50 protein-coding genes (1 of these 50 cut by a window edge) are annotated in these 57,371 nt (G+C 63.5%); 15 read left to right on the top strand and 35 right to left on the bottom strand.

The genetic code is table 11. The annotated features are described in order from the left end of the window. Positions 1 to 28 precede the first annotated feature (28 nt). A complete protein-coding gene (locus tag ABHM97_RS06675) occupies positions 29 to 1,012 on the bottom strand; it encodes an Lrp/AsnC family transcriptional regulator (protein WP_349470042.1) in 984 nt (327 codons plus the stop codon). 94 nt (positions 1,013 to 1,106) lie between these two features. Here ABHM97_RS06675 and ABHM97_RS06680 point away from each other — a divergent pair, with 94 nt between their 5' ends. Then, positions 1,107 to 1,922, top strand: coding sequence for an RNA polymerase sigma factor (locus ABHM97_RS06680; RefSeq protein ID WP_349470043.1), 816 nt, complete (start codon positions 1,107 to 1,109; stop codon positions 1,920 to 1,922). A gap of 76 nt (positions 1,923 to 1,998) precedes the next feature. Here the strand turns inward: ABHM97_RS06680 and ABHM97_RS06685 are convergent, their stop codons facing one another. After that, positions 1,999 to 2,493 carry a MarR family winged helix-turn-helix transcriptional regulator gene (locus tag ABHM97_RS06685; RefSeq protein ID WP_349470044.1) on the bottom strand — a complete coding sequence of 165 codons (495 nt, stop codon included), beginning with the start codon at positions 2,491 to 2,493 and terminating at the stop codon, positions 1,999 to 2,001. Between the two features lie 102 nt (positions 2,494 to 2,595). Between ABHM97_RS06685 and ABHM97_RS06690 the strand changes: the two genes are divergently transcribed. Next, positions 2,596 to 3,753 carry an FAD-dependent oxidoreductase gene (locus ABHM97_RS06690; protein WP_349470045.1) on the top strand — a complete coding sequence of 386 codons (1,158 nt, stop codon included), beginning with the start codon at positions 2,596 to 2,598 and terminating at the stop codon, positions 3,751 to 3,753. A 96-nt stretch (positions 3,754 to 3,849) separates the two neighbouring features. Here the strand turns inward: ABHM97_RS06690 and ABHM97_RS06695 are convergent, their stop codons facing one another. Continuing rightward, complete coding sequence (locus tag ABHM97_RS06695) at positions 3,850 to 6,243, bottom strand: ATP-binding cassette domain-containing protein (protein ID WP_349470046.1); 2,394 nt, start codon at positions 6,241 to 6,243, stop codon at positions 3,850 to 3,852. Positions 6,244 to 6,373: 130 nt separating this feature from the next. On the opposite strand from ABHM97_RS06695, the gene ABHM97_RS06700 reads away from it, so the two are divergent. Genes ABHM97_RS06700 through ABHM97_RS06710 form a run of 3 tightly spaced genes read left to right on the top strand, consistent with a single transcriptional unit; the run spans position 6,374 to position 9,361 of the window. After that, a complete protein-coding gene (locus tag ABHM97_RS06700) occupies positions 6,374 to 7,510 on the top strand; it encodes a type III polyketide synthase (protein ID WP_235522042.1) in 1,137 nt (378 codons plus the stop codon). Then, the gene (locus tag ABHM97_RS06705) at positions 7,507 to 8,235 is read left to right on the top strand and encodes a class I SAM-dependent methyltransferase (RefSeq protein ID WP_349470047.1); all 729 of its coding nucleotides are present in this window, start codon (positions 7,507 to 7,509) and stop codon (positions 8,233 to 8,235) included. Before ABHM97_RS06700 ends, ABHM97_RS06705 begins: the two co-directional genes overlap by 4 nt. After that, the gene (locus ABHM97_RS06710; RefSeq protein ID WP_349470048.1) at positions 8,228 to 9,361 is read left to right on the top strand and encodes an FAD-dependent oxidoreductase; all 1,134 of its coding nucleotides are present in this window, start codon (positions 8,228 to 8,230) and stop codon (positions 9,359 to 9,361) included. The genes ABHM97_RS06705 and ABHM97_RS06710 overlap by 8 nt, the downstream gene beginning before the upstream one ends. Here ABHM97_RS06710 and ABHM97_RS06715 read toward each other — a convergent pair whose 3' ends face one another. Then, the gene (locus tag ABHM97_RS06715) at positions 9,362 to 9,769 is read right to left on the bottom strand and encodes a nuclear transport factor 2 family protein (protein ID WP_235522039.1); all 408 of its coding nucleotides are present in this window, start codon (positions 9,767 to 9,769) and stop codon (positions 9,362 to 9,364) included. A 50-nt stretch (positions 9,770 to 9,819) separates the two neighbouring features. Between ABHM97_RS06715 and ABHM97_RS06720 the strand changes: the two genes are divergently transcribed. Beyond that, positions 9,820 to 10,494, top strand: a complete 675-nt coding sequence (locus ABHM97_RS06720) for a peptide deformylase (RefSeq protein ID WP_235522038.1) — start codon at positions 9,820 to 9,822, stop codon at positions 10,492 to 10,494. A gap of 31 nt (positions 10,495 to 10,525) precedes the next feature. Here the strand turns inward: ABHM97_RS06720 and ABHM97_RS06725 are convergent, their stop codons facing one another. Next, positions 10,526 to 12,541 carry a S9 family peptidase gene (locus tag ABHM97_RS06725; protein ID WP_349470049.1) on the bottom strand — a complete coding sequence of 672 codons (2,016 nt, stop codon included), beginning with the start codon at positions 12,539 to 12,541 and terminating at the stop codon, positions 10,526 to 10,528. 69 nt (positions 12,542 to 12,610) lie between these two features. Between ABHM97_RS06725 and ABHM97_RS06730 the strand changes: the two genes are divergently transcribed. From ABHM97_RS06730 to ABHM97_RS06745, 4 genes are all read left to right on the top strand, one after another. Beyond that, positions 12,611 to 13,453, top strand: coding sequence for a methyltransferase domain-containing protein (locus ABHM97_RS06730; RefSeq protein WP_349470050.1), 843 nt, complete (start codon positions 12,611 to 12,613; stop codon positions 13,451 to 13,453). 81 nt (positions 13,454 to 13,534) lie between these two features. Beyond that, complete coding sequence (locus tag ABHM97_RS06735) at positions 13,535 to 13,996, top strand: NfeD family protein (protein ID WP_349470051.1); 462 nt, start codon at positions 13,535 to 13,537, stop codon at positions 13,994 to 13,996. Positions 13,997 to 14,086: 90 nt separating this feature from the next. Next, the gene (locus ABHM97_RS06740; RefSeq protein ID WP_235522034.1) at positions 14,087 to 15,064 is read left to right on the top strand and encodes an SPFH domain-containing protein; all 978 of its coding nucleotides are present in this window, start codon (positions 14,087 to 14,089) and stop codon (positions 15,062 to 15,064) included. Positions 15,065 to 15,320: 256 nt separating this feature from the next. Then, positions 15,321 to 15,668, top strand: coding sequence for an RNA polymerase-binding protein RbpA (locus ABHM97_RS06745; RefSeq protein ID WP_011774875.1), 348 nt, complete (start codon positions 15,321 to 15,323; stop codon positions 15,666 to 15,668). 77 nt (positions 15,669 to 15,745) lie between these two features. Here the strand turns inward: ABHM97_RS06745 and ABHM97_RS06750 are convergent, their stop codons facing one another. From ABHM97_RS06750 to ABHM97_RS06835, 18 genes are all read right to left on the bottom strand, one after another. Beyond that, the gene (locus tag ABHM97_RS06750; RefSeq protein WP_349470052.1) at positions 15,746 to 16,489 is read right to left on the bottom strand and encodes a polyprenol monophosphomannose synthase; all 744 of its coding nucleotides are present in this window, start codon (positions 16,487 to 16,489) and stop codon (positions 15,746 to 15,748) included. A 401-nt stretch (positions 16,490 to 16,890) separates the two neighbouring features. Next, a complete protein-coding gene (locus tag ABHM97_RS06755) occupies positions 16,891 to 18,549 on the bottom strand; it encodes an amidohydrolase (protein WP_349470053.1) in 1,659 nt (552 codons plus the stop codon). A 48-nt stretch (positions 18,550 to 18,597) separates the two neighbouring features. After that, positions 18,598 to 21,573, bottom strand: a complete 2,976-nt coding sequence (locus ABHM97_RS06760) for a DEAD/DEAH box helicase (RefSeq protein WP_349470054.1) — start codon at positions 21,571 to 21,573, stop codon at positions 18,598 to 18,600. Between the two features lie 24 nt (positions 21,574 to 21,597). Continuing rightward, positions 21,598 to 22,434, bottom strand: a complete 837-nt coding sequence (tatC, locus tag ABHM97_RS06765) for a twin-arginine translocase subunit TatC (RefSeq protein WP_235522030.1) — start codon at positions 22,432 to 22,434, stop codon at positions 21,598 to 21,600. Between the two features lie 6 nt (positions 22,435 to 22,440). Further along, positions 22,441 to 22,710 carry a Sec-independent protein translocase subunit TatA gene (tatA, locus tag ABHM97_RS06770; RefSeq protein ID WP_235522029.1) on the bottom strand — a complete coding sequence of 90 codons (270 nt, stop codon included), beginning with the start codon at positions 22,708 to 22,710 and terminating at the stop codon, positions 22,441 to 22,443. Positions 22,711 to 22,746: 36 nt separating this feature from the next. Continuing rightward, a complete protein-coding gene (locus ABHM97_RS06775) occupies positions 22,747 to 23,097 on the bottom strand; it encodes a hypothetical protein (protein ID WP_235522028.1) in 351 nt (116 codons plus the stop codon). A gap of 9 nt (positions 23,098 to 23,106) precedes the next feature. Beyond that, positions 23,107 to 25,137, bottom strand: a complete 2,031-nt coding sequence (locus ABHM97_RS06780) for a helix-turn-helix transcriptional regulator (protein ID WP_349470055.1) — start codon at positions 25,135 to 25,137, stop codon at positions 23,107 to 23,109. Between the two features lie 95 nt (positions 25,138 to 25,232). Then, positions 25,233 to 25,628 carry an FKBP-type peptidyl-prolyl cis-trans isomerase gene (locus tag ABHM97_RS06785; RefSeq protein WP_349470056.1) on the bottom strand — a complete coding sequence of 132 codons (396 nt, stop codon included), beginning with the start codon at positions 25,626 to 25,628 and terminating at the stop codon, positions 25,233 to 25,235. Between the two features lie 86 nt (positions 25,629 to 25,714). Continuing rightward, positions 25,715 to 26,641, bottom strand: a complete 927-nt coding sequence (locus tag ABHM97_RS06790; RefSeq protein ID WP_235522026.1) for an FKBP-type peptidyl-prolyl cis-trans isomerase — start codon at positions 26,639 to 26,641, stop codon at positions 25,715 to 25,717. 112 nt (positions 26,642 to 26,753) lie between these two features. Further along, positions 26,754 to 28,118 carry a Pup--protein ligase gene (gene pafA / locus ABHM97_RS06795; protein WP_349470057.1) on the bottom strand — a complete coding sequence of 455 codons (1,365 nt, stop codon included), beginning with the start codon at positions 28,116 to 28,118 and terminating at the stop codon, positions 26,754 to 26,756. A gap of 1 nt (position 28,119) precedes the next feature. Then, positions 28,120 to 28,827 carry a proteasome subunit alpha gene (gene prcA, locus ABHM97_RS06800; protein ID WP_349470058.1) on the bottom strand — a complete coding sequence of 236 codons (708 nt, stop codon included), beginning with the start codon at positions 28,825 to 28,827 and terminating at the stop codon, positions 28,120 to 28,122. Between the two features lies 1 nt (position 28,828). Further along, the gene (gene prcB, locus ABHM97_RS06805) at positions 28,829 to 29,638 is read right to left on the bottom strand and encodes a proteasome subunit beta (protein ID WP_349470059.1); all 810 of its coding nucleotides are present in this window, start codon (positions 29,636 to 29,638) and stop codon (positions 28,829 to 28,831) included. 78 nt (positions 29,639 to 29,716) lie between these two features. Then, entirely contained in the window at positions 29,717 to 29,920 is a 204-nt protein-coding gene (locus tag ABHM97_RS06810; protein WP_211712386.1) for a ubiquitin-like protein Pup, read from the bottom strand. A 116-nt stretch (positions 29,921 to 30,036) separates the two neighbouring features. After that, on the bottom strand, positions 30,037 to 31,656 hold the full coding sequence (gene dop / locus ABHM97_RS06815; protein WP_349470227.1) for a depupylase/deamidase Dop: 1,620 nt from the start codon (positions 31,654 to 31,656) through the stop codon (positions 30,037 to 30,039). 50 nt (positions 31,657 to 31,706) lie between these two features. Further along, a complete protein-coding gene (gene arc / locus ABHM97_RS06820) occupies positions 31,707 to 33,515 on the bottom strand; it encodes a proteasome ATPase (protein ID WP_235522021.1) in 1,809 nt (602 codons plus the stop codon). A gap of 97 nt (positions 33,516 to 33,612) precedes the next feature. Further along, positions 33,613 to 34,677, bottom strand: coding sequence for a tRNA (adenine-N1)-methyltransferase (locus ABHM97_RS06825; RefSeq protein ID WP_349470060.1), 1,065 nt, complete (start codon positions 34,675 to 34,677; stop codon positions 33,613 to 33,615). Positions 34,678 to 34,794: 117 nt separating this feature from the next. Beyond that, positions 34,795 to 35,958, bottom strand: coding sequence for a site-2 protease family protein (locus tag ABHM97_RS06830; RefSeq protein ID WP_349470061.1), 1,164 nt, complete (start codon positions 35,956 to 35,958; stop codon positions 34,795 to 34,797). Next, a complete protein-coding gene (locus ABHM97_RS06835) occupies positions 35,959 to 36,771 on the bottom strand; it encodes an HAD family hydrolase (RefSeq protein WP_349470062.1) in 813 nt (270 codons plus the stop codon). 30 nt (positions 36,772 to 36,801) lie between these two features. Between ABHM97_RS06835 and ABHM97_RS06840 the strand changes: the two genes are divergently transcribed. Further along, complete coding sequence (locus ABHM97_RS06840) at positions 36,802 to 37,707, top strand: PAC2 family protein (protein WP_211712391.1); 906 nt, start codon at positions 36,802 to 36,804, stop codon at positions 37,705 to 37,707. A 79-nt stretch (positions 37,708 to 37,786) separates the two neighbouring features. Here the strand turns inward: ABHM97_RS06840 and mshC are convergent, their stop codons facing one another. Together mshC and ABHM97_RS06850 are read right to left on the bottom strand one after the other, a co-directional pair. Continuing rightward, a complete protein-coding gene (mshC, locus tag ABHM97_RS06845) occupies positions 37,787 to 39,064 on the bottom strand; it encodes a cysteine--1-D-myo-inosityl 2-amino-2-deoxy-alpha-D-glucopyranoside ligase (RefSeq protein WP_349470063.1) in 1,278 nt (425 codons plus the stop codon). Positions 39,065 to 39,079: 15 nt separating this feature from the next. Beyond that, complete coding sequence (locus tag ABHM97_RS06850; protein WP_235522015.1) at positions 39,080 to 39,913, bottom strand: undecaprenyl-diphosphate phosphatase; 834 nt, start codon at positions 39,911 to 39,913, stop codon at positions 39,080 to 39,082. A gap of 52 nt (positions 39,914 to 39,965) precedes the next feature. Here ABHM97_RS06850 and ABHM97_RS06855 point away from each other — a divergent pair, with 52 nt between their 5' ends. Beyond that, positions 39,966 to 40,898, top strand: coding sequence for an aldo/keto reductase (locus ABHM97_RS06855; RefSeq protein ID WP_349470065.1), 933 nt, complete (start codon positions 39,966 to 39,968; stop codon positions 40,896 to 40,898). Between the two features lie 20 nt (positions 40,899 to 40,918). On the opposite strand, the gene rfbA is transcribed toward ABHM97_RS06855, so the two are convergent. Further along, the gene (rfbA, locus tag ABHM97_RS06860) at positions 40,919 to 41,785 is read right to left on the bottom strand and encodes a glucose-1-phosphate thymidylyltransferase RfbA (RefSeq protein WP_257368080.1); all 867 of its coding nucleotides are present in this window, start codon (positions 41,783 to 41,785) and stop codon (positions 40,919 to 40,921) included. Between the two features lie 52 nt (positions 41,786 to 41,837). On the opposite strand from rfbA, the gene rfbB reads away from it, so the two are divergent. From rfbB to ABHM97_RS06875, 3 genes are all read left to right on the top strand, one after another. Beyond that, positions 41,838 to 42,836 (top strand): dTDP-glucose 4,6-dehydratase, encoded by a 999-nt coding sequence (rfbB, locus tag ABHM97_RS06865; protein WP_349470066.1) that lies wholly within the window; start codon positions 41,838 to 41,840, stop codon positions 42,834 to 42,836. Further along, positions 42,836 to 44,257, top strand: coding sequence for a sugar nucleotide-binding protein (locus ABHM97_RS06870; RefSeq protein ID WP_349470067.1), 1,422 nt, complete (start codon positions 42,836 to 42,838; stop codon positions 44,255 to 44,257). The genes rfbB and ABHM97_RS06870 overlap by 1 nt, the downstream gene beginning before the upstream one ends. 178 nt (positions 44,258 to 44,435) lie before the next feature. Continuing rightward, entirely contained in the window at positions 44,436 to 47,117 is a 2,682-nt protein-coding gene (locus tag ABHM97_RS06875) for a WecB/TagA/CpsF family glycosyltransferase (protein ID WP_349470068.1), read from the top strand. On the opposite strand, the gene ABHM97_RS06880 is transcribed toward ABHM97_RS06875, so the two are convergent. The 9 genes in view from ABHM97_RS06880 to ABHM97_RS06920 are tightly spaced (at most 10 nt apart) and all read right to left on the bottom strand, a layout consistent with a single transcriptional unit that may run on beyond the window. Then, positions 47,118 to 48,461 carry a hypothetical protein gene (locus ABHM97_RS06880; RefSeq protein WP_349470069.1) on the bottom strand — a complete coding sequence of 448 codons (1,344 nt, stop codon included), beginning with the start codon at positions 48,459 to 48,461 and terminating at the stop codon, positions 47,118 to 47,120. Positions 48,462 to 48,471: 10 nt separating this feature from the next. Continuing rightward, on the bottom strand, positions 48,472 to 49,326 hold the full coding sequence (locus ABHM97_RS06885) for a chain-length determining protein (RefSeq protein ID WP_349470070.1): 855 nt from the start codon (positions 49,324 to 49,326) through the stop codon (positions 48,472 to 48,474). After that, positions 49,314 to 50,774, bottom strand: a complete 1,461-nt coding sequence (locus ABHM97_RS06890) for an O-antigen ligase family protein (protein ID WP_349470071.1) — start codon at positions 50,772 to 50,774, stop codon at positions 49,314 to 49,316. The genes ABHM97_RS06885 and ABHM97_RS06890 overlap by 13 nt, the downstream gene beginning before the upstream one ends. Next, entirely contained in the window at positions 50,771 to 52,042 is a 1,272-nt protein-coding gene (locus tag ABHM97_RS06895; protein WP_349470072.1) for a glycosyltransferase family protein, read from the bottom strand. Before ABHM97_RS06895 ends, ABHM97_RS06890 begins: the two co-directional genes overlap by 4 nt. Next, positions 52,039 to 53,547, bottom strand: a complete 1,509-nt coding sequence (locus tag ABHM97_RS06900) for an oligosaccharide flippase family protein (protein WP_349470073.1) — start codon at positions 53,545 to 53,547, stop codon at positions 52,039 to 52,041. The genes ABHM97_RS06895 and ABHM97_RS06900 overlap by 4 nt, the downstream gene beginning before the upstream one ends. Further along, positions 53,544 to 54,608 carry a glycosyltransferase family 2 protein gene (locus tag ABHM97_RS06905; RefSeq protein ID WP_349470074.1) on the bottom strand — a complete coding sequence of 355 codons (1,065 nt, stop codon included), beginning with the start codon at positions 54,606 to 54,608 and terminating at the stop codon, positions 53,544 to 53,546. The genes ABHM97_RS06900 and ABHM97_RS06905 overlap by 4 nt, the downstream gene beginning before the upstream one ends. A gap of 5 nt (positions 54,609 to 54,613) precedes the next feature. Continuing rightward, positions 54,614 to 55,276 (bottom strand): acetyltransferase, encoded by a 663-nt coding sequence (locus tag ABHM97_RS06910; protein ID WP_349470075.1) that lies wholly within the window; start codon positions 55,274 to 55,276, stop codon positions 54,614 to 54,616. Further along, positions 55,273 to 56,439 carry a DegT/DnrJ/EryC1/StrS family aminotransferase gene (locus ABHM97_RS06915; RefSeq protein WP_257368093.1) on the bottom strand — a complete coding sequence of 389 codons (1,167 nt, stop codon included), beginning with the start codon at positions 56,437 to 56,439 and terminating at the stop codon, positions 55,273 to 55,275. Before ABHM97_RS06915 ends, ABHM97_RS06910 begins: the two co-directional genes overlap by 4 nt. Then, positions 56,436 to 57,371 carry the 3' portion of an NAD-dependent epimerase/dehydratase family protein gene (locus ABHM97_RS06920; protein WP_284985685.1) on the bottom strand. Its footprint extends 84 nt past the window's final position, so the window shows 936 of its 1,020 coding nt (coding positions 85-1,020); its start codon lies beyond the right edge, outside the window; its stop codon occupies positions 56,436 to 56,438. The genes ABHM97_RS06915 and ABHM97_RS06920 overlap by 4 nt, the downstream gene beginning before the upstream one ends.

The raw sequence follows: 57,371 nt of genomic DNA on the forward strand, positions 1-57,371 counted from the left end.
GGATTCCCGGTGGGGCATCCACGTGGCTTCAGCTGATCCGCCGGCCGTCCGTGGTAAGTCGCTTGCCCATGTGTTTTGGTGTGCGCAACACGATGGAGCGGTCCATGATCTCGGCGAAAGGAAGCCTTTCGCCGAGCTGCCGTTCCAGGACGGTCATGTCCTCAATGCGGCGAAGCCAGACCATCATCAAGATGGAGTACAGCCCAGCAGTGGTGGCTACGAACCGGACCTCCTGGAGGCCCACGAGCCGTCCGGCGACTGCTTCAACCTGCGTGACGGGAACGCGCAGGAAGTACCACACTGATACGGGCCAGGGAGCATAGGCGCGGGCCACCTCCAAGCGCACAATGAGGCGCTTTTCGGCAAGGAGCGCTAAGAGGGCGTTCTTCGCGCGGACAGGGCTGATACCGGCACTCTTGGCGATGTGGGCGACGGACGCGCGGCCGTCGTCGCGCAGAATTGCGGCAACGTTATTTTCCACTTCTGAAGGAACACCCCGCTGGGCTGCAGTGGGCTGGGGGAGTCCAAGCTCGAGCCGGGTGATTTCCCGTTCCTGCAGCGAACGCAGTCTCCATTGCTGCGCGTCCGCAAGCAACCTGATGCCGCGGTGGGTGCGGGTAGTCGTGACGCCGGCAATGGAGGGGAGCCTGTCCAGGACAAAGCGGCCCAGGTCAGCATCGGACTGGCAAAGGCAAGTCAGTACGAGGTCCCGACCGCCGGCTGTCTGGTCGATCGACAGGACCTCGTCATCGTCGGCGAGGTCCGCAGTGGCGGAAGCAATACTCGCAGGCGCGCAATCAATCTCGATGATGGCGCCGGTGTATCTCGCTCCGGGCCCCCGATAGGCCGTGATCCAGGCCAGTCCGGCGTCTTCCAACGCACTCCAGCGCCTGGCCAATGTCACGGCGTCGGCTCCGACTACAGGCGCCAAAGCGGCCCACGGAGCACGGGGACGGATCTGGAGGGCGTGCAGAAGCCGAAGATCCCGCTCGTCAAGATGATATTCCTGCATTTTTCCTGCTCTTTCAGCAAAAAACCTGCGTTTTGAGTGTATTCAACCACTTGTTGCCTAGGTTTGGGTCCGCCCCACCTGAAAGGCCCCTCTCATGTCCGCTCAAACCGCCGACCCGGCTGCCATCACTGCGCAGGCTCATGCCGCCGACGTACGGAAAGCGTGGGGGAGAGGTGGGGCTGCGCATCAGGCCGATGGAAGCTGGTCCGATGCCTTGTTGGTGTCCGCTGTACGTCGGGGGGACCTCGCGGCGTTCGCCGAGCTGTATCGTCGCCATTTGGCGGTGGCCGGTTACGTGGCCCGCGCGGAGTGCGACACCGGCAACGATCCGGACGACGTCGTGGCAGAAGCCTTTGGTTCGGTGTTTGGATCACTGGCCAAAGGAGGCGGGCCCCGCGAGTCGTTCCAGGCGTACCTGACGACAACTGTCAGGCGAATTGCACATCGGCGCAACATCCAGGGCCGACGACGTGCAACGCTTGGTTACGGCAGCGCCGTGGATTCCCTGGTTCTCAGCGAGGACTCGAGCATCAAGGCTTTCGAATCCACGACCCTGATGAGGGCCTTCCACTCGTTACCTGTGCGATGGCAGGCGGTTCTGTGGTGCGCGGAAGTTGAAGGCCTGAAACCTGCGGGTACGGCGCGGGTCATGGAACTGAGCCCCAATGGAGTTTCTTCGCTGCTTGTCAGGGCGCGTGAAGGGCTCCGGCAGGCGTATCTCCAACAACATGTGCAATTCTCGCCGGACGATCCCTGCATCGATTTTTCCCGACACTTGGGCAAGTTCGTCAGGAACGCCGTTCGTAAGGCCGCGCGGCAGAGGCTCGATCACCATGTGGCTGTGTGTCATCGCTGCCATGAAACAGTGCAGGATCTTAAAGAGATCCACGCGGGTATGGCTGGTGCCTGAGGGGAGCCCCGATTTACCTTTACTTTACATAATGTAGATTATCGGCACTTAATGTTGAGAGCCGGAGTGGGTGCCCTTAGGTCCCGGCAGTTCCCGGATTGCCCAAGCGCGACGCAGCTTTCTTCTGGATCTTCGCAGCTCTGGTTGAGTAGTCGGCGATGGTCCGCAGTTCGTCGTCGCTGTACCCCTCAAGAAGGCGCCCGAGTCCGTCCATGAAGTCGACGAAATACGGTGTCGCAGCGGTGACCTGGTCGCCGATCAGCTCGATCAGTACCTTTCGTTTGTCCTCGTCGCTCCGGACCCTTCTGGCGACTCCCTTGGCCTCCAGCCGTTGCATGAGGCCGGTGACTGAGGCAGGCGCCAACCCTGAATGCTGTCCGAATTCCCCTGCTGTCATGGGCCCAAAGCGCAACAGGATATCGATGGCTTTACCCTCCGTGGCGGACAACCCGCGCAGCTCGGACAGCTTGGTGTGGAACATGACGGCGGCCGTCGAAAGCTCCCTTCCGGAAGTGAAAACGGCGTCCATCAGGGCTTGCCGGTGGGCGCTGTGCTTGGCTTCGGATTCCATGCGACGAGGCTAGCAAGTTATTTCGTTTTCCCGAAAGGATTGCAGTCCGCACGCTCCAGCTATATATTTCGTTTGTCCGAACGAAATAAAATGGAGCACGACATGATGAACTGTTTGGTCATTGGAGCTGGGATCGCCGGGTTGGCCTCCGGAATTGCACTACAGAAAGCCGGACATCGGCCGGTCATCTTTGAAGCCTACGACGCACCCTCCGACGGTATTGGCGGCTTCCTCACAGTTGCCGTCAACGGCTTTGACGCGTTGGAAACACTTGGCCTCAAAGACGACGCCTGTCGCTTGGGTTTCCCCACTCCCCTGATGTCCATGTACCTGGGCAGCAACGGGAAGCACCTCATCGACTTCGACTATGGCGGCTCCTTGCCGGACGGCACCACCGCCCGAACCATGACCCGCTCGGAGCTATACGGCATGTTCCGCGAAGAGGCCAGCCGACGTGGCATCGGTATCGGCTACGGCAAACGGCTCACCGCGGTGGAAGAACGGCCCGACGGCGTGACCGCAGTTTTCGCCGACGGAACCTCAGCCGCCGGAGACGTCCTGATCGGTGCCGATGGACTCAAGTCGAAGGTGAGGGACCTCATCGACCCCTCCTCCCCTGCGCCCAGGAGCATTCCGCTGCTCAACACCGGCGGCATCGTGCCAGCCGGAGTCCTCCCTCCGGGGACGATCGATGTGGAGGTTGGCCGCATGAAGATGGTTTTTGGAAAACGCTGTTTCTATTGCTACATGCGGGATCCCGACGGGCGGGTGTGGTGGTTCGCCAACCCGCTGGAACGGTCCTCGGAAGATCCTGCCGCTTTGGATGCCGGGGCCCGCAAAGCGTGGCTGACACAGCTCGTGGAACGCGATCGCACACCCATGGCTGCGATCGTTGCCGCGACTGATGACGTCATCCGGCCGTATAGGACCTCCGACTTTCCGGGCATCCCGCGCTGGTGGCGCGGAAGAATGGTCCTGGTGGGAGACGCCGCCCACGCGGCCTCGCCGTCCTCCGGACAAGGAGCGTCCATGGCCATAGAGGACGCCGTCACGTTGGGGCGCGCCTTGCGTGGCGCCGGGCCGGAACCGATACCTGAAGCCCTGGCCCGTTACGAAGCCGAACGCAGGAACCGGGCGGAGCTGGTGGTCCAGTGGGGGGCGACGGAATGCGGCACCGAAGATCAGGGGCCAATTCAAGCGGGTGTTCGAGGACATGACCCTGCCGCTGGTATTCCGTGCCCTCTCACGCAAGTCCGCTGACAATTTCGACTGGCTGTATCACCACCACATCGACTGGGACACGGCAAGCACCGCGGGCTCCTGACGAACGGACGTACCAGCGAACTGACCAAGAGCTCAGGCACCCACGTAGGCAGCCAAGTGCTTCCCCGTCAGCGTCCCCTTGGCGGCCACGAGGTCAGCCGGCGTTCCGTTGAAAACGATCCTTCCGCCGTCGTGCCCTGCACCCGGGCCAAGGTCGATGATCCAGTCGGCATGGGCCATGACGGCCTGGTGGTGTTCGATAACAATGACCGACTTGCCGGACTCGACCAGGCGGTCAAGCATGCCCAGGAGGTTTTGGACATCGGCAAGGTGCAGGCCGGTGGTTGGCTCGTCCAGGATATAGATGTCGCCCTTCTCTGACATCTGGGTGGCCAGCTTGAGGCGCTGGCGCTCACCGCCGGACAACGTAGTGAGAGGCTGGCCGAGTGTCAGATAGCCGAGCCCGACGTCGGCCATGCGTTCCAGGATCTTGTGGGCTGCGGGAGTGCGGGCGTCACCCTCGGCAAAGAAGCGTTCTGCATCGACCACGGACATTGCAAGCACTTCTGCAATATTGCGCTCCCCGAGGGTGTATTCCAGGACAGCCGCCTGGAATCGTTTCCCGTCGCATTCCTCGCAGGTCGACTCCACCGTAGCCATGACGCCAAGGTCGGTATAGATCACGCCGGCGCCGTTGCAGGTGGGGCATGCGCCTTCCGAGTTGGAACTGAAGAGCGCCGGCTTGACTCCGTTCGCCTTTCCGAACGCCTTTCGAATCGGCTCCAACAGGCCCGTGTACGTAGCCGGGTTACTGCGGCGTGAACCCCGGATGGCGCCCTGGTCGATGACGACGACCCCTTCACGGGAGGCTACTGAGCCGTGGATCAGGGAGCTTTTGCCCGAACCAGCCACGCCGGTCAGGACGCAGAGGACGCCCAGGGGGATGTCGACGTCGACATTCTTGAGGTTGTTGGTGGACGCGCCGCGGACCTCGAGTTTGCCGGTGGCAGGACGAACCGAGGCCTTGATGCCCGCCCGGTCGTCGAGGTGCCGGCCCGTGATCGTGTCGCTGCCGCGCAACCCCTCAACATCGCCTTCGAAGCAGACAGATCCGCCGCCGCTGCCTGCGCCGGGTCCAAGGTCAACCACGTGGTCGGCAATGGCGATGGTTTCGGGCTTGTGCTCCACCACAAGGACTGTGTTGCCCTTGTCCCTGAGCTGCAGCAGGAGTTGGTTCATGCGCTCGATGTCGTGGGGGTGCAAACCGATCGTTGGTTCGTCAAAAACGTACGTGATGTCGGTCAGGGAGGACCCCAGGTGGCGGATCATCTTGGTCCGCTGCGCCTCGCCCCCGGACAGGGTTCCTGCCGGGCGATCCAAGGAAAGATAGCCAAGACCGATGTCGGCGAAGGAGTCCAGGAGGTGTTGGAGGCCCTTCAGCAGCGGAGCAACAGAGGGCTCGTCGATTCCCCGGATCCAATCGGCGAGATCGCTGATCTGCATGGTGCAAACATCGGCGATGCTCTTGCCTTTGATCTTCGAAGACCTGGCTTCGGGACTGAGCCTGGTGCCGTCACACTCGGGGCAGGTGGTGAAGGTGATGGCACGTTCAACGAAGGCACGAATGTGTGGCTGCAGGGCGTCGACGTCCTTGCTGAGCATCGATTTCTGGATCTTGGGGATCACGCCTTCATATGTGAGGTTGATGCCCTCCACCTTGATTTTCGTGGGTTCGCGGTACAGGAGATCCTGGAGTTCCCTCTTGGTGAACTTTGCGATCGGCTTGTCCATGTCAAAGAACCCTGAGCCGCTGAAGATGCGCCCGTACCAACCGTCCATGGTGTAACCCGGGATGGTGAGCGCCCCTTCGCTGAGTGACTTCGTGTCGTCATACAGGGCCGTCAGGTCGAAGTCGTTGACAGATCCCATGCCTTCGCACCGCGGACACATACCACCCAGCCGGTTGAACGTAGCTTTTTCCGTCTTGGTCTTGCCTTCCCCGCGCTCCACGGTGATGGCGCCGCTGGCTTTCACCGTTGGCACGTTGAAGGAATAGGCGTTGGGCGAACCGATGTGCGGGTGGCCGAGGCGGCTGAAAAGGATGCGGAGCATCGCATTGGCATCAGTGGCTGTACCCACCGTAGACCTCGGGTTGGAGCCCATCCGTTCCTGGTCGACGATGATCGCCGTCGTGAGGCCCTCAAGCATGTCGACGTCGGGCCGGGCCAGGGACGGCATGAAGCCCTGCACGAAAGCGCTGTAGGTCTCGTTGATCATTCGCTGGGACTCAGCAGCGATGGTTGCGAAGACGAGGGAACTCTTTCCGGAGCCGGAGACACCTGTGAAGACCGTGAGCCTGCGCTTCGGGATCTCGATGGTGACGTCTTTCAGGTTGTTCTCACGTGCACCCTGGACCCTGATCAGATCGTGGGTGTCGGCGACGTGCGACGCGGGAGATGACGTGTGCGTGCCCGTGGCAATACTCATGATTTCTCCATCTGTTAGGCGGCGTTGCCCAACAGTCCCCTGTTGGCGCCCCTGGCTCTCACCGGCCAACCTCGACCAGTAGCTTCGATTCTGCCATTGTCTTCCACGCATTACTCGCTAAGAATGGAGCATGCCGGTATATGTGAGGTCCCTCGAAACCGCAGTTCCGCCAACTATCCTTGTCCAGCAGGAAGCACGGGAAGTTTTTGCGTCCCAACCGGGCCTTACCCGGCTCGGAACACGGCTTGTCTCCACGTGCTTTGACTCTGCCGCGATCGACACCCGCTATACGGCCGTGGAAGAACTCAGCCTGGACTCCCATCCGGAGAATCCCAGGTTCTTCGACCCGGAAACGAACATGGTGCTGAGCCCCAGCACCAAGGTCCGCAACGAGATCTTTGCCACCGAGGCCACCAAGCTCTTCGTGGAGGCCGGCAAGTCAGCGGTGGCCCGGGCCGCCGGAATCGACCTGGACGATATCACCCATGTCATCACCGTTTCGTGCACAGGATTCTTCAATCCCGGACCGGACTACAAAGTCGTGCGGGCACTGGGCTTGAACCCCGCTGTACAGCGCTACCACCTGGGCTTCATGGGCTGCTATGCAGCGTTCCCGGCGCTCAAGGCGGCGAAGCAATTCTGCCAGGCTGACCCTGGGGCCGTGGTCCTGGTGATCTGCGTGGAACTCTGTTCGCTGCACGTCAGGACCTCCAATGATCCCGACACGATCATGGGTTCGGCCATTTTTGGTGATGGAGCTGCCGCCGCCATCGTCACCGCCCGTGAACCGGAAGGCCCGGATCCGGTCATCAGGCTGGACCACTTCGAGACCGTCCTCACCCCTGTGGGCGAAGAAGCGATGGCCTGGAACATAGGCGACGAAGGTTTCGAAATGGTCTTGGGGTCCTACGTACCCCACATCATCGAGGAACACATCACTGGGGCGCTGGAGCCGCTGCTGGCCAAGGAACCCCAATTGGCAGGCCTGCCCTACCGCGACATCACGCACTGGGCCATCCACCCGGGTGGACGCAGCATCCTGGACAAGGTCGAGTCAAAGCTTGAACTCACCCAAGAGCAGTTGGTTCCGGCCCGCGAGACCCTGCGGGAGTACGGCAACATGAGCAGCGCCACCGTCCTGTTCGTCCTGAAGTACATGTTGGAACAGGACGCAGCCGAACGTGAGGAACGCATCTGCTCCATGGCGTTTGGTCCAGGCCTGACGGTGGAAACTGGCCTCTTCACGCTGGTCTCCCCCGCACTGTGAGCCCGTGGGGTTCCTTTAAGGACAGGGACCTGCAGGCCGTAGAGGAAATGGACAGGCCGGATTGCGATCCCGTGCGCCTGAACCGGACTTACGCGCGCTTTCCGGTGGTCAACAGTCTCTTGTCCGGCTGGCATCGCACCTATGTGCAACGGATCCGGCCCTTGATGTCCACGACGGATCCGGTGTCATTGCTGGATGTCGGCTGCGGCAGCGGTGACGTTGCCCGGAGCCTGGCGCGATGGGCGCAACGCGATGGGTTCCGGCTCGAGGTGACTGCGATCGACCCGGACCTTCGGGCGCACGAATTTGCCCTCCATGCGCCCCGCGTCGAGGGTGTCACCTACCGGCGTGCGCACAGCTCCCAGCTGGTAGCCGAGGGCAGGACCTTCGACGTCGTGATGTCCAACCACATCCTTCACCACCTCGACGCCGATCAGCTCGCCGGAGTGCTACGGGACTCAGAGCTCCTGGGCCGGCGACTCGTCCTCCACAACGATCTGGTACGCAGCAATATCTCCTACCTGCTGTTCATGGCGGGCTTTTGGCCCCTGGGCCTCGGCTCCTACATCTGCGGGGACGGCCTGGTGTCCATCAAACGCAGCTATACCCGTGCGGAACTGAGGGCAGCCGTTCCCGGCAACTGGACGGTGGAAGCCAACGGCCCCTGGCACACCCTGCTCGTCTACGATGCCGCAGGCGCCAGTCAGGAGGGCGAAAGTGTTTGACGTTGTGGTGGTCGGCGCCGGGCCCGTAGGCCTGTTCATGGGCGCCTTGTTGCTGCAACAGGGGCATACGGTCAGGATTCTGGAACGGCGGCCCGCCCGGAGCCATCGGTCCCGCGCCATCGGCATCCACCCCCCGGCGCTGGGCCAGCTGGCACGCGCAGGAGTGGCGGCTGAACTGACAGAGGCCGGAGTTCATATCCGTCGTGGACTTGCGTACAGCCGCGGAAAGCGGGTGGCCGAACTGCCGTTCTCCGGCGATCCCGACTTTCCGTTTATCCTCGCCGTACCGCAGCCCCTCACCGAAAAGGTCCTGGAGGAGGCCGTAGTGCGCCTTGATCCTGGAGCGATCATCCGCGGGGCCGACGTCATGAGCCTCGTCGAGGACAGTTCAGGAGTGGTGGAGGTGGCTGCGGCCATACCCGCCGGAGAGAAAAAGTTCACGGCCCGCCTGGTGGTAGCCGCCGACGGTGCCCATTCAACTGTTCGCCGGCAGATTCTGCCGGAACTGCCGGCACGCAGCTACCCGGACAGCTACATCATGGGTGACTTCTCTGACGCCACCGGTCATGGCTCCGATGCGGTGCTGTATCTGGAACCCGAAGGGATTGTGGAGTCGTTTCCGCTGCCGGGCGGGGTGCGAAGGTGGGTGGTGCGGTTGGGTGAACCGGATCAAGGCTCGACGGCGGCCGGGCTGGCCGGTCTGGTGGGGGCCAGGACCGGCGAGGTGCTTGACCCGGCCAGCAACACCATGATCAGTGCCTTTGAAGTACGGTCCCGCCTGGTACGGAGGATGGTTCACGGCCGGGTGGTCTTGCTCGGTGACGCCGCCCATGAGATCAGTCCGATTGGTGGGCAGGGCATGAACCTGGGATGGCTGGATGCGGCGGAACTCGCGCCAATAATGCACGCTTCCCTCATGGGGAATGATGTTGGGCGTCGGCTTGCACGGTTTGAGGTAACCAGGCGCAGGACAGCGTTACGGGCTTCGCGGCAGGCCGGCTTGAACATGGCGCTGGGCAGGCCGCTGCCTCCGGCCGTCATGGAAACCCGGAACAGGCTTTTTGCTGCGGCTTTGGAGCTTCCTGCTGTGGCAGCGCTGGTGGAGCGGCGCTTCACCATGCGCTGATTATTCCGGCGCGGTGTAGTAGCAGTCGTAGGTGTCCTGGCTGATGATGAGCCCGTCGCGGAGCTCGAAGACGGCCGTGCTGCGGGCCCGGATAGTGTCGCCGCGATCCCAATGGGGAAGGTCAAGAAGCAGCGTGGCCGACCAATTCATTTCGAGCACGACCCGGTCACCCTGGCAGGTGGTCCGGACAACGTCGAATGTTTGCTTGGCAACGATGTCTTTGCTGTGGTCCGCCCCGGAGAGCGTCTCGGCCAGGTTGCGGGTGGAACCTGATTTGGACAGTGCGTGTGGCCACTCGGTGAGCGTGAAGTCCTCGGCGAGGAACGGCCGCAGTTCTGCAGCCCCGCCGCCGGCTTCTACGGTCCTGACGAAGGCAAGGACCTGGTCCAAAGGAGTGGAATGGCTCATCCGTCGAGCCTAGCCCACCGTCGCGGACACCTCCGCGCTAGGCTCAAGGCATGACGCATCAACCTCATCCCGAGGCGCCCAGCCCCGCCACCGACTTCAACCCCACGCAGATCAGGGATGCTGTCCGAAGGCTGCTTGACGCAGAGGGGCTTCCGGCAATTGTCCAGGCGGGTCATCCTGTCCTGCGTCATGTTGCGGCCCCCTTTGATGGCCAGATCGACGACGTTGAGTTGCTGGCACTCGTTGATCGGATGCGTGAGGTCATGCATGACGCTCCGGGCGTGGGCTTGGCTGCCCCGCAGTTGGGCATCCCCCTTCAACTGGCCGTCCTTGAGGACAAATACGAGGTTGATCCGGCGTCAGCAGCTGTGCGGCACCGGGAGCAGCTGGAGTTCTTCGCCATCATCAACCCGACGTACAAGCCCCTGGGATCGGAGACGGCCTCATTCTTCGAGGGGTGCCTTTCTGTCGCCGGATACCAGGCTGTGGTGAAACGCCATCGGAACGTCGAGTTGCGATACACGGATACGGCCGGCGAGCCCGTGGAAGAGTGGTTCTCCGGGTGGCAGGCCCGCATCGTGCAACATGAAACGGACCACCTCCACGGAACCCTTTACCTGGACCGTGCCGAATTACGGTCACTGTCCAGCAATGCGGAGCATTCAGCGCGGTGGGCTGCACCGGATATCGATGAAGCACGCAGGACTCTCGGTTTCCAGCCCTGACCCGGAACCGGCCCCGGGACGCGGCAAAGACCTAATCCGCGAGGTGATTGGAAGCCGTGGGAAGGTACCGCGCCCACCAGCGAACGATGTGGTCGAAGCGCTGCTTCCGATGATGCGGGGTGCCGGAACGGGACAGTTCGTGATCCTCACCAGGGAAGACCAGCAGGGCTGTTTCCACCCCTTGCGCCTTGAGTTGCGAGTAGTACCGCTGTCCCTGCTCAATGGGGCAACGAAGGTCATTCTCGCTGTGCACCACAAGGGTGGGAGTGCGGACGTCAGTGACAACAGCCATTGGACTTTGCGCCGCCATCTGTGCGGCCATCCCTCCGGTGTATTCCGCGCCGAAGAACCAGCCAATGTCAGAGGAACCGGCGAAGCTGACAGGGTCCAGGTATCCGCGTTCAACGATCGCGGCCTTGAACCGGTGGTCATGCGCGATGATCCATGCGGTCAGGAAACCGCCGTATGAGCCTCCCATGATTCCCACCCGCTCCTTATCCAGGGCGCCGAAGCCAGCCAAAGCGGCGTCAAGGAAAGCGAGGACATCCTGCATGTCAACGGTGCCCATGCGTTCCTTGAGTGCACGTCCGTGGGCTTGGCCATAGCCGGACGAACCGCGGGGGTTGCACATCACCACGGCGTAACCGGCGGCAGCATATACCTGTGCCTCGTCGAAGAACGCTCCGGTGTACTGGGCAAAGGGCCCGCCGTGGATGTTGAGGAGGACCGGGTGTGGGCCGGGCCCGTCTGGTAGCACAACCCAGCCCTGGACAGGGTGCCCGTCTCCGGAAGGTGCCTCGAATTCCCTGGGCTCAATAACCCGCGACTCGTTCCGGAGTGTGGCCGAGAAGTCCGTGAGGAGACGGATTTCACCGCGTTCCAAGGTTGCGACGTCGCCCACTGTGGCGGCGTCGGAGAAGCTGACCGCGATTTCACCGTTCGCTGCCACCGTGGCGCCGAGGACGACCCTGGCCCCGTGCACCAGCGGGGTGATTGCTCCTCCGGCAGACACTTCCAAGAGTTCAACGCTGCCCAGCGCGTTGTTCAGGACCAGCACACTGTCAGGACCACTGGGCTCCAACGGTCCCGACACGTCCAAATGTTCGACGTCGGTCAGGGTTACTGCCTCTCCCCCGCCGACGGGCATGACGTGGAGCGCAGTGTTGCGCGCGACGAAGTCCCGGCCCGTGTCACCCATATCCTGCGCAAGATAGAACAACCACTGCCCATCGGAGGATGCGAGGACGTCCGTCACGGTCTGCAGTCCGGCGTTGGAAGGTTCGACGGCGGTCGGCTGGCCTCCGTGGGTGGCGATCCGGTACACGGAGGTGACGAGGTCGTCGTCGTGTCCTTCATGGAGGGCCGCCACGAAGTAGAGCTCCCTGCCGTCAGCGGAGAAGCATGGGGACTCATGGTCGGAATCGCCGAACGTGAGCTGCTTTGCCGCTGGAATTCCCTTGGATGGATTCTTCGGCTGTTCGTGCGCGGCCCTGCCCCGCGGGGTGACGGCCGGTTCTCCGCCCAGCTCCGGTACCTCCACGATGAACAGTTGCTGGCGCTGGTCGGCGGTATAGCCGAGCCCGTTCATCCTGTACTGGTTTGCGGTGACCAGGCGGGCGTCCTCAGCTCCGGAACCGACGCCGTCGACTGTTCCGTAGCGCCCCTGCTCCGGTACGCGCGAGGTGAAGGCAATGCGGTGGGAGTCCGGCGCCCACCTGAAGCCGGAGACTCCCAGCGGTTGGTCCGTGATCCGCTGGGGCTCCCCGCCGGCCGCTTCCACCACGAAGAGTTGCGGCTTACCGTCTGGTTCGCTGCGGATGAAGGCCAGGACCAGTCCGTCGGGCGAGAACGCCGGGGAGGTGTCACGGAACCCACGGGTGATCCGGCGTGAGTGTTTGGTGCTGTCCAGGGGAACCGTCCAGAGCTGTCCCACGTAGCTGTCCGCTTCGAAGTCGGGCCTGGTGACGGACACGACGGCTTTGCTGCCATCAGGGTGGATTGCGGGGGCGGACACGGAGTTCAGCAAAGGCAGTTGCTCTGGTTTCACGTTGGTGAGCCTAGCCCGACGGCTGCGGCGCCGGCACCAGACACTCCGGCCCGCCGTAGGATTGGAGCCATGTTGCCTGATGCCGTTGCGGCCCTCCGCTGTCCTGTTTGCCATGGGCCGTTCCGGCTACTTGAGAAGCCGCTAAGGACCCTTTCTTGCCCTTCCGGGCACCTTTTCGATGCGGCACGGCAGGGATACTTCAACCTGCTGACCGGCAAAGGCACGGTGTTCGAAGCCGATTCCGCCGCCATGGTTGCAGCACGGCAGCGTTTCCTTGACGCGGGACACTATGACGATCTTGCAGAGGCAGTTTCGAAGTCGGTGCGGACCGTGCTCCACGGACCGGAGTCCCTGGTCCTTGACGCTGGGACGGGAACGGGCCATTACCTGCATCGGGCCATACAGGGATCCAGCGCTTCTGCCGTAGGCCTGGACATCTCCAAGTTCGCGCTTCGGCGGGCTGCCCGGCTGAATCCGGACGTGGCCAACCTCGTCTGGGACATCTGGCGCCCCTTGCCCTTGGCCGATGACACCGTGGACGCCGTCATGGTGGTCTTTGCGCCGAGGAATCCGGCGGAGTTCGCCCGTGTCCTCCGTCCCGGGGGGACGCTCGTGGTAGTGACTCCCCGGCCTGGCCACCTCGAGGGGATCGCCGAGCGCGCGGGCATGCTTGGAATTGAAGAAGGCAAAGCGGAACGGCTTGCCGAGTCCTTGCGTGGGCATTTCACGTCAACGTCCAGTACGGACCTGGATATCCCGCTGACACTGCGCGGGCCGGAGATGGCGGACCTTGCTTTCATGGGACCTGCGGGGCACCACCTGACCCCCGTCCGGTTGGCTGAACTGGCCGCCTTCGACGGTTCCGTTTCCACCACCGCCATGTTCCGGATCAGCGTGTTCACCGTGTCCTGACGTGGGAGGGCGCGCCGGGCTAGGATGGAAGAACAGCGACTGTGATCCCTCCTGAAGGGGTCCGGGACCAAGGGGGAACCGATGTTCGAATGGCTCGGCGAGAATTGGTGGGCATTGTGGCTCACCCTCTTCCTCGCGTTTGCAGTGGTGGAGATGCTGACTCTCGACCTCTTCTTCATCATGCTGGGCGGCGGAGCCGTTGCAGGCCTGGTGGCCGACTTCGCCGGTGCCGAACTATGGCTGCAAATCGTCGTCTTCTGCGTGGTTTCACTCTTGATGATCGTCTTCCTGCGACCCGTTGCCCTGAGGCACCTGCACAAGGGGCCCGAAGAGCAGCGTTCCAACATCGACCGCCTGATCGGACAACCTGCCCTGGTCATTGAAGCCGTTACCGGCACCAGTGGACTCGTCAAAATAGGCGGCGACGTTTGGACTGCCCGCAGCGCCGCCGGCACCCTGGACGCCGGAAAGACAGTCCAGGTCACCAGAATTGACGGCGCGACGGCGGTGGTCGCCACGCCTGCCGAAAACAGCCCGCTCTAGGGCGCGACGCCCGCCAGCCGGTTACCGGGCCGGCGGGGACACCCGTGCACAGCGGCATCAAACCACGCAATTGGGGAACGAAGGAGATGTATGGACGGCTTAGGAGGAACAGCAGCAGCAATTGTGCTGATTGTTCTCGTCATTTTTGTGATCATAGTGTTGGTCCGCTCGGTGAGGATCATCCCGCAGGCGCGCGCCGGCGTCGTTGAACGGCTTGGTAAGTACCAGCGCACGCTCAATCCGGGACTCACCATCCTGATCCCGTTCGTCGACCGGCTCCTGCCGTTGCTGGACCTGCGCGAGCAAGTCGTGTCGTTCCCGCCTCAGCCGGTCATTACCGAAGACAACCTGGTGGTCTCGATCGACACCGTGGTGTACTTCCAGGTCACCGATCCCAGGGCGGCTACCTACGAAATCGCCAACTACATCCAGGCTGTGGAGCAGCTGACTACTACCACGCTGCGTAACGTGGTGGGTGGCCTCAACCTCGAAGAGGCACTGACGTCCCGCGACCAGATCAACGGCCAACTCCGTGGTGTATTGGACGAGGCAACAGGCCGTTGGGGAATCCGCGTTTCCCGGGTCGAGCTCAAGGCCATTGATCCGCCCCACTCGATCCAGGATTCGATGGAAAAGCAGATGCGCGCCGAACGTGACCGTCGTGCGGCCATCCTGACCGCCGAGGGCACCAAGCAGTCGCAGATCCTGACAGCGGAAGGCCAGCGCCAAGCCGCTATCCTCGCCGCCGAAGGTGATGCGAAGGCTGCTATCCTCCGCGCCGACGGTGAAGCCCAGGCCATCCAGAAGGTGTTCGACGCGATACACAAGGGGAACCCGGACCAAAAGCTGTTGGCGTACCAATACCTGCAGACGCTTCCCAAGCTTGCCGAGGGCAGCTCCAACAAGCTGTGGATCATTCCCAGCGAAGTCGGCGAGGCACTCAAGGGAATCGGCGGTGCCCTCGGGGGCGCTACGGGAGAGTCTCCTGTAGCTGGTCTCTTTGGCGGCAACGAACAAGCCAAGTCCGCCGAGACTGCACCGGTGGCGCCGTCCCGGAGCGCCGAGTAAACGCAGCGCCAACACGCGACGAACGGCCAGCCCCAGTGGCTGGCCGTTCGTCGCGTCCAGCCCCTTTGAGTACGGAGCGCCGATCCGCGTATAATGGGATATTTGTCCGGCTGGTTCAGCGTGGATGGAACATAAAAGCTTTGCCAGGCGTTGCAATTAGTGATGCAAGGTGTGCAGAAGTAGTCCGTAAGGATCGTGAAAACGGCTTACGGCTAGCGCGGGGTTACTGCTCCGCGAACAGACAGAGGGAGTAATCATGAGCGATCGCAGCCTGCGGGGTATGCGTCTTGGCGCCCAGAGCATGGAAACCGAATCCGGTGTTGAGCCGGCACCGCGCCAGCGGGTCGAGTACCGTTGCGAAGATGGAGAGCAGGTCTTCGTGACCTTCTCCTCAGAAGCCGAGATCCCCCCGGTTTGGGTTTCCAAGACCGGCAAGGAAGCACTCCTGGTTGATGGCGAGCGTCCCGTGGATGCCAACGAGAAAGCTGTCCGTACGCACTGGGACATGCTCCTTGAGCGCCGCAGCCTTCCTGAACTGGAGCAGATCCTTGAGGATCGTTTGAACATTCTGCGTGAGCGCCGTGGAGAACGCCGCTCCGCATAGCAATCCAGCTACACCAAAGGCCGGCTCCGATTCCCTGAGGGGAAATCGGAGCCGGCCTTTTTGGTGTGCAGTGGCGGTTACTTGGTGACCGCCTGCGACTTCCGGGTGAGTTTGGCCCAGCGTGCTGCCAGCCCCCACCTGGTGACATTGATCATGGCCTCGACAACGATGTTGCCGCTCATCTTCGAGGCACCGAGTTCGCGCTCCACAAACGTGATGGGGCGCTCTTCGATGCGCAGGCCCAGTTTGGCTACGCGCCAGGCAAGGTCAACCTGGAAGCCGTAACCGACCGACTCGACCTCGTCCAGCTTCAGCGCTTCGAGGGTGCTGCGACGGAATGCGCGGTAGCCCCCGGTGACGTCTTTGATCTTGACGCCCAGCATGATGCGCGCATACGTGCTGCCGATCCGGGAGATGGCCTGACGGTAGAGCGGCCAGTTGACGACGCTGCCGCCTTCCACCCAGCGGGAACCCATGGCGAGGTCTGCTCCGTCCTTGACGGCATCCAGGAGGAGGGGAAGTTGCTCCGGCTGGTGCGAACCGTCGGCGTCCATTTCGACCAGCATGTCGTACCCAGCGGCGAGACCCCATTTGAAGCCTGCGATGTAGGCGGCCCCCAGGCCTTCCTTGCCCTTCCGATGAAGGACATGGACGTTGCTGTCCTCCGCGGCGAAGCCGTCGGCCAACTGTCCCGTGCCATCAGGGCTGTTGTCGTCAACCACCAGGACATCGGAATCGGGAACTGCTGCGCGGAGGCGCCCGAGGGTCTTGGGGAGCGATTCGAGCTCGTTGTAGGTGGGAATGATCGTCAGGACACGCAAGAAGAGGCCTTTCCTTGATGGAGCGGTCAGTGTGCCGGACCAGCCAGTCGGCTGGCATTCTGGCGCAACTCTCCATTATAGGACGACGCCGGGACCTCCTCGGGCGGCTGTGGCGCCGAACACATGTGCGGGCAGCTCCGCAGGCCCAGGGCCAGTAGTGTCGGGAAGCGAAGTCCAGGACAAACTGTTTTCTGGGTCACCGAGGATCTGCCCACTCATGTGCCGCCAACATGGAAAACCGGCCACGGCTGGACCGTTAGGCTCCGTGTGCTGCCTCTAAGTTGATCATCCGTTGAGCCTCAATGCTACGGACTCACAGCATGCTGTCAACCAGTCAATGACCTGCGGATCCGTCTGTATTCCCAGCTCAGAGCACTCGCGCTCCACGGAAAATTCGCCGGCTAGGACCGGAGTGCCTCATGGGCGAACAGCTCCTGTCCCTCCCGGACAGTCTGGAGGCAACGCGGATCGGTGCCGGTGTCCAGGGCAGGCAGCAGGGGTGTCCGCGCGCGGGGGTCCGTGCTCCAGGACTGGACCCTGCTATCAGCAACCTGGACCATGAGTTCGTCGACTTCCCACACCGCGAAACTGGCGGGGGCGCCGGGCACGAGCTGGCCCATCAGGGGGTTCCGATGCTTGGTGGCCCGCCAGCCGGCCCGGGTGTGGCCAAGGAACGCAGCCCTGGCTGAGATCCGCTGCTCGGGGTTGCTGTGCTCCAAACAGGCGCGGACGCTGGACCAGGGTTGCAACGGAGTGACCGGGCTGTCACTGCCAAAGGCAATGGGGACTCCACTGGCGTAGAAGGAGGCGAAGGGATTCATGGATTGGCTTCGCGCGCCGAGGCGCTGCGAGTACAGGCCGCCAGCTGCACCCCATGCGGAGTCGAAGCCCGGCTGCACACTGACGGTGATGGAGTACTTGGCCAGCCTGTCGATGGCAGCCTGGTCAGCCATCTCGACATGTTCCAGGCGGTGGCCGGCTGCACGGATGCGCTGCTCCCCCACCTCGGCGGCGGCCACGTCCAGCGCGTCCAGCACCGCAGCCAGTCCGGCGTCGCCGATAACGTGGAAGCCTGCCTGGATGCCCAGCAAGGACGTCGCTGCGATGTGCTTCGCTGCGTCATCCACCCCGAGGTACAGACTGCCGCGTTGACCGGGCGCATCAGAGTAATCATCCAGCAGCGCGGCCGTCCTTGAACCAATGGACCCGTCCATGTTGAGATCCCCGGCGAGTCCCCTCACATCGGTACCCAGGCCTGCCAGGATGCTTCGGGCATGCTCTTCGGAGGTAGCCAGTTCACCCCAGTACGGAAGTACCTCGGGACTGCCCGGCTGCCCATTCCATGATGCCGCCAAGCGAAGGTCTTCCGGGCCGCAGATGTGGGGTGCGGACATCTCTGCCAACGCCACATACCCGTTGGCAGATGCTTCCATCAAGGCCCGCTGCTGATGTGCGCGCCGCTGGTCTTCAGGGAACTTTCGGGCTGCCAGCCGGGCTGCCGTGTGTGCCGCGCGCACTGCCTGCGCGGTTCCTGACCACCCGTCCAGTCCCGCTACGTTGGCCTCGGCAGCCAGCGAAGGCGAGATCAGGGCTGAGTGGACATCGATGCGTGAGAGGTACACATGGCGGCCCCCCGATGCGCGATCCAGTTCTTCGAGGGTAGGAAGCGTGGGATCATCCCACAGCGTCTCGTCCCAACCGTGGCCCAGGATTGTTCCCGTACCACCCGAGGAAGCAACGGCGTCGAGCAGTTCCCTGGCCGAACGCACAGCGCCCAGCTGAAGGCCCGACAGGGCCAGCCCGGTTTCTGTCAGGTGCACATGCGAGTCGACAAAGCCCGGTGCCAGCAAGGCTCCGCGAAGGTCAATGATGTCCATTGATGAATCCGCAATGGAGGTTGCAGCCTGCTCAGAGCCCACCCATGCAACGGTATCGCCGTCAACCACCATGGCTGTTGCAAACGGATCCGCAGCTGTATAGATCGAACCATTGCGGTACATGGTGACCTTCTTGCCGGTCCCTGCGTGGTTATGGCCGGCAGGCACGCCTGGCTGGTTCATGCGTTAAGCTCCTTGAGCGGTTGAAGACGGTAATTCATGGAGGTGGCGTCAGGCCACGGTGGAATAGGCCACGACGCCGCGCCGGACCAGGTCGATGGACTCGCGGCAGATCCTGGACAGGCGGGGGTCCAGCTGGGGAATTTTGGCCAGTTGATCCAGGAGATCCACTACCTGCTTCGCCCATCGGACGAAGTCGCCGGCAGCTAGGTCGGTGCCGCTGAGGACATCCTGGAGGTGGCGTCCCTTGGCCCACTTGTACATGGGCCACATCAGTCCGAGTTCCGGCTCCCCGGTCAGCGGGAGCCTGTGGTGTTCTTCCGTGTCCTCCAGCTGTGACCACTCACGCACGACGATGTCCACGGCCGACTCGAGCGAAACCGAGGGCATCTTCGGCCTGAGCCCGCGGTCCTCGCGCTTGGCCTGGTACACCAGGGTGCTGGCCAGGGAGGCGAGCTCTGCGGCGTCAAGGTCGTTGATGGCGCCCTGCCGGACCGACTGGGAGATAAGGAGGTCCTTTTCTCCGTAGATGCGGCGGAGACGCTGGCCATCAGCGCTGATCGTCACATGACCAGCGTCGTCGGTCTCCAGGTAACCATAGGCCGAGAGGACGTCGCAGACACGGTCGAACGTCTTGGCGATAGTGTTGGTCCGGCCTTGGATCTGGCGAACCAATCCATCGGTTTCCTTGCGTAGTTTCCACCAGCGCTCCGACCAGCGGGCGTGGTCCTCACGTTCGCTGCATCCGTGGCAGGGGTGGGCTCGCAATGCACGCCGGAGATCCGCAATCTTTTTTTCCTGGTCCGGGAGCCGGGCACCCAAACCGAAGTCCTCGTGCCTGCTGTTGCGACGGCTCTGGGGTACGTCCTCACTGATGGCATGGCGCATGGCCGCGGCAAGGTCCCGCCTGGCCTTGGGTACTTTGGAATTGAAGGATTTGGGGATCCTGATGCGGGTAACCGGTGACACGGGCCCCTCCAGGTCGTGGACACCGATACGCCGGAGCTGGTTGTCGGATGTCAGCACCGAGGGCCGCGGCTCGCGGGCATTCCGATCCACCTCGAGGACCACTGCGTGTCCAGCCAATCTGCCGCTGTAGATGCTGATGACATCCCCAGGGATCAACCGAGTCAACGAGTCGGTCACATGGGAGCGGCGGGCACGCTGGTTATCCCGGGCCGCGAAGTTCTCGGCATCGCTGAGGTCGCGGCGGAGCTTGGAGTACTCGGTGAAGTCCCCCAAATGGCATTGCATGGACTTTGCATACCCGGCCAATGACTCCTCACGGCCGCGCACCTGCCGGGCGAGGCCCACGACGGATCGGTCAGCCTGGAACTGCGCGAAGGACGATTCAAGGATTTCACGGGCCCGCACACGACCAAACTGGGCGATCAGGTTGATGCTCATGTTGTACGTGGGGCGGAAGCTGGAGTTCAACGGATAGGTGCGCCGCGAAGCAAGGCCTGCGACGGCGGTGGGATCAGTTCCGGGCTGCCACAGCACCACGGCATGGCCCTCGACGTCGATGCCGCGTCGTCCAGCGCGACCCGTGAGCTGGGTGTACTCCCCCGCGGTGATGTTGACGTGCGCTTCGCCGTTGAACTTCTCGAGCTTCTCCAGGACCACGCAGCGCGCTGGCATGTTGACGCCCAAAGCGAGTGTTTCTGTTGCGAACACGGCTTTGACCAGTCCGTCTGCGAAGAGCTTTTCCACTACCTCCTTGAAGGTAGGGAGCATGCCGGCATGATGGGCGGCGAAGCCCCTGACCAGGCCGTCCCGCCAGCTCCAAAAGCCAAGGACATCGAGGTCGTCTGCAGGAATTTCGTGGCTTGCTTCGTCCACGCGCTGGGCAATGATCTGTTGCTCGCGCTCGGTTGTGAGCCACAACCCCGATGCCGCGCACTGGGCAACCGCGGCGTCACAGCCCGCCCTGGAGAAGATGAAGGTGATGGCAGGCAGCAGATCCTGGCGACGCAGGCTTTCGATCACCTGGGGGCGGCTGGCTTTGCGGACCGGGCTGCGTTGCTCGGACTGCTGCCGCTCATCCCTGGAGCGGTCCTGGCGGCGCCGGCTCCGGCCCCCGTGCCCGTATCGGCCGGCTGAGTTCATCCTGCTTTCCGAGCGTGCCATGGCCAGGAGGTCGGGGTTCACTTCAAATTCCCGGCTAACGAGGCTTTGGCTCGCCTTGGTCGATGCGGAGCGCGCGGAAGCCACTTTGCGGCGTTGGGGGCCGCTTGCCTCGACAGGGATCTCGGCGTTCTCGGAGAGATCAGGCACCTCGGGGTCCAGTGGGCCCGGCACGGCTGGAGCTATTTCATCGAACGTAGTGTCCCCGGCAAATAGATCAACGATCTCGCGGCCCACCATGACGTGCTGCCAGAGTGGAACGGGCCGGTGCTCCGAGACAATGACGTCGGTGTCACCCCTGACGGTGTCCAGCCACGCGCCAAATTCCTCGGCGTTGGAGACTGTAGCGCTCAAGGAAGCAACCTGTACCTCGCTGGGCAAGTGGATGATGACTTCTTCCCACACCGCCCCGCGGAAGCGATCGGCAAGGTAGTGGACCTCATCCATCACCACGAAGCCCAAATCACCGAGCGTCTCCGAATCGGCGTACAACATGTTCCTCAGGACCTCGGTGGTCATGACCACCACAGGGGCATCGCCGTTGATGGTGGTGTCACCGGTCAGCAGTCCCACATTGGCCGCACCGTACTTGGCCGCCAATTCGGAGAACTTCTGGTTGCTCAACGCCTTAATGGGGGTGGTGTAGAAAGCCTTAAGGCCGCGTTCCAAGGCAAGGTAGATGGCAAACTCGCCAACGATTGTCTTGCCGGCCCCGGTCGGGGCGGCCACCAGGACTCCCCGTCCCTCCTGAAGGGAGCGACACGCGTCCCGTTGGAAGTCGTCGAGTTCGAAATCAAGCGAACGGGCAAAGGATCCGAGATACGTTTTCGACTCGGCCGCCCGCTGGGCTGCGGCCTGATAACGGTCGGACGGTGATGGAGACCCGGAAGTGGAGGACATGCCTCAAGCCTAGTAGGCCGAGGTCTAGAGATTCTCCAGATCCGCGGCAGAGGTGGCGATGTCCGCAGTGGCTTCAGTCTCAGCAGCACGCTTCAGGGAGCGTCGTTCCCGGCGCCTGTCGTTGACGAGGCACAGTCCAACGGCGGCGAAGAACAGCAGCAACATGGGGGCGGCCAGGTAGAACATACTCATTGCGTCGGCACCCGGAGCGGCCATGGCCGCGAAAAGGCACACAAGGAAGATGGTGATGCGCCAACTCTTTACGAGTTGCTTACCTTTGATGATTCCCGCGAGGTTCAAGCCAACCAGCACCACCGGAACAAGGAAGGCGATACCGAAAGCCAGCAACAGCCGGAGGACGAACGCCAAGTAGATCTCGGCGCTGATGAAGTTTGAACCGCCGATCGGGGTGAAGTCGGTCAGCACGCGCACTGCGTTGGGCAGCACGAGCCACGCGAGGAGGACACCACCCACGAACAGGGGAACTGCCGCCGCCACAAACGACAGCGCCAGACGGCGCTCCTTTTTGTGAAGCCCGGGGACAATGAACGCCCACAGTTGATAAATCCAGACGGGGCTGGAAACTATCACGCCAAGAAACACCGACACCTGGACCATGAGGTCAAAGGAACTGGCCACGCCGTCAAAGTTCAGGGTGGCTGCCCTGCCCTCTTTGGCGTTGAGGTCCTTGATTGGCTTGATCAGCGCTTCAAGGAGCGGCTGGTAGACGATGAAGCCCACCACGGTTCCGACAATGACGCCGATAGCAGCCTTGAAGAGCCGGTTCCTGAGCTCCTTGAGGTGGTCAAGGAGCGCCATCCGGGCTTCGGGGTTGGCCTTGCGCCCCTTCGTTTCTACCACTTCTTCTTAGACGCGGTTAGCGGGCGGAACGTCGGTTTCGCCGTTGTTCTGTGCCTTCACATCCGGGTGCCCTACCACTTTGCCTTCAACGGCGTCGGAAGGTTGCTGCGTATCCTTCGTTTCGGAAGAACCGTCCTTCTTCATTTCCCGGACTTCAGACTTGAAAATGCGCATCGACTGTCCAATGCTGCGCGCCATCGACGGCAGCTTCGGTGCGGCAAAAAGCACCAGAGCCAGGACGATGATGATGATGAGATGCCAGCCTTCGAGCCTCATGTGGGGAGGTCCTTTCCTTTTGGATACATCCTACGTCTATCTGAATTCTATGTCGTGCAGGGATTGTGGCTGACCCCGCTCGGCTTTGCGTTTGACGCGTTTTTGACGCCGAACTTCCTGTCGGGAGGCTTTGGCCGTCAGGTAATCATGACGCATCTGCTCCGGGGAGGCAAAAATGGCGGAACCCGGTTCAGGGCGGTCGGCAGGGGTTTCAACATCGGAGGTTTTCGGGACCGGTGGAAGGTTGCTGAAACGTTTACCTGCGTCAGCCAATTCATGAACAGTTGTCATGAATTTCCTGAACAACCGATACCCCAGCGTCACGTGGAGGAGCAACGAAAGGGCAATGAGCGCGATCCACAACAGGATCCAGAACCACCAAGGCATCTGAGTAGTCTAGCCAGCCTGGCCGGCCGACGAAGAGTCGTATCCGGACAGGGCCTCGTTGATCCATGCGCGGGTGGCCTGCCGCAAGGCCCCAGGAGTGAGAATACGCACCGACCCGCCGTGCTGGGAAACAAACATGGGAAGCCACTCCGCGCTGCCGAACCGGACTTCGGCCAGGAGGCCGCCGTCGAGCAATTGCGCCGTTCGCTCGGCGTAGTAGTCGTCAGCCAGCCCCGCGCCCTGCCGGGTAAGCTGCAGCACTACCAGCACGTCGTCATCACTGGGTGTGTAGAGCCGCGCCGGGAAGGCGTCCGGAGCCGTCACCGTCCCGGATACCGGACGGCCGTTCGGCTCCAGGGACTCAACCCTGTCCAGCCGGAAATTCCGGAGCCCTTCCTTGCTGTGGCAATACGCTTCGAAGTACCAGGTGTTGTCGAGGGAAAAGAGCCGCAGGGGGTCGACATCCCGCTCTGAAACTTCGTCCCGCTGGAGCGACAAGTACCTCAGCCGGAGCTGCTCGCCGTCCCGTATGGCCTTGGTAATGGTGGCGAAGGCCTGAGATTGTTCGGGTGCCACCGATTGGCCTGCGACCGACCCAGCCAGCCGACCAGCCTGCCCCGCAGCGCCGGTCAACTTGATGGTGACGGACTCCAGTGCGCTCCCGGGTTCGTCCTCAGGCATGCCCGCCAGCGCCGGCAGGTCCCCCAGCATGGCCAGCCCGGTCAGAAGGGCCGCTGCTTCGTCTTCGCTGAAGCGCACGGGGCGGTTCAGGTCCAGGTGCTCGGAAATGTAGACATGGTCATTTTCCCATTGGATGTCCAGGAGGTCGTCCGGATAGCCTTCCGGCAAGCCGGAACAGATCAGGATTTTCAGATCGTCTATCAGCGCTTTGCGGCTGATGCCGAAGTGGTCTGCGACTTCCTGGATGTGCAGGCCCTGGTGGTGGACCAGGAACGGGACGAGCTGCAGCATCCTGGCCAGCTGGTCCTCCGATGTACGCTTGCGCGCCCGCGGCGTCGGCCCGGCTTCGGGGAAGATCACCGGTGGCTCAGGCGCGGCGTCGAAGTCCAAGGCAGCTTTAAGGCGGCGGACGACGGCGGACCGCAACTCTGCGGGTTCGATCACCACGGCGTGTGGTCCATAGGATGCCAGCTCTTCGGCGAGCTGCTCAGGATCCCTGAACTCCACCACGATGCGGTCACGGTCACCGTCAGGGTCGCTGATGGCAGGGGTCGAGCCGGGCCGGACAGCCCTCTTGCGGAGCGCGAGGAGCCGGCCCCTGTCGACGTCGAGGATAGCTCGTTGGATGGGCAGCTCGTTGAGGGCGTCGAGCTCGGCCCGGGCGTTAAATCCCGCCGGGGGCTCGAAACTGCCTCCGGTTACGACCGTTACCGCTGTCGTCATGCGCGAGAGCCTGAAGAGCCTCTTCGCTCCCCTCCCCCGGTCGAAGCCCACGAGGTACCACTGGGCGAACCGGCTCCCGAGACCCCACGGCTCCACTTCACGCACTTCTTCGCGTCCGGTGCTGACCGCAAGGTAGCCGAAACGGACCGGATGCCTGCCGTGCATGGCCGCCACGACGTCGTCGAACGCTTGTCCGGCGGGCTTGATGCGGGGCTGGACCCCGGCAGGCAGGTCGACGTCCGTGAAACCACCGGCAGCCTGCAGCTTCCGGACGGCGTTTGCTGCTGCGGTACCCAAAGCAGCGCGTTCCCACAACTGCGCAGCGAGAAGGAGCACCGTGCTCTCTGCCGGTGTCAGGTTCACCTCGGGAAGCCGGTTGGAGTCCTTGCCGATCCGGTATCGGGTGGACGCGGGGTCGTCGGCCCCAAAGCTGCGGGGATCGGTCAATGTTTCGATTTCGAAGCCGAACTGCTTCAGGTCCACTTTGTCGCGCTCAAACATGCGCCCAAAAGCGACGTCGTTCTCGGCTGAATCGTGGTAGACCTTTTCGCGAAGGACGGAACGCGGAAGCCCCACCTTGGTATTGAGCAAAGCCAGGAGGAGGTTCAGGAGTCGTTCGGTGCGGGATGCAGACACGGTTGCTACGTTACTAAAGTCCGGCGGGAAAGCAGCAAGGCGCGTCACCGACCGGTAAAACCGGAGGGCAACGCGCCTTGCGCGGAACGCGGGTCCTAGCGGACAGCGACGAGGTCAACCACGAAGATCAGTGCTTCGTTGGGCTTGATCGCTCCGCCGGCACCACGGGAGCCGTAAGCCAGCTCCGACGGGATCTCCAGTCGACGGCGGCCGCCAACTTTCATGCCCAGGAGGCCCTGGTCCCAGCCCTGGATGACCTGGCCGACGCCGACACGGAAGTCGAGCGGAGCGCCGCGGCCCCAGGAAGCGTCAAACTCTTCGCCCGTGGACCAGGCGACACCAACGTAGTGGGTGGAGACGGTGTCTCCGGCTTTTGCCTCCGCGCCCGTGCCCTCAATGAGGTCCGTGACGACGAGGTCCGTGGGGACGTCACCTTCCGGGAAGTCGATTTCAGGCTTGGTGCGGTCGAAGTCACGCTGACCAAATGACATGGTTGCTCCTTTTGCAGGATGGACGAATGGTTGTCGGATACCAGCCTAAGCCAGCACCCGGCAGGGATGTCGACGTGCGTCGGTGATTACTTGACGCCGAGGATGTCTACGACGAAGACGAGGTCGCCCTTGGCTTCGCCCTGGCCGGCAGCGCCGTAGGCCAGGTCCTGCGGAATGACCAGCAGGACGCGGGAGCCTACGGTCTTGCCGGTAAGGCCCTGGGTCCAGCCCTTGATGACGCCGCTGAGGGGGAAACTGGTGGACTGTCCGCGGTCGTAGCTGGAATCGAACTTGGTTCCGCCGACGAGGGTGACGCCTACGTAGTTCACCGTGAGTGTGTCAGTGGCTTTGACTTCAGCACCGCTGCCCTTGATCAGGTCCTGGGAGATGAGTTCCTTCGGAGCGGCAACCCCGTCCACGGAAATCTGCGGAATGCCCTTGTCGTCTTCCTTCACGGTGGGCAGCCCTGCCGGCGGCGTCACGGTCTCGCCCTCAGGCTTGTCCAGAACAGGTGCCGCGTCCTGGGCTCCGACCACCTTGAAAACGATCAGCTTGGCAGAAGTTGCAGGTGACGCCGTCGCGTTGCCCGGAGCGGCGATGGCAATGTAGCTTCCCACCTTGGCGCCGACGATGGCGTTGTACATGGCGGCGTTGGAAGACTTCAACTGATCGTTGATGTCCAGCTTTTCGGGATCGCTGGCGTAGGTGTCCTCCAGCGAAGAGCCGTCATTGCCATCCATCACGACATAGGTGAGTTGTACCGTCTGTCCGGCCTTGACAGCGTCACCCGTGCCGGCACTGACCAATTTCACGGTGGGCTCGGCGACCGTGAGCGGCTTGGCGAACTCAACGCCCGGCGTCTTCTTGTCGCCGTTGTCCGTCACTTTGAGGGAGTCGAGCTTGGAGAGGTCTCCCGTCGACTGGCTGGTGGGCTCACTGGCCGGGGTTGTTCCTCCTCCGCACGCGGTCATCAGCAGCAGGGCAGGAAGGAGAATTGCTAGGAGTCGGCGCACAAAAAAGACACTTTCGTCGGGGCAAGGGAGACTTGGAATGACGCACTGCGCATCCAAGCAGGTGGCCCCTCTAGAGGAGACCACTACTCAGGATAGCCCGTGAAGCTGGGAGTCAGCTCATAGAGTCCAGGAGGGCGTCCACCCGCTCGTCGACACTGCGGAACGGGTCCTTGCACAGGATCGTCTGGTGCGCGCGGTCATTAAGCTTCAAGTGCACCCAGTCCACCGTGTAGTCACGGCCAAGCTCCTGAGCCCTCCGGACGAAGTCCCCACGCAACTTGGCGCGGGTGGTCTGGGGCGGCGCGTCCACGGCGTCCTTCACGTCCGTCTCGGTCACGAGGCGGCGGGCTGCTCCACGGGCCTGCAGCAGGAAGAAGATGCCGCGCTGCCGGGAGATATCGTGATAGGTGAGGTCGAGTTGGGCGATGCGGGGCGAGTCCAGGCCGAGGTTATGCCGGCGCATGTAGCCGTCCATGAGCTTCTTCTTGATGGCCCAGTCAACTTCGGTGTCGATGGTGCTGGTATCGCCGCTTTCGATGGCATCCAGGGTTCGCTTCCACAGATCAAGGATGAGCGGTACATGGGCGTTGTGCGCCCCGTTGCTGGCCACGAAGTCGGTGACCTTTGCCAGGTACTCCCGCTGGATGTCCAGCGCCGTCAGTTGCCGGCCATTGGCAAGCCGTACCAGTGCGCGCCCGGTCAGGTCATGGGAAATTTCCCTGATGCTGCGGATGGGGTTCTCCATCCGCATGTCACGCATAATGACGCCGGCCTCGATCATGCGCAGGATGAGGTCGACGGTTCCGACTTTGAGCAGCGCGGTGGTCTCGGACATGTTGGAGTCGCCCACGATCACGTGAAGGCGGCGGTAGAACTCGGCATCGGCGTGCGGCTCATCACGGGTGTTAATGATGGGACGCGAACGGGTGGTGGCCGACGACACGCCTTCCCAGATGTGATCGGCGCGCTGGGAGAACGCGAACGTGGCGCCGTGCGGGGTCTTCAGGACCTTGCCCGCACCGGCGATCAACTGCCGGGTCACCAGGAAGGGAATGAGGATCTCAGCGAGGCGGGAGAACTCCCCCCGCCTCGGGATGAGGTAGTTTTCGTGGCTGCCGTAGGAGTTGCCTGCGGAATCGGTGTTGTTCTTGAAGAGATAAACCGTTCCGTTGAAACCCTCCGCCGCAAGCCTCGCCTGGGCTTCGTCCACGAGGTCGTCCAGGATAAGTTCGCCGGCCCTGTCATGGGCGATGAGCTGGGCGAGGTCGTCGCATTCAGCCGTGGCATATTCAGGGTGCGAACCAACGTCCAAGTACAGGCGGGAGCCGTTGGTCAGGAACACGTTCGACGACCTGCCCCAGCTGACCACCTTGCGGAAGAGGTACCGTGCGACTTCCTCCGGTGCCAGCGGGCGCGAATCCGGGCTGGAATAGGAGATTCCAAACTCCGTTTCAATGCCAAATATTCGCTTGTCCATCTCAGGTCTCCTCTGTGAGCAACCGGGTCATATCCTCGGGCAGCAACCGCCGGAAAGCCCTGCGCGATCCACGGTGGCTTTCGGAGGCGCGGTACAGGACTGCTGCCTCGACGGCGGTGGCGGGCAGTTCATCCGCTTCCTTGTCTGTCGCCAAGGCGCGCAATGCCAAACGCATGGCCCCGGCCAGGGTAATTTCCGGCTCCCAAGCCTCACGGACGACGTCGGAAATTTGGTCAGCCAGGCCGCCCATGACCACAAAACCATTCTCGTCGGCTATCGATCCGTCAAAAGTGAGCCGGTAGAGGTGATCCTGCTCCCGGGTGGGGCCAACCTCGGCTACGGCCAGTTCTACCTCGAACGGCTTCTGTTCGGCGGTGAACACGGCACCCAGGCTCTGGGCGTAGACGCTCGCCAGTCCGCGGGCAGTCACGTCTTCGCGATCGTACGAGTAGCCGCGGACGTCAGCGTACCTGACGCCGGCCTGTCGAAGGCTTTCGAATTCGTTGTACTTTCCCACTGCGGCGAAGGCGATCTTGTCATAGATCTCGCCGATCTTGTGCAGGGAGGGTGACGGGTTTTCGGCTATCAAGGCGATGCCATCCGCGCAACTGATGACCACAACGGAACGGCCACGTGCGATGCCTTTCCGTGCGAAGTCCGCACGGTCCTTCATCAGTTGCTCGGGCGATACATAGAACTGCTGCGTCATCTCAGGCCTCCCGTCCGGCGATGGCCCGCGACTCAACAATGGCCCCGGCGATGGCCGCCAGGTCCCTTTCGGGAACCCGTCGGTGACCAGCGCGATTAACCGTGTACACCACCGGCCAGAGTTGCCGGACAGGGTCCGGCCCGCCTGTGGCGGAGTCGTCGTCGGCGGCGTCGTAAAGGGCCTCGACAGCCACGGCGACGGCAGCCTCCTCCGGGAGGTTCGGCTTCCAGAGCTTCTTCAGGGCGCCGCGGGCGAACACGGATCCGGAACCCACGGAGTGATGTTCCTGCTCTTCATAGCGGCCCCCGGTGACGTCGTAGGAGAACAGGCGGCCGACTCCGGATGAATGGTCGAATCCGGCGAAGAGTGGGATGACGGCCATCCCCTGCATGGCCATGGGCAGGTTTCCGCGGATCATGGCCCCGAGGCGGTTGGCCTTGCCCACGAGGCTGAGCAGTGTTCCCTCGATCTTCTCGTAGTGTTCCAGTTCAACCTGGAACAGGCGCGTGATATCGATGGCCAGGCCTGCCGTCCCGGCGATACCAAGGACAGAGTACTGGTCGGCCGGGAACACCTTCTCGATGTGCCTGCTGGCAATGACGTTGCCCATGGTGGCCCTGCGGTCACCGGCCATCAGCACCCCGCCGGCATATGTCAGCGCGACGATTGTGGTGGCATGTGGGGACGACGGCACGGTGCCTGCGGGTAACAACTGATTGAACGGCAGGAGCTCGGGACGGGATCGTTGGAGATGCTCCGTAAAGGAAGACGTTGCCTGGTTGGCCAGGGGGCCGGTTGATGGGTCCTGCATTGCTGCACTCCTTCGACTCTGCGTTCCGATGCCCGGCGGCCTCACGCGGCCGGGCCGTACAACCTGTGGGGGCTCCGGTTACTGGCCACCCTTTTGAACGAACGCCCTGACGAATTCCTCGGCGTTGGATTCCAACACGCCGTCGATTTCGTCCAGGAGGTCATCCACGCCCTGCGTCGCCTCCGAGGCCTTCGCTTCGGGTGCTGCCGGCGGCGCCTCCGGGACGTCCACTTCAGTCTCGGTTTCCCGCGACTGTGGTTGTTGCTGCTCCTGAGCTGCCATTTTCTTCTCCCTACTGTCAGTCTCCGGGGGCGGAGACTTCCTACTGCAATATTGCCACGCTGTGGGCTGTTGCGTACGGCTTTGACCGGCCGCTGATTCGCCTGTGGCGAACCGCATTAGGCCTTTGCCGGGGGCAAGCTCTGCCCCATCAATTCGGCAAGGAAAGGGCCGGCCTCCTGATGGCGGTCGAACAGTGCTCCGGTCAGGGAACGGGTCCCCCTCAAAGGCTCCCGGGTGGGCACCCGTTGGAGCTTCCCGAGCCCGGGAACGTCGAAAATCACCGAGTCCCAACTGGCACCGACGACGTCCTTGCCGTACTTGGTGACGCAGCGGCCGCGGAAGTAGGCCCTTGTGTCCGACGGCGGTTCGCTCACCGCCCGGGCGATGTCGCCGTCGTCGACGATGCGCGTCATGCGGTTCCTGGACAGCAGCCGGTAATAGAGGCCTTTCTCCGGCCTGATATCAGCCCACTGCAGGTCCACCAGTCCCAGCCGGGCGTCGTCCCAGGCGAGTCCGTCCCGGTTGCGGTACCCCTCCAGCAGTGATTTCTTGGCCACCCATTCCACGGAGGAAGCCGCGGCGTCGAGGTCAGTCCCGAGCGTGGTGAGCGTGGACTCCCACTGGGACAACACGCCGTGGGTGTGTCCGTCGCCCGTGACCGAATCCGACACCCCTGTTTCCTGTGCCAGTTTCGACGCTGCTTCGTAGTACATCCATTGGAGGTCGAGGGCTGTCACCCTGCGTCCGTCGACGAGTCGCACGGTGGCCGTAAGCGTGGTGTCATGGCTGACGGCCTGAAGGGCCTGGACTGGCTCATGGACTTCGATCCTTGGAGCCTGCCCGGCCTCGATGAGGCTCAGAACCATGGCCGTAGTACCGAATTTGAGGTAGTTGGACGCCTGGCTGAGGTTCGCGTCCCCAATGATCACATGGAGTCGCCGGTACTTGTCCGCGGTGGCGTGGGGCTCGTCCCGGGTGTTGATGATGGGCCGGCGGATAGTGGTTTCCAGCCCCACCTCCGCCTCGAAGAAGTCGGCACGTTGGCTGATCTGGTACCCGGGCGTCGAACTGTCCTGGCCAAGGCCGACCCGTCCCGCGCCGCATATTGCCTGGCGGGAAACAAAGAACGGGGTCAGTCCCCGGATGATGTCACCGAAGGGCACCGAACGGGGCATGAGGTAATTCTCATGGGATCCGTAGGAGACGGATTTGTTGTCGGTGTTGTTTTTGTACAGGTTGATGGGAGGAAGGCTGGTATCAGCCGCGACCTTCCGGACCGTGGCCAGGGCGACGAGGTCCCCGGCGGCGTCCCACGCAACGGCGTCACGGGGGTTGGTGACCTCCGGGCTCGAGTATTCGGGATGGGCGTGGTCCACGTAGAGGCGCGCACCATTTCCCAGGACCATGTTCATCAGCAGGGAGCCAGACTCGTCCGCGCCGTCCAGCTCCAACTCCTGGCGGCCGTAAGCCAAGGCCACGGCCTCGGCGTCGAGCACCGGCGGCTGGTCCGTCAACTGGCTGGGGTCCGCGGCCGCCCGGTCCAGGGTCCACCCGCGTGCGTCATGCAAGGGTTCCTCGTCGGTGTAATCCCAGCGGGTCTCCGCACCGCCGGCAGCGCGTTGGCGGGTCACCGTGGCATAAGCCTGGATGATCCTGGCAGACATCATGGTCGCGTTCGCGCCCGGGGCCGACGGGGCGTGGATCCCGTATTCGGTTTCCGAGCCCATGACGCGCATTGCGCCACCTTCGGGCAACTGCGTGGACGGTGTTCCTTCGACTCTTGCTGTCACAGGTACTGGCCCGTGTTGGCGGTAGTCTCGATCGACTTGCCCGGCTCCTGCCCGGCCTTACCCTGCACGATCGTGCGGATGTAGGTGATCCGTTCGCCCTTCTTGCCCGATATCCTGGCCCAGTCGTCCGGGTTGGTGGTGTTCGGCATGTCCTCGTGCTCACGGAACTCGTCCACCACGGCCCGCAGCAGGTGCTCGATGCGCAGGCCTTTTTGGTGGTTCGTCAGGAGGTCCTTGATGGCGTACTTCTTGGCGCGGTCCACCACGTTCTGGACCACTGCGCCGGAGTTGAAGTCCTTGAAGTACAGCATCTCCGTATCGCCGTTGGCATAGGTGACTTCGAGGTATTCGTTGGACTTCTCCGTCGAATACATGGCCTCCACCGTTCGCTGGACCATGGCGTCCACCGTGGCTTGCACGTCTCCTCCGTACTCAGCGAGGTCCTGGGCGTGGAAGGGCAAGTCCGTGGTGATGTACTTCCCGAAAATGTCCGCTGCAGCCTCGGCATCGGGCCGCTGGATCTTGACCTTGACATCGAGCCGACCCGGGCGAAGGATCGCGGGATCGATCATGTCCTCACGGTTTGAAGCACCGATGACGATCACGTTATCGAGCCGTTCCACGCCGTCGATCTCGCTGAGCAACTGCGGAACGATGGTCGTTTCGACGTCGGACGACACGCCGGTGCCGCGGGTACGGAACAGCGAATCCATTTCATCGAAGAAGACCACCACCGGGCTGCCATCGGAAGCCTTCTCACGGGCACGCGAAAAGATCAGGCGGATGTGGCGTTCCGTTTCACCCACGTATTTGTCGAGCAGCTCCGGGCCCTTGATATTGAGGAAGTAGCTCTTGACCTCCGTGTTGCCGGCGCGCTCGGCGGCGCGGGCCGCCAGCGAATTGGCCACGGCTTTGGCGATCAGCGTCTTGCCGCAGCCCGGAGGGCCGTACAGCAGGATGCCCTTCGGAGCCTTGAGTCCGTGCTCACGGTAAAGGTCCGGGTGCAGGAACGGCAGTTCGACGGCGTCGCGGATCTGTTCAATCTGCGGGCCGAGGCCGCCGATGTCCTGGTAAGTGATGTCAGGTACTTCTTCGAGGACAAGGTTTTCCACCTCGGCGCGCGGGACCTTTTCCAGGGCGTAGCCCGTGCGTGAATCCAGTGACAACGCATCGCCCACCTTCAGGTGGATGTTCTGCAGGGCTCCAGAAAGCCGCACAACGCGTTCCTCATCCGCCCGGCCCACCACCAGCGCCCGGTCCTTGCCGAGCATCTCCTTCAGCGTGACCAGTTCGCCGGCGCGCTCGTAACCGAGCCCAGCAACCACCAGAAGTGCCTCGTTGAGCAGGACTTCCTGTCCGACGGCAAGCTGGTTGATGTTGACCAAGGGACTGACACCCACGCGCATCTTGCGGCCGGCGTTGAAGATATCTACCGACTCTTCGGTTGCGGCCTGGCCTGAGCTCCCGGCCGAGGGTTGCTTCCGGGGGTTGACCTGCACCACGGTCCCAAAGCTGTAGGGCGGCTGCCCCTCCTGCTCCAAAGCACCCTTCAAGCGCAGGATCTCGGACTTCGCTGCTTCCAGCATGCTGACGAGCTTGCCGTTGTTCTGCGTAGCGGCGGCCAGCTGGCGGTCGATGTGGCGGAGCTTGTCCCGGAGGATGTTGATCTGCCGCTCGGCAACAGTCAGTTCACTCGAGGCCTCCGACGGTTGCGCGGGGGCCAGCCCCCGGCTTGCTGCCTCTTCCGGTGCGGCGTGTCCTTCTTCCGGCGTCTGCCGTCCAAGGTCGTTGTTTGACGTGTCCACGAATCATCAGCCCCTTCCTGCGCTTAACAAGACCTTAGTCCCGAAAAGCTCAGGGTGCTGGGTGACATTCGGAATGCGGACCCTATTGTGACCTTTGTCAGTTTGTGACCGTGGGGTCATCCTGGACGTTGGTTCCGGCGATGGCATCACGTGCGGCGCGCCGGAGTTTCTTGTCCGAAACTGCCCGCTCCCCTACCGCGCCGGGCGTCCAGGCGTTCAGGTCTTCTTCGCTGAATTCGGTCTTGGAAGGGCGGCGCTTTACCGAGATTCCGGTGACGCCTTCGGCGAGGCGGCGGGTGACCAGCAGGAAGCCGGTGTGCGCCACCATGCGGTGATCCGGCCGGACAGCCAGGCCCTCAAGGTGCCAGCCACGTACCATCGACTCCCAGGCATCCGGCTCGGTGAAACGCCCGTCAGCGCGGATGGCTTCGGCAGTGCGGGACAGCTGGGTGACCGTCGCTACATAGTTGATCCACACGCCGCCAGGCGCCAGCACGGTAGCCACGGCGTCCACGCACTCCCAGGGAGCCAGCATGTCGAGCACGACGCGGTCGACGGATCCGGGGGCTTCGGCCTTGACGACCTCTTCCTGGAAGTCACCCAACGAGATCTGCCAGGCCGGGTGCGGACCACCGAAGATTGTCTCGACGTTCCCGCGGGCGATGTCGGCGAATTCCGAGCGGCGCTCGAAGGAGTGCAGGTAGCCGCCGTCGCCGACAGCCCGGAGCAGGGAAATGGACAGGGCACCGGAACCGACTCCGGCTTCCACGACGCGTGCGCCCGGGAAAATGTCGGCCATGGTGACGATCTGGGCAGCGTCCTTCGGATAAACAACGGCTGCACCGCGAGGCATGGACAAGACGAAGTCGGACAGCAACGGCCTGAGCGTCTGGTACTGCTGGCCGACGTTGTTGGTGACCACGGAACCATCCATCTTGCCGATGATCTCATCGTGGTTCAGGAAGCCCTTGTGTGTATGGAACGCCCCGCCGACTTCCAGCATCACGGTGTTCATTCGGCCACGTTCGTCCGTGAGTTGCACCCGTTCGCCCACGCGGAAAGGGCCACGGCGGCGCGCTGCGCCCGTCGGCTGCTCGGCAGTTCCGGTAACTGCCGCGTCAGGGCCTGCGCTGGCCTCGGGGGCGGCGTTTTCGCTGCTCATGTGGTGTTCCTCGCTGTTGTACGTGCTGGGCCGCGACGTGGTGCTGGCTGGTGGGCGCCAAAAGGCCGCGGAGTTGTTTGCTAAGACGGCTGGCATGTAACTCTACCGGTTGCGGGGTCAGGGGCGACCGCTGCGGCGGGCTTCCTTACCTGTAATGGCGGTCACCACGGCCTGCTGGCGCAACAGTCCGGTGACGATTCCGTTGTGGTCCACCACAGCGTATTCGCCCCCTTCCAAGCGCGCCAAGTACTGGATGAGTTCCTGTCCCTTGGACCATTCGGGGACATAGGCCCCGGCCCCCAAGGCGTGCGCCACTGCGGTGACCGGCGTCGTCGTAGCGGCCTCAAGCGGGACCGAAGCGGCGGCACCCGGGTCCACGACGCCTTGCGGCTTACCATCCGGTCCACAGATGACGACGGCGGGGATGCCGTTCGGAGCGATGGCCAGGACATCGGCCACGGAAGCCGAGTTCGGCACACCGACGGCGCGATCCGCGAGTCCCGCCGCGCTGACCAGGTACAGGCGGCTGCGGAGCTTCGCGTGGTGGATGGAGCTGGAGGCACCCATCCAGAGGAATCCGCAGACCAGGACGGTGATGAGCATCAGGCTGATATCCAGCGGAGCACCGGTCAGGAGTGGCAACGCAATGAACCAGATGACCAGCGCCGCGACGATGATGCGGCCGGACCAGCCGGCAGCAATTGTTCCCTTGTCCTGGCTTCCGGTGGCTTTCCACACTGCGGATTCCACCAAACGACCACCGTCGAGCGGCAAACCCGGAAGCACGTTGAACAGGCCGATCAGGAGATTGGCCCACATGAGGATGTTGGCCAGGATTTCGGATACGCCGCTCAGCACATCGGCGGAGAGGACACCCCACATGGCGGCTGCCAGGACGAAGTTCGAGGCAGGCCCGGCCAGGGCCACCACGACTGAGCGGCCAGGCGAGGCCGTGAAGTTCTCAAACTGCGTGTGTCCGCCCCAGAGATTCAGGACAATCTTCTCGGTGGGCCATTTGAAGGCCTTGGCGCTGAGCGCATGCGCAAGTTCGTGAAGCAGCACGGAGATGGCCAGCAGCAGGGCGTAGCCCAATGCTACGAAGTAGGCGCCCAGGCCCAGGCGGGGCATCTGCACCAGCAGGGCCGGCCCGTAGACAATGACGGTGAACCCTGCAATAACAAACCACGAGTACGCAAGGTAGACCGGAATGCCGGCGATCCTCCCCAGCGGGATGCCCTCTTTCTTGGCGGAGGCGTGGTGCGGTGTGGTGGGACTGCTCACCTAGTTGGCCCTTTCAAGAACGTTTCCAGCCGGGAAGCGATCGACGACGAGTTGCCTCACGTCTTCGACGGTCCGGCCTGTGAGCGTGTCCCACAGGACCATGCGTGGGTCTTCGGGCAGCGGCACCTGGTGGGGTATGCCCACCGTCACGACGCCTGAAGCAATGGCGGCCGTGGCACCGGGAACGGAATCTTCCAGCGCAACGCAGTGGTGGATGGTCAGTGCCGGATCATCCAGGCGGAGTCTTTCAACCGCAGTCAGGTAGGCCTCGGGGTGCGGCTTTCCGTTGGTGACGGTGTCTCCGGTGACCATGAACTCGAAGTACGGTTTGGCCAAGCTCTCCACTACCACTCCGGCCAGGGGACCTTCGGACATGGTTACCAGCGCGCACCGGACGCCGGCCTGGTGGAGTTCATCGAGGAGCTCCCGCGCGCCCGGCCGCCATGGAACGTTCCGGCGCACCTGCTCGATCACTTGGGCACTCAGGGTATCGACGATCTGGCGGGCCTCAAGCTTGACCCCCGCGGCCTGCAGGATGGCCGCCGAGTGCAGCAGGGACTGGCCCACCAACTGCATCGCCTGCTGGTGCGACCACGTGCCGCCATGGGACTCCACCAGGGCGCGTTCAGCCGCGATCCAGTAGGGCTCAGTGTCCACCAGGGTGCCGTCCATATCCCAGAGCACGGCTTTGAGGAGGGGCTGGCTGGGTAAGGAATGCATGGCTTCAAGTCTACGTGGAACCGGGCGGGCGCCTGTGCGCGCATTGCGCTGTGGGCGAAGAGGGGACACGCACCGGCGTGAAATGCCATGCATCCCGGAGGGTCTTGGACGTAGGGTGAGTGGATGAACAGTGTGGACGGGACCCCCGAAGGACAGGACATCACCGCGGAGCCCGAGCGTTTCCTCAAGGAACCCGCGGAAGGCCAACGTGTCACCGTGATGCTCGCCGCGTTCGAAGGCTGGAACGACGCCGGAGAGGCAGCCAGCGACGCCCTGCACTACTTGAACAAGCTCTGGGACGGCAAGAAGGTTGCCACTGTGGACGCGGAGGAGTATTACGACTTCCAGTTCACCCGGCCCACTGTGCGCCGCACGTCCTCGGGTGCGCGGAAGGTCAAGTGGCCATCCACCAGGATCTACAAGGCGGCAGTTCCGGACAGCAACGTGGACGTGGTGTTCGTGTTGGGCACCGAGCCTTCCTACCGTTGGCGTGCGTACACAACGGAATTGCTGGTCCACGCCGAGGCACTCAAGGTGGACTCCGTGATTTTGGTGGGTGCCCTGCTGGCCGATGTGCCGCACAGCCGCCCCATTCCCGTGAGCACCAGCACTGAGGACAGTTCGCTGCGTGAGCGCCTCAACCTGGAGGCGTCCCAGTACGAGGGGCCGGTGGGGATCGTAGGCGTCCTGGCTGAATTTGCGATGCTTGCAGGGCTGCCGACGGTTTCACTGTGGGCTGCCGTGCCGCACTACGTAGCCCAGCCCCCCTCCCCCAAAGCCCAGCTCGCGATCCTGCACAAAGTGGAAGACCTGCTCCAGGTCCCACTGGACAGCCAGGCCTTGGCAGAAGAGTCCGAGGCGTGGGAACGCGGCGTTGACGAGCTGGCCACTGAGGACCCGGAGATCGCGGCGTACGTGCGGCAACTGGAGGAAGCCAAGGACACGGCCGACCTCCCGGAAGCTTCCGGCGAATCCATTGCCCGCGAGTTTGAGCGCTACCTCAAGCGCCGTGGCAAAGACCGTCCCTGACCGTTCCCACTATCGGTAAACGCCAACGGCCCTGACAGGAATGTCAGGGCCGTTGGCGTTTGAACATCAGCAGGTCCGGTTACAGCTCCACGCCGAGCAACGCGTTGACGGCATCCGCGATGACTGCCCTCTCCGTGGCCGAGCCTTCGGCGGCGGAGCGCAGTGCCTCTTGGGCCCACTGATCGACGGCGGTAAGGGCTGCGGGCGCATTGAGGTCATCGGCCATTGCCGCGCGCATCGCTTCGAGCAAGGGGGCCGCCGAACCATCCTCGGCGTGGTCCAGCGCCTCGCGCCACAGCACCAGGCGTTCCTTGGCCGCGGCGAAGCCCTCATTGGTCCATGACCAGTCTGAGCGGTAGTGGTTGGCGAGGATGGCCAGGCGAATGGCTGCGGGCTCCTCGCCTGCTGCGCGAAGTTTGGACACAAGGACCAGGTTTCCCTTGGACTTGCTCATCTTCTCGCCGTCCAGGCCCACCATGCCCGCGTGGGAGTAGTGCCGTGCCAGGGGAACTCCAGACAGCGAATAAGCATGGCCGGCTCCCATCTCATGATGCGGGAAGACCAGGTCCGAGCCGCCGCCTTGGACCGTGAAGGGTGCCGGAAGGTATTTCTGGGCGATCACCGTACATTCGATGTGCCAACCGGGGCGGCCGGAGCCAAGGCTTGCACCGGGCCAACTGGGTTCACCTTCGCGGGCCACACGCCAGAGCAGGGGGTCGAGCGCGTGGCGTTTCCCGGGCCGTGCCGGGTCGCCGCCGCGCTCCGCGAAGAGGGCGAGCATGTCCTTTTCGCCGAGCCCCGACACATCGCCCAAAGTCCACGCATCCGTGGCGTCCGAGCGTTTCCCGGCCGTTTCGACGTCGTAATAGACATCACCGTCGGGTTCACCGTCGGTGCCGGGAACCCGGTAGGCCACGCCGTCGGCTATGAGTTTTTCGATGGCCGGCACAATGTCCGGGATGGCTTCAACGGCACCGATGTAGTGATCAGGTGCCAGGACGTTCAGCGCGTCCATGTCGGTGTGGAACAGTTCGATCTGGCTCTGGGCCAGGTCTTGCCAGTCAACGCCTGTGGCATTGGCCCGCTCAAGCAGGGGGTCGTCGATGTCCGTGACGTTTTGCACGTAGGACACCCGGATCCCTGCATCGCGCCAGGCGCGGTTCAGCAGATCGAAGGCAACATAGCTTGAGGCGTGCCCCATGTGCGTGGCGTCGTAGGGCGTGATGCCGCAGACGTACATCGATTGCTCCGGTTGCCGCTCAACCTCCACGACACGGCCCAGGGCAGTGTCGAACAGGCGTAGTTGCGGCATGCTGCCGGGCAGCTCAGGAACAGGGCGGGAAGTCCACGATTTCACGACTCAACCTTAGTGCTAGGCACTGATGACACCGAAACCGAGCAGGACATACAAGGCCAGGCCGAGGAGGATCCGGTACCAAACGAAGAGGCGGTAGCTCCTGGTCGAGACGAATTTCAGGAACCAGCCGATGATGACGTAGCCCACAACGAAGGCGATGACTGTGGCCAAGGCTGTCTCCGGAAGGCCGTACGGTCCGGTGAGGCCCTCGTGGGAGACCGTCTTGTAGAGCTGGTAAAGCCCGCTGCCGAACACGGCCGGAATGGCCAGCAGGAAGGAATACCGGGCTGCGGCTTCACGCGTGTAGCCCATGAGCAGGCCGGCAGTGATGGTGCCGCCGGACCGCGAAACGCCCGGAATCAGGGCCATTGCCTGAGCGAAGCCATACAGGATGCCGTGCTTGTAGCTCAGCTGGGTGAGGTCCCGCTCCTGCCGCCCGGTGGCGTCGGCGACGGCCAGGATCATGCCGAAGACGATCAACATGGTGGCTACGATCCACATGCTGCGAAGCACCGATTCGATCTGGTCCTGGAACAGCAGGCCAAGGATGATGATCGGCAGGCTGCCCAGGATCACCAACCAGCCCATGCGGGCATCGGGATCGTTGCGCTCGACTTTGCCCCTCAAGGAGCCGAACCAGGCACGGACAATCCGGACGATGTCGCGCCAGAAGTACACAATGACGGCGGTTTCGGTTCCCAGCTGCGTGATCGCAGTGAAAGCGGCGCCCGGGTCGGCGGCGCCGGGAAGGAATGATCCGACGATCCTCAAGTGCGCGCTTGAGGAGATCGGGAGGAATTCGGTGAGGCCCTGCACGAGGCCCAGCAAGGCTGCTTCTATCCAGTTCACGTGAATAGACCCTACGTCATGAAGACTGGGAACTGCCCGTAAGCTAGCAGCTATGCAGCAGCGTTATGTCGGAAACAGCGGGTTTCGCGTGTCCTCCTTGTCCCTCGGAACCATGTCCTGGGCCCAGGAAACTGATGAGCAGGACGCTGCCGAGGTCCTTCACGCGTTCGTAGCTGCAGGCGGCACCGTCATAGACACTGCCGCGTCCTACGGCCAGGGGCGGGCTGAGGCCATGATCGGCTCCATGCTTGGTGATGTCGTGGCACGGTCTGAGGTGGTTTTGTCCACAAAGGCAGGCGTGTCGTCCACGGAGTCCAGGCGAAGCGTCGATGCTTCACGTGGCGCAATGCTCTCTGCACTTGACGCCAGCCTTGCCAGGCTCGGAACTGACTACGTCGACATCTGGTTCGCCCAGGAGTGGGACCACAACGTGCCCTTGGAGGAGACCCTTTCCGCTTTGGAACTGGCGCAGCGGACCGGGCGGGCGCGTTACGTGGGCATCTCCAACTACAACGGTTGGCAGACAGCGAAGGCCGCGGCCATCGCCGGTTTCACTTTGGTGGCCAACCAGTCCGAATATTCCTTGGTCCAGCGCAAGGCGGAGGACGAGCTCATTCCCGCGGTGGAGGACGCCGGGCTGGGGATCATGGCGTGGGCGCCGCTGGGCCGGGGTGTCCTGAGCGGCAAATACCGCGGACAAATTCCCGGGGACTCCCGTGCCGCCCAAAGCCGCCTCGCGGCGTATGTTGAACCGTACCTGGAGCCGCGGGCTTCCAGGGTAGTTGAAGCTGTGGCCATGGCCGCACGCGGCCTGGGTAGATCTCCCCTGGATGTCTCCCTGAGCTGGCTGCTGTCCCGGCCCGGCGTTGCCACCGCCGTCGTGGGCGCCAGGAACGCCGTCCAGCTCAAAGAGCTCCTGGACGCCGCGCTGACTGACCTGCCCGCCGAGATATCGCGCGCCCTTGAGGACGTTTCGTCGTTGTAGCCAGGGCTGCCGCGGATTGCCTAATGGCGATCCAGAATATCGAGAAGGTAGCTTCCGTAACCGCTTTTGGCCAACTTCGCGGCCTGTTGACGCAGTCCGTCGTCGTTCAGGTAACCCATCCGCCAGGCCACTTCCTCCGGGGCTCCGATTTTCAGGCCCTGCCGGTTCTCGGTGGTGCGCACGTAGTTCGACGCGTCATTCAAGTCGCTGAAGGTTCCGGTATCCAACCAGGCGGTTCCCCGTGGGAATTTCTGCACATGCAGCTTTCCGAGCTCCATGTATTTGCGGTTGATGTCCGTGATTTCCAATTCGCCGCGGGGCGAGGGTCTTAGGTCTTTTGCCATGGCAACTACGTCGTTGTCGTAAAAGTAGAGCCCCGGAACGGCGTAATTGCTCTTGGGTTTGGCCGGCTTCTCTTCGATGGATACCGCCAGTCCGTCGTCGTCGAATTCCACCACGCCATAAGCGCTTGGGTCCTTGACCCAATACCCGAAGATGGCGCCGCCGTCGACATCGGCGTAGTGGCGGAACTGGTTGCCCATTCCGGGGCCGTTAAAGATGTTGTCTCCAAGGATCAGAGCCACTTTGCCGGCCCCGATATGTTCCTCCCCCAGGATGAACGCCTGGGCCAGGCCATCCGGCGTCGGCTGCCGGGCGTATGTCAGGTTGATCCCGAACTGGGAACCGTCGCCCAGGAGGTTCTCGAATTGCGGGCCGTCGGCAGGTGTGGTGATGATGAGGATGTCGCGGATGCCGGCAAGCATCAGAGTACACAGCGGGTAGTAGATCATGGGTTTGTCGAAGACGGGAACCAACTGCTTGCTGATGGCGAGCGTAATTGGATGAAGCCGCGAACCTGTGCCACCGGCAAGAATAATTCCGCGCATCTACTGTCCTCTCCCGCTGCGCACTGCAGTATCCTGCGGTTACGCTATGGCCATGCAGAGAATCCTTGTCACCGGCGGGGCCGGATTCATCGGATGCAATTTCGTTCACTTCATCATGGTGCACACCCGCCTCCATGTCACTGTCCTGGACAAACTGACCTACGCCGGCACTATTGATTCGCTTTCGGGGCTGCCGTCCGGCCGCTTTGAATTTGTTCAAGGCGATATCTGTGATGCCGCCTTGGTGGACTCCCTGACCCCCACGGTCGATGCGGTGGTCCATTTTGCCGCAGAGTCGCACAACGACAACTCGTTGGAGGATCCACGGCCGTTCCTTGACACCAACCTGGGGGGTACTTTCACCCTCATCGAAGCGGCGAGGAAGCACGGCACCCGGTTCCATCACATCTCCACGGATGAGGTGTACGGGGACCTGGCCCTGGAGGATCCGGACAGGTTCACGGAAAGCTCCGCCTACCGCCCCACCAGTCCGTACTCCGCCACGAAGGCGGGTTCGGACCTGTTGGTCCGGGCGTGGGTCCGGTCGTTCGGACTTCAGGCGACCATCAGTAATTGCTCCAACAACTACGGCCCGTACCAGCACGTGGAAAAGTTCATTCCGCGTCAGATCACCAACATCCTGGACGGAGTTCGTCCCCGGCTTTACGGTCAGGGGCGCAACGTGCGGGACTGGATCCACGTGGCAGACCATTCCTCGGCGGTGCTGAAAATCCTTGAGGCCGGGCGGATCGGTGAAACCTACCTGATTGGTGCCGACGGCGAACGGTCCAACCGTGAGGTTGTGGAGATGCTGCTGGAGATTGCGGGTAAATCCCGTGACGCCTACGACCTCGTCCATGACCGCCCGGGCCATGACCTGCGCTACGCCATTGATTCCAGCAAGCTTCGCCGCGAACTTGGCTGGATGCCGGGTTACCGGGATTTCGACGCCGGGTTGTCGGACACCATGCAGTGGTACAGGGACAACGAGGACTGGTGGCGTCCCCAGAAAGCCGCCACCGAGTCCAAGTACGCGGGCCAAGGCCACTGATGGACGGGGCACACCGGCTGCAGTCCTTGGCCACGTCCATTCCGGGACTGACTCTGTTCCGGCTTCCGGTTCACGCCGATAGCCGCGGATGGTTCAAGGAAAACTGGCATCGTCGCAAGATGATGGACATCGGGCTCCCGGATTTCGGTCCGGTGCAGAACAACATCTCCTTTAACACCGAACGCGGCACCACCCGCGGTATACACGCTGAGCCCTGGGACAAATTCGTCTCGTTGGCCGCAGGGCGGATCTTTGGTGCTTGGGTGGACCTGCGGGAAGGACCGACCTTCGGTGTGTTGTTCACGGCCGAACTGACTCCGGGTGACGCGATCTTCGTGCCACGCGGCGTGGGCAATGCCTTCCAAACCCTTGAAGACCGCACCGTGTACTCCTATCTCGTCAACGATCATTGGAGCCCGGAAGCCCAGGAGGAGTACACCTTCCTGAACCTTGCGGACGAGCACGTCGCCGTCCCCTGGCCAATTCCCGTGGAGCAGGCAACAGTCTCTCCGCAGGACAGGAAGCATCCGCGCCTGGCGGACGTCCGTCCGATGCAGAAAAAGCGCACCTTGGTACTCGGGGCCGATGGCCAGTTGGGTTCGGCGCTCCGGAAGGCTTTTGACGGCGACGCGACAGTTGACTTCGCTGGGCATCCCCAGTTCGACATCACCTCGGAAGAGTCCTTCGAGTCGGTCGATTGGCCCCATTACTCGACCGTTATCAACGCAGCAGCGTTCACAGCCGTGGACGCCGCCGAAACCGCTGAAGGCCGGACCGCTGCCTGGCTGATCAACGCCGGTGCCGTGGCTGCCCTGGCGCGTACCGCCGTCGAGCATTCCCTCACGCTTGTCCATCTCTCCAGCGAATACGTCTTTGACGGCTCGGCGGAGGTTCACAGCGAGGACGAGGCGCTGACTCCCCTGGGGGTGTACGGCCAAAGCAAGGCGGCAGGCGACCTGGCGGCGTCAACCGTGCCGCGGCACTACCTCGTGCGGACAAGCTGGGTGGTGGGCGATGGCCGGAATTTTGTCCGGACCATGGCTGCCCTGGCTGAACGCGGAGCGTCGCCGAACGTCGTGGATGACCAGTTTGGCAGGCTGACCTTCGCCGACGACCTGGCCGCCGGGATCAAGCATCTGCTGGATACGCAGGCTCCCTACGGGACCTACAACATCAGCAACAGCGGCGCGCCGGTTTCGTGGGCCCAGGTGGCCAGGGAGGTGTATCGGCTGAGCGGAGTGGATCCCCTCAAGGTAACCGCTGTCAGCACCGCTGCCTACGCGGGACCGGGCAGCGCCCCCAGACCACGGAACAGTGTGCTGGACCTGGCAAAAATCAAGACTGCCGGGTTCTCTCCCCCGGACGCGTCGCAGCGCCTCGTTGAGTACCTCCTCGCGCGGGAAACCCTAGCGAAGGGGTGACATTCGTCCTAGAGTTGGCGTACGGCAGCCCGTCCGGGCGGGCCGGGAGACACCTTAAGTAAACAAACTGGCAGGCCGGCACCACGCTGGCCACGGCGACCCGGGGCTGTGCAGCGGCCCAGGATCGCCGGCTGTGAGTTGTGCCTTGAGCTGGACCCCGAAGCCTGGAGAGCCAAGAATGCTGCTGCCAAAGATCGCCCCATACAGGACCGTCCTCCCCCACCGCGGTACCGCCGTCAACGCCCGCTCCCTGCTGCTCGGCGGCGCACCGGTAGAGCTGATGGGATTTGAGGACGCCCTGCGCGACATTATGGATCGTGCCTCTGCGGATGGCGCCAAACCCCTGGGTGTCTGCTCGGCCAACCTCGATCACCTCCGGCACTTCGGTGCAGGCAGCCGTTGGGCGGGCACCTTGAACCCGCATGTGCCGGTGGAGTGGCTGACGCTGCTTGACGGGGCACCACTGGTCGCTCAAGCCCGAAGGCTTACCCACCGTGACTGGCCCCGGTTGGCCGGCAGTGACCTCATAGGGCCGTTGCTTGACCAGGCTGAGCAGCGTGGGCTCCGCGTGGGTTTCCTGGGAGGTTCATCCGCGGCCCAGGCCCTCATCCGCGAGCGTTTCGCCGTGGAGCGTCCCAGTCTGGTGGTCGCAGGATGGTGGGCCCCCGAGCGTTCAGTCCTGAGCGACGTCGACGCGTCCTCCCGCCTGGCCGCCGACATAGCTGCCAGCCGAACGGACATCCTCGTGGTGGGCTTGGGCAAGCCGCGTCAGGAACTCTGGATCGCTGAATATGGGCCCTTGACCGGGGCCAGGGTCCTCCTGGCCTTCGGCGCGGTTGTCGACTTCCTGTCCGGCCGGATCCGGCGGGCACCGGCATGGGTCAGCGCCCATGGCCTTGAGTGGGCCTGGCGACTGATGCTTGAACCCACGAGGCTCGCCCACCGCTACCTCGTGGATGGGCCGGGTGCCTATCTCAAGCTGCGGATGCGCAGCGATGCCACACCCCTTCCAGCTGCCGGCGCCGTGCCGAATGCTGCTGCCGCCTTCGTCCCAGCCGACCCGGAGCATGAGCCCAGCCGTGCTCCGGGATCGTTTGTCCCCGTGGAGTCCGCAGCCGACGTGGCCGTTGTGGTGGTCACCTACAACAACGCCGACGACGTCGGGCCCCTGCTTGCGGGGTTGCGGAAGGAAACCGCTGCGCAAAGCATCAAGGTGGTGGTGGCAGACAACTCCCCGGACGATCGCACCATGCTGGAACTGTCACGGCATAGGGATGTCGTGGCCGTGCCGACAGGTGGCAACCTCGGATACGCGGGCGGAATCAATGCCGCCATGCGCATCGCGGGGGCCGCGGATGCCTACCTCGTCCTCAACCCCGACTTGCGGGTCGAGGAAGGCGCGATCCTGGCCATGCGTCGCCGGATGGCCGAATCCGGGGCGGCAATGGTGGTGCCGGTCCTGCTGGACAACGATGGCACTGTCTATCCGTCGCTGCGACGGGAGCCCGGTGTTCTGCGAGCGCTGGGCGATGCGGTGTTCGGGAGCCGGGTGCAGGGCAGGCCTGGTTGGTTGTCGGAGATGGACTACGACCCGGAAAGCTACCGGCACGCACACCTGGTGGATTGGGCTACGGGTGCTGCGCTGTTGATCAGCGGCGACACCGCGCGGGCCGTGGGTGATTGGGATGAACAGTTCTTCCTCTACTCGGAGGAGACGGATTATTGCCGGCGTGTCCGGGAGTCCGGTGGTTCCATGTGGTTTGAGCCGTTGGCCCGGATGTGGCATGAACGAGGGGGTTCGGGTTCTTCGCCGCAGTTGACGGCGTTGATGGCGGTCAATCGTGTGCGATACGCGTCGAAGTATTTCCCGTCGGCCCGTTTGGGGGCCTTTACGGCCGTCGTGCTTGCCGGGGAGCTTGTACGCATGGGTAAGCCGGGGCATCGTGAGGCTGCGTTTGCGGTGGGCAGCCGGAGACGGTGGGAAGGGCTGCCGCACGCCACGAGGGCCACCACGGCAGCGTTGGGTGGTGGGCCGCCTCCGGCGGGTGCTGTGATCATTCCTGCACACAACGAAGCGGCGGTGATCGGCCGGACGCTTGAATCACTGGGTGGTGTCCTCGGTTGGGGCACGGTGGAGGTCATTGTTGCCTGTAATGGGTGCACGGACGAGACGGAGGATATCGCGTCGACGTTCCATGGGGTGCGTGTGCTTCACGTTGAGGCTGCTTCGAAGTCTGCGGCGTTGAATGCCGCCGACCAGGTTGCGGGCCTTTGGCCGAGGCTGTATCTGGACGCGGACATCGAGGTCAGCATGGAAGCGGTGGCGGAAGTTTTGCGGTCCCTTGCCGAGGGGCCGTTGCTTGCTGCCCGCCCGGCGTTCCGCTACGACACCAGTGGCGCTTCTTGGTTGGTGCGCTCTTATTACCGGGCCCGGGGCCGGGTGCCGGCCAATGCGCGGGGCCTGTGGGGTGCGGGGGCGTACGCCCTGAGCCGCGCGGGGCACGATCGTTTGGGCGAATTTCCTTCATTGACCGGGGACGACTATTACGTGGATCGTCTGTTCAGTGGTTCGGAGAAGGCAGTGGTGGCGACGGTACCTGTGGTGGTGCGGACGCCACGGACCGCGGCTTCCTTGCTGGCCGTTCTTCGGCGGACGTATCGCGGGAACGCGCAGCAGGATGAACGATTCGCGGGGCAGTCGGCCTCCCGTACCCTGCGTGAGCTGCTTTCGTCCGTGCGGGGGCCGCTGACGGCTGTTGACGCCGCCGTGTACGCCGCCTTCGCCGTCGCGGGCCGTCGTCGTCCGCTGGGGGGCCGTAGGCCCGCAACGGCCTGGGAGCGGGACGAGAGCAGCCGCTAGTCAGAAGCCGCAGTTCCCGCCCCCTTCGATGCGGTACAGGTGGACGGCGTTGCCGTCCTGGAAGGTATCGGCGAAGCGGCCGTCGAGGATGGGAATGGTCCGGTTTTCGTCGATCACGACGGCGGAGCTGCCGCCGCACTTGAGGGTGAAGGTCGCCTGACCGCCGGCTGGCTTGGTGGCACCGGCGAAGATGTAGGCCGTATGGTCGTACATTTTGGTGCTGAGGTCCACCGGGCCGGTTGCCGTGGTGGCGCCGTCCAGGAAGGGTGCGTTGAGGACGGGCGCGAGCTTAGTGATCTGTTGGTTCAGTGCCGTCACTGTTGGTCGGATTTGTGTGCCGCAGTCCCGCAGGACGTGCTGGGAAATGCAGTCACCCCCGAAGTTGTGGTTGAAGTAGATCACTCCCCTTGCGCCGTGGATCAGGCTGCTCCATACGGCAGCGCGGATCTGGGGGGCGGTGATGGTTGTGGCGTCGGCCGAATCCTTGAAGGGATGCCCGGCTTCCACGAAGGCCCAGATGGGGGTGGCCATTCCGGCCGGTTGCAGCTTTCGGATCCGCTCTATGGTCCAGCCGTAGTTGGCTGCGAGCCGGCATTCGCCAGGGGTGAGGTCCCGTGTATAGCCCACGATGGCGCCCCCTTCGCCTTTGGCGCAGATGCTGGGGTCGGTAAACCAGTAAGTGTCGGCTGAGACGACGTCCTGGACGCCTTTGAAGAATTCGACGGATTCTTCATCTGAGAGCCAGAAGGCCACGCCTTTGCCGTAGTTGGCGTAGAGCATGGCACCTGTCGGGGCAACGGCGCGGCGTTCTTTCTGTACCGTGTACCCGCACTTGCTCTCTTCGGGAATGCAGAGTGGCCCCTCCCCGGGGTACTTTCCTGTCCAGGGAGTGCTGCCCGGTCCAGCCCACATGTCCACTTCATCACTGAGTGCGAAACCGGAGGCATAGGCAGAGTCGAAGGTGGGGATGGCGTACATGTTCGAGGCCCGCACCAGTTGGAGGTCGGAGTTGGCGGTCAGTTCGACATAGGTATTGAGGCCGGCTTGGGTGTCCAGGGCGATGTTGCCCTTGTCCAGGACACTCTCGAACCAGACGGCAAGGGGGAAATAGGCGGGATCAGCGGGGAGCCCGTTCCTGAATCGTCCGTAGTAGTCCGCGCCCCCGTCGACGGGCCGCAGCACGACGCCCTCATAGGACGGTGGCGGGGTCGCTGTGGTCCCGGGCTGGCTGCTGGCCGGTGCAGGAGGGCCGGTGAAGGGAGGGACTCCGCTGGCGGCCGCCACGGCAACGGCGACGCCGGCCAAAGCAGTGCCTGCCAGGACGCCGATTGTCCTTCGTTTCACGGACTACCTTTCAGGCCGACGTTTCCTTGACGGGCGTTTTCCCGTTGCTGCTGGTTTTCAAGGTCTTGGCCAAGGGGGCGTGGGCGGCGAAGAACTGATCAGCCTCGGCGGGATTCAGCACGTCCTCGATGGTCAGTTCGTCAAGCTTTCCGCCCACCGGCAGGTCATCGTGGTCTTTCTCATGCCGGCGGCGTGCTCTCTTCCGCCGATCCCCGTCAGGGGCCGCTGAACGGATCCGCAACCGGGAGGATTCCAAGCCCCGGGCAATGGACACGGCACCGAAAGTGAGGACCACCCCGGCAACCAGGACGACTATGAGTGACCTCAGCCGGCTGGAGAACTGTTCAGTGGCGTTGTCCGGTGCGGCGATCATCAGGGATGTGTACAGGTACCGTGCGTCGGCGCCGTTGACAGTCTGGATGGCCGAAAGGTCGGACTCCAGCCGCGCTCCGAGCGCTTTGACCGTGGCGACTGCTTTGTCCTTGCTGCTTGAGACTGCCGAAATCTCGATCAGGAAAGATGCCGGTGGGCGCTGCACCGTGAAATCGGTGCTGAGTCCGTCCCGGAGCAGCGCGTCGCCGGTGGCGTCGTCACTCAAGCGTGTGCCCACTACCTGCGCGATCAGGGAAGAGTCCGCCGATCGGAGGTAGGGGTTGTCCGAGTTGAGGTTGCTGAGCTGAGGGTTCTTCTCCAGTTCTGCTGCGGTGGGGATCTTGGGGTTGACGATCGCGTAGGTTGCCTTGGCCTCGTAGGACCGTGGGGCCAAGGTGTAGACATAGAGTGCTGCCAGGGCCGTGACCAGCAGGACCGGCAGCACGATGAGTTTGTGGTGCCATAACGTTCTGATGACTGCTACCGGGTCCATGTGTCTGCCTTTGCATTCGGTGTTGACGGTTGGCTTGGAGGTCCCCCCAGGGGTGGCCCGCTGTTGTGGTGATCCGGTGCTTTGTTGTTCCGAAGCTCGATTTCGCGGCGGATCATGACCCAGGTCCCTCCTCCGAGCCCGACGATGAGGGGGTAGGACAGTGCGAAAACAGGAAACGCCATGGAGTCGAATGTCAGTGAGCAGCCTGCGGCCACCGCGCCGCCCGCAGCTATCGCGCCGGCAAGGCAGCGGAGCGGAGCGATCCGGGATGCCCGCGCTGCGATGAACGATGAAACGGCCGGCAAGGCCAGGTACGCCAACGTACCGACGAAGCCCACCAGGCCCAGGGTGACCAGGGAGTTGAGGTACTGGTTGTCCAGGATGTAGAGGGCGTTGTCGGGCATGTAGTTCCCGGGTCCAAGCCCCAGGTATGGCAGCTCGCCGAACATCTCCGCGACGCGGGGATAGTTGTTTGTCCGCGTTGTCAGGGACGGGTCACTGTTTCCTGCGGTGAAGGATGACGTCAAAGTGCCCACGAGTCCGGGGATGGCGACAAACAGTGCAGCCATGGCTGCTGGGGCGGCTATCACCGCCCATCGGCGGGCCACCCGGGGCATGAAGGGGATAAAGACTGCAAGCCCGAGGAACAATCCGAGAACACCGGACCGTGACACGGTGGATGCGATGGCGACGACCAGCAGGGCTGTCCCCGTCCAGTGGAACCATTTATGGCCCGAGCGGTCATAGAGCCCGCGCCAAATGGATAACGGCAGCAACATGGCGCAGACGACGGCCAGCTCAATCGAGTGGAAGGTGCTGCCGGCAACGCGTGTCATGAATCCGCGCACCTGGAAGGCCGTGTTGCCGCCGTTGTCCGTGAACCCCACCATGGCTTCCTGAATCCACACCATGGGGTTGACGCGGAAAAGGAACTGGATCAGCGCAACGATGCAGCAGAAGAACGCGCCGGCAAGGATGGCTCTCACCAGTGACATGGCGTTGTCGAGGGTGCGCACAGCCTCGCTGGTTACCAGGGCTATTCCGCCGCAGGCAAGAATCAGGATCAGCCAGCGGTCGGCCGCGGCCTGCGCCGACACGTTGGTGTTACCCGTAAAGCCCGAAAACAAGGCCGCGTAGGAGGCGCATGAACCCACCCACAGCAGTCCGAGGCCCAGACGGCCTGGATTACTGGACTTCAGCGGATTGTGCAGTCCAAAAAGCGCCGACGACAGCCAGACCGCCAGTAGCAGGACAGCCAGGATGATCGGAACCGTGCCCGCAGCACCGATGGGCTTGATGACCATGTTGGACGGGAAGAAAAAGATGCCGAAAACGGCGAATTTAAGCAACAGTCCCACGTGGCCACCCTTGCCGGTGAACTCCGACAGCTCGCTGGGCTGCACCTCGCGTGGGGCCGGGAAGATGAGGGTCCTCCGAAGGGACTTCATGGCCGGGCTCCCCGCAAAGAGCTGCCCGGAACGTCAAAGGGTTGGCCCGCGCACCATGATTCGATCAGCTGCGCGAACGCCTGGCGGGAGTCGGCCCAGTCCAGCCGTTTCCTGCCCGCGATGGCTGCTGCGCGTGCCTCCACGCCCGGGGTGCCGACCACATCTGCGAGCGCCATGGCCAGGCCAGCGGGTGTTGCCGGGGCCCAGACGGCGTCAGGGTCCGTCGGCAGCCCCGACGCGAAGGCCGCTTCGTTGAGCACCGGAACGCATCCTGCCGAGAGCAATTCGTCGGGAACCAGGGAGATGTTGGTGAACGAAATGGCCAGGCCCGCGATTGTTTGGTTGTACAGGACGTTCAAGTCGGCGGGGCTGAGGTTGCCGTGGTTGGTCACAGGTATCGGCCAACCCGTGACAGTGTCCCCGTAAATGTGGATTTCCTGTTCGGGCCGGAGGGAGTGGAACCGTTCCAACGTGAGTTTGGCCAGAAGGTAGCCGCGCCTGTCCACCTTTTTCTTGGCGTAGTACACAACGCCCGTTCGGGTGGCGGCTGGGGCTGGACTGAGCAACCGGTACGTTGCGGTGTCGGTGCCATAAGGAATGACGGCCTGGGCGGGCTGGCCAAGTTCGTTGCGCATCACGTCGGAGATCATCGGGCCGAGGGCGACGGTGGTCAGTCCCAGCCGGTAGCTGTCTTCGGCCAGGGCGTAGAGGAACCCGCGGGGGTAGAAGTAAGGCTCGTAGTCCTGGATGAAATAGAAGAGGTGGACGCCGGCCGGGGCCCTGCGCGCGGCAACATGTGCCGTGGGCCATGAGCTGGCTACCATAGCGTCCACCCCTTCCATCCCTTGTGTGGCGCTGCGAACCCCGGCACGCAGCGCCGGCCAGTGGCTGTGGATGGTGTCTTCGTGACGGCGTACCTCGTCATCATTGGTGTCATAGAGGAACAGGGTGCAATCGTGGCCGCGTTGTTCCATCTCCTCGACCATTCGGAAGAACGTGGTATGCCCCCCTGAGCCCGGTGCCGGAGGCGTACAAATCCAGCCGACGTTGAGGGAGCCAGCCGTCTTCGGTTCAGGGGAAGTCCGGACGCTGGAACGGGAGTCCATGATGTCCTCTTCCCGCAAGGGAAGGGTCGGTTCGGCGAGGTTCCACCTGTCGGTGGCGATGGTTGCTGCTTTCGCGGCCACTGTTCTGGCCAGTGCCCGCCAGCCGTCCCTGCGCAGACGGTCGGCAGCAAGCCGGGTTGTTGCCGAAAGCCGAGTTGTCATGGTCTTGCCGCCTCTCCGGGAGGGGCGGAGCCGGCCGGATCGAAGGCGGCGGCCCTGGGCCTCAGTAATGCTCGAATGTCCGCGAACAGGAGTTTGCCTTGGCGGAAAGTCAGGAGGGCATACAGTGCCGTACCGAGAACGGTCCCGACGGCGAGCGCTGCTGCCGGGTTTTCCATCCCCCGGGTGGCCAGCCATGCGGCGAGCCCGGCCACCGTTGCGCCCAGCAGCGGAACGGTACTGCCGCGCAGGAGCTGCCACGCTGAAACGTGCAGTACCGTCGTCAGGGACTTTACGTAGAGCGGAATAACCACCAGGCAGGCCACTGTCGCGTGGGCTACCCCCGCACCCGCTATCCCCCACCACGCGATGCCGAAGAAGAGCGCAGGCGTGAGGGTGAGGAGCCAGGCAACCTGCACCCAGAACAGCCAACCGGTCCGGCCTGCCCCGACGCTCAGGTCAGCGAAGAGTTCCACCAGGATCCTTGTGGCGCCGAAGACCCCCAGTGTTGCCAGTGCGACGCTCGCCGGCGCCCATGGCCCACCGTAGGCGGTCACGATCAACGGGTGTGCCAGCGCTACGACCATGGCCGAGATCGGAAAGGCGCAATAGGACACCCCGCTCACAAACTTCGCTGCAAGCGGGCCCAAGGTGCCTTCAGCGAAAAGCCTGCCGAAAGTTGGCACCGCCGTAGCCCGGATCACGGAAGTGATCACCGAACTTGGCAGCCCTGCGAGGTTGAACGCGAGCAGGTACAGGCCCAACGCCGTCGGATCCAGCATCCGACCCACCAGCAAATAGTCCACATTCAGGGTGACAAACACCACCAAATTGGCCATCGCGAGCGGCATGCCCAAGGTCAAAATCCCGGCAGCCACCTGGGGGTCGAAACCCGGTCCATACCTTTTCGGCGTAATGATCCAGTACCCGGCCATCGCAACCAGTTGCCCGCCCACCCTGGACCAGGCGAGCGCCATGGCACCCCAGCCGTCCAGCGCCATCGGAACCACCAGGACCAGCACTGTCACCAGGCTGCAAAGATCGACGACGACACGCGGCTTCTGCAGGAACTCCCGCCACACCATGGTGGAAGGCACGGCACCAAGGCCCTGCAGGAGGATGGTGATCGAGAGTACCTGGATGACCGGTGTCGCGGCGGGGTCGGCAAAGGCCGCTGCCAGGGCCGGGGCAAGGATGACCGCAGCGGCCGTCATGATCCCGCTGGTCAGGAGGGCAATGGAGAACACCGTTGGAGCGATCCTGTCAGGATCGCCCTCTCCCCTGGCCAGTGCCGCCGTCGCGCCGAGTTCAGCCATGTTCGTCGCGATCGTCTGTACCACGATGGCGACTGCGAGTGCCCCAAAGTGTTCAGGTGCCAGCAGCCGGGCCACGATGATGGTGGTTGCGAACTGGACGACCCGGCCCAGGGCCATGTTGACCCCGCCCCAGAGCGTCGCGCTCGCAGCCCGGTGACCCAGGGGGCGGTCCTGCCCGCTGGCGGTGGTCATGAGATGCCCGTCATGGCCCAGAAACGCCAACGGGCCCTGTCCAACTGCGTATGGACGAATTGTGCAGCGACCCGTCCTGTGCCTGGTCCCCTGCCCTGCGAGAGGCGGGAGATCCGGGCTTGGAGGACATTGGCCCGGTGGACGTTGCCTGGAACATCCTGGAGGCGCTCAATGAACTTTCGCAGCTCAATGGCCGCTTCCACCGACCCACCCCGGGCGGTCTCCTTCGAACCAAGCTGCACAGCTTCCTTGCTCAAGGCCCGCTTCGCCCGCTCCAACTGCCTGAACCGCTTGTCCGTAGGGCACGGAAACCGGGGGTCCTCCAGGACACGGAAAGCATCCAACCGATGCTGAAGGTCCACCGCAGCGGCAGCGAACTGTGTTTGGTGCATGTTCGCCCCGTGAACACGGTAGAAAGCCTGGACGGGCCCGTTGATCCGTCCCACGTCCCAGGAAGCAGCAGCCCGCAACCAGTACTCCAGGTCCCCGGAGTGCGGCAGGGTGGAACTGTAGGCCCCAATGCTAAGGACAGCCTCCGTCCGCATCACTACCTCTGGTGACAGGATGAAATTCCTGCCACGGGCGCACGCCAACGCGATCCAGCTCCTGCCACCCCACACGGTCCATGTACAGCGTTCGTGCTGGGCCACGGCAGGTGGCTGATCCGTGAAGTCCTTCGGCAAGCCGTACACCATGCCCACCCGCGGGTTGGCCTCCATGAGGGCAGCTGCCCGGGCCAGGGCGCCCGGCGCGAGCAGGTCGTCTGCGGAGAGCAGGGTCACATAGCGGCCCCCGGCCCGGGCAAGACCGTCGTTGTAGGTGGCGATATGCCCTTGGTTGGTGGCGTGATGCACCACGCTGATGCGAGGATCCGAGGAAGCCAGCCGCCAAGCCACCGCGGCACTGCCGTCCGTAGACGCATCGTCCACCACAATGACCTCGACGTCCACGCCCTCCTGGGCCAGTGCACTCCCCACGGCCTGGGGCAGGTAGTGGCCGTAGTTGTAGCAGGGAACCACCACACTCACAGTGGGCGGGGCCGAGGCCGGGACTGGACGCATCACCCTCATTGGGCCCCCTCCAGCGCCGGAGAGTTGCCGCGCCTTATCACCCGGGCCGGGACACCGGCCCACGTCTCGTCATCGGGTACGTCGTTCAGGACCGCCGCGCCCATCCCGATGGTCGCTTTCGCGCCAATGGACCGGCGCTCGCGGACACTGGCGTTCATGCCAATGTAGGCGGCACGGCCGACGCGGACGTTACCCCCCAGTGAGACCCCGGAAGCGAAGGTCGCGAAATCGCCGATGATGTCGTCGTGGGTGAACGTGACCCCTGGCATGGCGACAACATGGTTGCCGATGGTGACGGAGGCCGTCATGCTGACGTGGGCCAGGAGGATGCTGCCGGTGCCGATCACGCACCCTTCGGGGACATTGACTGTGGGATCGATGGCGGTGGCGTAGCGGTTCTCTGCAAGCCCCAGGGACCGTAACCGCATCACGACGCTCTCCCGGCCCGCCCCTGAACCGATGCAGACCAACAACAAGGCGTGTGGGAAGAGGAGCGCGTCCTTGATGGGACCGAGCACGTGGGCGCCATCGACCACGCGCCCGAGTTTGTCTTCGTCGTCGTCGAGGATGCCGATGACGTCGAACGGGCCGCTGCTGCGGACCATCGCCAGGACCTCGCGGGCGAGTCCGCTGGCTGCGATAAGGAGTAGCTCGGTCATCGTCCTTGTCCTGCCGCGCGGAGTACGGAATCGATGACGCGGACTTGGTCGTGGAGAGCCAATTGGTGGTACACCGGGAGAATCAGGGTGTGATCGGTCAGCCATTCCGTGGCCCGAAGTTCGGCTCCGCCTGTGTCCTTCCCGGCGTAGGCGGGCTGGCGGTGGGCCGCCATGATGCCGCGCCGCGCGGAGATGCCGTCTTCGGCGAGGCGGATCATCAGGGCATCCCTCCCCAACGGAAATGCAGCACCGATTTCCAGCCAGCAGGATTGGAAGTTGCTGGTGCCGTATCCGGGGTCGCTGACCAACCGGAGGCCTTCGACGCCGGCAAACGCGTTCGCGTAGGTGGCGGCCAGTTCACGGCGCCGCTGGACAGCCTCGTGGAGGCGACCCAGTTGGACGAGTCCGACGGCGGCTTGAAGGTCTGTCATCCGGTAGTTGAAGCCGACTTCGAGGTACTCTTCCGCGGGAGCGAGGATGCTGGCGTGCCGGTCCGTGGCTGAAACGCTCATGGCGTGTTCCCGGAGGCGCCGTGCCCGGTCCGCGAAGTCCTGGCGCGGGGTGGAGAGCATTCCGCCTTCACCGGTGGTGAGGATCTTGCGGGGATGGAAGGACCACGCGGCCACCTCGGCACCGGCGCCTACCGGACGGCTGCGGTAGCGGGAGCCGATGGCGCAGGCAGCGTCTTCGACCACGATGATGCCGCGGCCATCGCAGAGTGACCTGATGGGGTCCAAGTCAACTGGAACCCCGCCCTGGTCTACGGCGATGACGGCCTTGGTGGCCGGTGTGAGGGCCTGCTCGACCGTCTCTGCGGTCAGGCAGCCCGTCTGGATATCGACGTCGGCGAACACGGGACGCGCCCCCATATACGTGGGTGCGTTGGCGGTGGCAATGAAAGAGAAAGACGGGACCACCACATCGTCTCCCGGGCCGACGCCAGCGACGGCGAGCGCCAGGTGAAGGGCCGAGGTGCAGCTGGAGGTTGCCACCGCATGACGGGATTCCTGTTCCACTGCGAACGCTTCTTCGAACTGGCGGACCTTGGGGCCTTGCGCGACCCAACCCGAAGCGATCACTTCGGCCACGGCTTGGGCTTCCTCTTCGCCCAGCCAGGGTTTCATGACGTCGATGCGGCCCAAGCGTGTCCCGGAGATGGTCATCGCGCACCAACTGCCGGGGCTCCGGGCCCATCCACCAGCCTGGCCGCTGCAATCTCGTCGCGGAGGGGACGCCACCAGGAGACCAGCGACCGCAGCCCGTCTTCCAGGCCGACCGCTGCTTCGAAGCCGAGGTCTTCCCGGGCAGCGGTGACGTCCGCCAGGCGCCGGGCAACCCCATTCACTGCGCGTTCCGGGCCGTGTTCAAGGTGCAGTGAGGATTCCATGACCGTCAGCAGGGTTTGAGCCAGTTCGGCCAGGCTGGTTTCGGTGCCGCTGGCCACGTTGTAGGCCCCTTCGCGCACGTCGCTGACGGCTGCCAGGACGTTGGCCCTGGCCACGTCCGCGGTGTGGACGAAGTCCATTGTTTGCTCTCCGCTGCCGAAGATCATAGGTGGCTTGCCATCGACGATCCGTTCCATCCAGCGCACCAGCACTTCGGTGTAGAGCCCGTGCACGTCCATGCGGGGCCCGTAGACGTTGAAGTAGCGCAGGATGACGTAGTCCAGGCCTGACATGGCGCGGAAGCTCCTGGCCATCCCCTCGTTGAAGGATTTTGCGGCTCCGTAGAAGGTGTCGTTGTTGTGGTGGTGGTGGCTTTCCTTGGTGGGGAATTGCTCGGCCATCCCGTAAACAGAGGCACTGGACGCCGAGATGAGCTTGTCCACTTTGTGTTCTACGGCTGCCTCGTACACGTTGAACGTCCCATCCACCAACACTTCGAGGGCGAGCCGGGGTTCTTCCGCACATTGGGTGATGCGGATGGCCGCCTGGTGGAAGACCAGGTCCTTGCCGTGGGTGAGGTCGTGGACGAGATCCCTGTCCCGCAGGTCGCCTTCGACGAGTTGGACGCGTTCGGTGGCCAGTGCGCCGTCCAGGTTGGCCCGGCGTCCCCGCACCAGGTTGTCCAGGACGTCCACATGCGCCGCACCGGC

Origin of the sequence: Paenarthrobacter sp. CAP02, assembly GCF_040137855.1 — a bacterium.
Lineage (GTDB): Bacteria > Actinomycetota > Actinomycetes > Actinomycetales > Micrococcaceae > Arthrobacter.

Excerpts from the sequence above, each read along its gene's own strand:
- ABHM97_RS06915 (WP_257368093.1), bottom strand. The coding sequence starts at position 56,439 with ATGACCATCTCCGGGACACGCTTGGGCCGCATCGACGTCATGAAACCC.
- dop (WP_349470227.1), bottom strand. The coding sequence starts at position 31,656 with ATGCGCGTCATGGGCTCGGAAACCGAATACGGGATCCACGCCCCGTCG.
- ABHM97_RS06810 (WP_211712386.1), bottom strand. The coding sequence starts at position 29,920 with ATGGCAGCTCAGGAGCAGCAACAACCACAGTCGCGGGAAACCGAGACT.
- pafA (WP_349470057.1), bottom strand. The coding sequence starts at position 28,118 with ATGGACAAGCGAATATTTGGCATTGAAACGGAGTTTGGAATCTCCTAT.
- ABHM97_RS06720 (WP_235522038.1), top strand. The coding sequence starts at position 9,820 with ATGACGCATCAACCTCATCCCGAGGCGCCCAGCCCCGCCACCGACTTC.
- ABHM97_RS06695 (WP_349470046.1), bottom strand. The coding sequence starts at position 6,243 with ATGAGTATTGCCACGGGCACGCACACGTCATCTCCCGCGTCGCACGTC.
- ABHM97_RS06735 (WP_349470051.1), top strand. The coding sequence starts at position 13,535 with ATGTTCGAATGGCTCGGCGAGAATTGGTGGGCATTGTGGCTCACCCTC.
- ABHM97_RS06745 (WP_011774875.1), top strand. The coding sequence starts at position 15,321 with ATGAGCGATCGCAGCCTGCGGGGTATGCGTCTTGGCGCCCAGAGCATG.
- rfbA (WP_257368080.1), bottom strand. The coding sequence starts at position 41,785 with ATGCGCGGAATTATTCTTGCCGGTGGCACAGGTTCGCGGCTTCATCCA.
- ABHM97_RS06715 (WP_235522039.1), bottom strand. The coding sequence starts at position 9,769 with ATGAGCCATTCCACTCCTTTGGACCAGGTCCTTGCCTTCGTCAGGACC.
- ABHM97_RS06730 (WP_349470050.1), top strand. The coding sequence starts at position 12,611 with ATGTTGCCTGATGCCGTTGCGGCCCTCCGCTGTCCTGTTTGCCATGGG.
- ABHM97_RS06875 (WP_349470068.1), top strand. The coding sequence starts at position 44,436 with ATGCTGCTGCCAAAGATCGCCCCATACAGGACCGTCCTCCCCCACCGC.
- ABHM97_RS06825 (WP_349470060.1), bottom strand. The coding sequence starts at position 34,677 with ATGAGCAGCGAAAACGCCGCCCCCGAGGCCAGCGCAGGCCCTGACGCG.
- ABHM97_RS06755 (WP_349470053.1), bottom strand. The coding sequence starts at position 18,549 with ATGAACCAGCCAGGCGTGCCTGCCGGCCATAACCACGCAGGGACCGGC.
- ABHM97_RS06675 (WP_349470042.1), bottom strand. The coding sequence starts at position 1,012 with ATGCAGGAATATCATCTTGACGAGCGGGATCTTCGGCTTCTGCACGCC.
- ABHM97_RS06840 (WP_211712391.1), top strand. The coding sequence starts at position 36,802 with ATGAACAGTGTGGACGGGACCCCCGAAGGACAGGACATCACCGCGGAG.
- ABHM97_RS06900 (WP_349470073.1), bottom strand. The coding sequence starts at position 53,547 with ATGACCACCGCCAGCGGGCAGGACCGCCCCCTGGGTCACCGGGCTGCG.
- ABHM97_RS06835 (WP_349470062.1), bottom strand. The coding sequence starts at position 36,771 with ATGCATGGCATTTCACGCCGGTGCGTGTCCCCTCTTCGCCCACAGCGC.
- ABHM97_RS06905 (WP_349470074.1), bottom strand. The coding sequence starts at position 54,608 with ATGCGTCCAGTCCCGGCCTCGGCCCCGCCCACTGTGAGTGTGGTGGTT.
- ABHM97_RS06785 (WP_349470056.1), bottom strand. The coding sequence starts at position 25,628 with ATGTCATTTGGTCAGCGTGACTTCGACCGCACCAAGCCTGAAATCGAC.
- ABHM97_RS06885 (WP_349470070.1), bottom strand. The coding sequence starts at position 49,326 with ATGGACCCGGTAGCAGTCATCAGAACGTTATGGCACCACAAACTCATC.
- ABHM97_RS06680 (WP_349470043.1), top strand. The coding sequence starts at position 1,107 with ATGTCCGCTCAAACCGCCGACCCGGCTGCCATCACTGCGCAGGCTCAT.
- ABHM97_RS06890 (WP_349470071.1), bottom strand. The coding sequence starts at position 50,774 with ATGAAGTCCCTTCGGAGGACCCTCATCTTCCCGGCCCCACGCGAGGTG.
- ABHM97_RS06775 (WP_235522028.1), bottom strand. The coding sequence starts at position 23,097 with ATGCCTTGGTGGTTCTGGATCCTGTTGTGGATCGCGCTCATTGCCCTT.
- ABHM97_RS06690 (WP_349470045.1), top strand. The coding sequence starts at position 2,596 with ATGATGAACTGTTTGGTCATTGGAGCTGGGATCGCCGGGTTGGCCTCC.
- prcB (WP_349470059.1), bottom strand. The coding sequence starts at position 29,638 with ATGCAGGACCCATCAACCGGCCCCCTGGCCAACCAGGCAACGTCTTCC.
- ABHM97_RS06910 (WP_349470075.1), bottom strand. The coding sequence starts at position 55,276 with ATGACCGAGCTACTCCTTATCGCAGCCAGCGGACTCGCCCGCGAGGTC.
- ABHM97_RS06700 (WP_235522042.1), top strand. The coding sequence starts at position 6,374 with ATGCCGGTATATGTGAGGTCCCTCGAAACCGCAGTTCCGCCAACTATC.
- ABHM97_RS06740 (WP_235522034.1), top strand. The coding sequence starts at position 14,087 with ATGGACGGCTTAGGAGGAACAGCAGCAGCAATTGTGCTGATTGTTCTC.
- prcA (WP_349470058.1), bottom strand. The coding sequence starts at position 28,827 with ATGACGCAGCAGTTCTATGTATCGCCCGAGCAACTGATGAAGGACCGT.
- rfbB (WP_349470066.1), top strand. The coding sequence starts at position 41,838 with ATGCAGAGAATCCTTGTCACCGGCGGGGCCGGATTCATCGGATGCAAT.
- ABHM97_RS06760 (WP_349470054.1), bottom strand. The coding sequence starts at position 21,573 with ATGTCCTCCACTTCCGGGTCTCCATCACCGTCCGACCGTTATCAGGCC.
- ABHM97_RS06855 (WP_349470065.1), top strand. The coding sequence starts at position 39,966 with ATGCAGCAGCGTTATGTCGGAAACAGCGGGTTTCGCGTGTCCTCCTTG.
- tatA (WP_235522029.1), bottom strand. The coding sequence starts at position 22,710 with ATGAGGCTCGAAGGCTGGCATCTCATCATCATCATCGTCCTGGCTCTG.
- ABHM97_RS06685 (WP_349470044.1), bottom strand. The coding sequence starts at position 2,493 with ATGGAATCCGAAGCCAAGCACAGCGCCCACCGGCAAGCCCTGATGGAC.
- ABHM97_RS06870 (WP_349470067.1), top strand. The coding sequence starts at position 42,836 with ATGGACGGGGCACACCGGCTGCAGTCCTTGGCCACGTCCATTCCGGGA.
- ABHM97_RS06895 (WP_349470072.1), bottom strand. The coding sequence starts at position 52,042 with ATGACAACTCGGCTTTCGGCAACAACCCGGCTTGCTGCCGACCGTCTG.